Here is a 55,047-nt window from a genome sequence, read left to right as displayed (position 1 = left end):
CCACCGTGGAGCGCGGCTCGTGGACCCCGGCCCCGATCTTCAAGCTGATCCAGTCCCGCGGCCGGGTCGAGCGCGCGGAGATGGAGAAGACGTTCAACATGGGCGTCGGGATGGTCGCGGTGCTGCCGCCCGAGGACGTCGACCGCGCCCTCGCCGTCCTCACCGCCCGGCACGTCCCCGCCTGGATCCTGGGTGAGGTCGGCCGGATCGGCGACGTCGACGGTGCCGGTTCCGGCGAGCTCGGTGCCCGGGTGCAGCTGCGCGGGGAGCACCCCCGCTTCTGAGGCGGTCCCGCGCCGTCCGCCCTCACTCGACGGAGTGGTGCAGCTCCGTGTCGTGCGGCACCGGCTGCCGGTTCCCGGCGCGGTGCGACTCACGCAGCATCGGCGGGTGCAGCGCCGTCGCCGGGCCGCGGCGGAACAGCCGGGGCGGCCGCCCGCGGCCGCCGGTGACCAGCGTCGTCGTCGGCACGAGGAAGCCGTCGGTGGAGGTCACCTTGCGCTGGAAGTTGCGCGGGTCCAGGGAGGTCTCCCAGACGGCCTCGTAGACCCGGCGCAGGTCGGTCACCGTGAACTCGTCCGGGCAGAACGAGACGGCGAGCGTCGTGTACTCGAGCTTCGACTTCGCCCGCTCCACGCCGTCGGCGAGGATGCGCCGGTGGTCGAACGCCAGCGGCGGCACGTCGTCGACGGCGCACCACGCGGACGCGGCGGCCCCGCCACCCGGCGTCGGCTCCGGCATGTCCGGCAGCAGCGCGAGGTAGCCCACGGACAGGACCCGGCCACGGGGATCGCGGTCGGGTGCGGCGTAGCTCGCCAGCTGCTCGAGGTGCCCGCACACGGCGCTGCCGGTGTCGGCCCCGGTCTCCTCGCCCAACCGCCGGCTGGCGGTGTGCACGAGGTCCTCCTCCGGGCGGACGAAACCACCGGGCAGGGCCCAGTGCCCGAGGAACGGGGGCTCGCCCCGCTCGATGAGCAGCACGTGCAGACGGTCCGACCGCACGGTCAGCACGACGAGGTTGACGGCGACCGCGAACAGGTTGCCGCGCATCTGCTGAACACCTCGGGCGTGACGGGATCGGTGACCAAGCCTCCCACAGGAGACTGGTCATGATCTTGCCCTATCCGACCGGCCGGGGGAAACCGCCCGGGTCGGCACGTGCCGCGGCGCCCGAACCGCCGTGTCACGACGGGGGCCGGGCGCCGGGGTGGCCGTCAACGGCGAGGGTCGTCGTCCTCGTCGTTGTACTTGGCGGCGAGGTCGTCGTACTCGCCGTAGTCGTCCTCGCGGCTGTCGGTAGTCACCGCCGTCGCGCTACCGATCTCCCGCTGCAAGGCGTCGAGATCCATAGAAGGGGAGCTGTACTTGAGCTCACGGGCCACCTTCGTCTGCTTGGCCTTGGCTCGTCCACGCCCCATGGCAGGTCCCCCTTACAACAGGGAAGGGGCGGCCGGTCATTGCGCACGACCCGGCGGCCCCTCTCGTCTCATCAATGTCGTGAAAACAACCGTACCCTGCTCACCCCGGAACATGCGACGCGGCACCGCCGTCGTCACAGGCGGACCCGGCCCCGGACCGGCGCGGGGCCCCGCGTGTTCACCCGGTGGTCGCCCCACGGCGGTCCGGCCGGGCCGCGCGTCATCCGCGACGCGCGGCGCCACCCGTCCGTTCCCGCGCCGCGCGGCCCGGCGGCGGGGTGTCCGGGTCCGGCTCGTAGGAGTCCGGGTCGATCGTCGCGGGGGAGACCCGGTCGTCGACACCCGCGGTCAGCTCGGCGTCCACCGGGACCGACCGCTTGACCAGCGCGAGCGCCACCGGGCCCAGCTCGTGGTGCTGGACGACCGTGCCCACGCGGCCGACCGTGCGGCCGTCGCGCACCACCGGGTCGCCGGTGCGCGGCAGGTCCTCGTCGCCGGCGTCGAGCATCAGCAGCACCGTGCGCCGCGGCGGGCGCCCCAGGTTCGCGACCCGGGCGACGGTCTCCTGGCCCCGGTAGCAGCCCTTGGTGAGGTGCACGGCGGAGCCGATCCAGCCGACCTCGTGCGGGATGGTGCGGTCGTCGGTGTCGCGGTGCAGGCGCGGTGCGCGCGACTCCACCCGCAGCGCCTCGAACGCGATCGTCCCGGCGGCCCGCGCCCCGGCCGCGGTGAGGTCCGCCCAGCGGGCCTCCTTCGTCCCGCGGGGGACGACGACGTCCGCCGCGTCCCGGCCCGGCCACGGCATCCGTCGCACGAAGCCGCCGTCCGGCAGGGCCGTGACGCCGTTCGGCGCATCGGGCACCGGCAGCCCCGCCGCGGCGAGCACGGCCGGGGTCTCCGGGCCGACGACCGACAGCACCGCCAGCTCGGCGGTGACGTCACGCGGCTCCACCTTCGACCAGAAGACCATCTTCGCCAGGTAGTCGAGCAGCGCCGCGCCCTCGCCGGGCTCGGTGTCGAGCCAGACCGTGTCCGCCGACGACGCGACGGCCATGTGGTGCAGCACCCTGCCCTGCGCGTCGAGCACCAGGGCCTCGGTGCCGGTGCCGGGCGGCAGCTCGCTGACGTGCTGGGTGAGCAGCAGGTGCAGCCAGGACAGCCGCTCCTCGCCGGTCACCGCCAGCACCTCGCGGTGCCCGCGGTCGACGACGGCGGCGGAGCGGGCCATCGCCCGCTGCTCGGCCGGCGGGTCGCCGTGGTGCGTGGCGACGGCGTCGTCCGGGTCGGGGGTCGTGTCCTCGGCGTTGTCGGTGGTGTCGGGGTCCTGCTCGGATCCGGGAACGGTCACCGGTCTCCCTCCGCGCCCTCCTGGGGCGCCGTGTCGTCCTGCTCGGGGGCTCCGTCGGCGGAGTCCTCGTCGTCGTGCGCACAGTCGACGCACGTGCCGGACAGGGCCACGTGCGTCGCGTCCAGGTGGAAGCCCAGGTCGGCGAGCGTGCGACTCGCCACATCGGAGAGCAGCTCGGTCGGCGCCTCGTCCACCCGGCCGCAGTGGTGGCAGACGAGATGGACGTGGCGGTGCTGGTGCTCGGAGTAGGTCGGCGCACCGTGCCCGAGATGGGCGTGCCGGACGACGCCGAGCTCCTCGAGCAGGTCCAGCGTCCGGTACACCGTCGTGATGTTCACCGCCGGGGCCGTCGCCTGGACCCGGCTGCACACCTGCTCGGGTGTCGCGTGCCCCAGCTCCCGGACCGCGTCCAGCACGAGCTGGCGTTGAGGGGTCATCCGGAGCCCACGCCGGTGCAACGTGCCCTTCAGTGTGCTGTCCACACCGCCGATGGTATTCGGTACGGCCCGGTAGGCTCGGGCCACGAGGACGGTGACCGCACATCGTGTCACGGAACCGTCCGTCGCGGGGCCCGCCACGCCGACGGACGACCGTTGCACGCTGCGTGGTTCGCCGCGACCCCGTCGTCGTGACTACCCTGACCGGCGAGGTCGCGCCGAACCGTCGGTGCGCCGACCTCGTACGTGCCCTCCGAGGGCACCCATGTCGACGACCTGAGGAGAGGCGATGACGGCAGACGGGGCGGACCGCCCGGGCGGTTCCCCGCGGTTCGACGTCGTTCTCCGCGGCTACGACCGTCGGCAGGTGGACGAGCACATCGTCCAGATGCAGCGGCTCATGGGCCGGATGCGCGCGGACATCGACGCACTGCGGAGCCGGCCGATGCCGCCGCCGATGCCGGTGCCGCCGCCCGGGGGGTTCGCCGCCGGTCCGGCCGGCGGGCCGCCGCGTCCGGCACCGCGTCCGGGGCCGCGTCCCGGCCCGGGGCCCTCGGACTCCGACCGGCACGGTGCCGTCGACAACTTCTCCGACCGCATGCAGGCGATCCTGCAGAAGGCGGAGGAGGAGGCGGAGGAGATCCGCAGCAAGGCCCGTGCCGACGCCGAGCGTGTCGTCACCGAGGCCCGCAAGCAGGTCGACCGCGCCCGCGCGGACGCCGACCGGGCCCGTGAGCAGGGCGACAAGCTCCGCACCGAGGTCGGGGAGCTGACCCGGCGTCGCGACGAGCTGCGCGCCGAGGTCGGGAAGGCCCCGGCCACCGGGGACAAGGCCCGCCACGAGATCCGGCCGGTCCCCGGTCCGGGGCAGAAGCCCGGCGGGCCGTCCGGCGAGGCCGGGTCGTCCGACGACCGCTCCGCGAAGCCCGCCGCCGGCGAGCGGCCCGGCGCCGGCCAGCCCGGTGCCGCCCAGCCCGCCGGTCAGCCGGGCCCCGGGCTGAAGCCCGCCGCGCAGTCCGGTGCGGGCGCCAAGCCCGCCCCGCAGTCCGGTGTCGGCGCCACGCCGGCCGCCGCCGGTACGGGGGCGGACGCCTCCGCGCGCCCGGGGCAGACCGACGCCCGGCCCGGGCGTCCCGACCAGGGTCGCTCCGACCAGGGCCGTCCCGACTCGGCGGACCAGCGGTCCGGTCGTCCCGGGCCGCGCCCGGGCGCACCGGAGCCGCAGCGCCCCGGTGCCCGGTCCGGTGCCGAGGAGCGCCCGGGGTCCGAGCAGCGTCCCGGTCAGAAGGATCAGGGGCCCGCGCGTCCGCAGGGCGCCCCGAACGGCCGCCCGCAGGCCCCCGCGGCCGGTGTCAACGGTGCCGGGGTGAACGGTGCCCGACCGGCCGCCGCCCAGGCGTCGCCGTCGGGCGATGCGGCACCCGCGCCGCGGCCCGGTCCGCGTCCGCAGCCGGGACCCGCCCCGGCGCGCCAGGACTCCGGGTCCCAGTCCCGGCCCGACTCCGGTCCGGCCAAGCCCGGTACCGGCGGGTCGGGTGCCGACCGCTCGCCCGGGGCACCGCAGCCCGCCCGGACGGACGCCCAGGGCCCGCGTCCCGGCGGTGCCGACGGGGACAAGCCCGCCGGCCCGCGCCCGGGTCCGCGGCCCGCACCGGGCCCGCGCCCGTCGCCGGCCCCCACCGGGCAGCAGGGCGGTGCCGAGCGCACCACCGCCGTCCGGCCCGGGGACGAGCCCGAGCCCGCCGAGCTGTTCCGGCCCGCGTCGGAGTCCCGCCCGGTCGAGGCGGAGCCGAAGACGTCGGCCGTGCCGCGCCAGGACCCGCGTCCGACGCCCGGCGGGGACGCCGAGCGCACGGTCGCGGTCGGCGCCGTCCGCCGTTCCGGTGACACCCCAACGGATGGTTCGCAGAAGCCGCCGGCGGGGGAGAAGGGCACCGCGGCCGAGGGCGCGAAGGCCGACGCGGAGCCGCCGACGACCGCGAACCCGGCCGCCGGGCGCGGCCCGGCGCGACCCGGTCCGGAGGGGGCCCGCAACGGCTCCGGCCAGGCCGGCCACGGTCAGAACGGTCGTAACGGTGCGTCGTCGGCGTCCGAGCCGTCGTCGCAGGGTGGCGAGAAGGGCAACGGCGCGACCCGCAACGGTTCCGGTGCGGCCACCGGCGACAAGGACCGGACGGGCGCGGCGCAGCCGTCGACGGGGACGCGCAGCAGCTGAGGTTCCCCGCGCGGGGCCCGGGACCCCAATAAGGTCCGGGCCCATGCAGCTCGGCTCGTTCACGGTCCCGGTCCTGCCCCTCGTGGCGGTGCTGGGCGCGGGCGTGCTCGTGGTCCTGGTCCTGTGGGGTGTGTGGCGTGTGCGCCGCACCCCCGCGCCCGGGCCGCTGCCGCTCGAGCCCCCGCGCGCGGCCGCGGACCCGCAGCCGTCCTCTGCGGACTGGACCGGTGAGGTGGCCGGTGGCCCGGCCGACCCGCCGCGCCCGGCCCGTGCACGGACCGTCGCGGACGTGGTCGCCGAGCGCGGCGCGGACACCGGTCCGCTGCCCCGGGTACCCGCATACGCCGGCGCCGTCGTCGCCTCCGGTGCAGGGCGCCACGCCGCCCCCGACGACGACGGGGCCGAGGGCTCGCTGGAGGCGCTGTTCGCCCCGGCCGACGAGCAGCCCGACGCGGCCACCCTCGCCCGGGGGCGCGACCCGGAGGCGACGGCCGCCGTGTCGCTCGCCGCGGCGTCGCCGGTTCCGGGTGCCGCGTCGGGAACCGGGGCGTCGGGTGCCGCGGTGGAGCCACTGCCCCGGCCACGGCCGACCCCGCGCCCCCGGTCGACCGGGCTGCGACGGGTCCGGGATGCAGGGACCGGGACCGACACCGCCGACCCGGGCCGTGCCTCCGCCACGCTCCGTGCCGCGGATCCGTCCGGGGTCGACGCCGCTGCCGGGGCCGACGCCGCCGTCGCGAGCGACGCCGCCGCGACCGCCGCTGCCGCGACCGACTCCGCCGCGACCGACGCCGCTGCGGCGAGCGACGCCGCCGGGGCCGATGACGCGGCCCCGACCGACACCACCGCGGCCCGGGACGCCGCGGGCACCCCCGACGACCCGGCCACGCCGCGGGTGCCGGAGTGGCCGGTCGCACGGCTGCGCATCGTCGACGACCCCACCGACGTCGTCGCGCCCGGCCCGGACGCCACGCCCGCCGCAGCCGGGCAGGCCCCGGCCGCCGGGGACGACACCGTGCCCCCCGCCGCGGACCCGGCCCCGGCCGCCCCGACGGACACCGCGGCCGGCCCGCTGCCGCCCTGGTCGGCCGAGCGCGCGGAGCCGGCCGCCGAGGACCTCCCCGCGACGTCCGGGATCCCGGCGGTGCCACCCCCCGCGCCGACCCCGCCCGCCGGGTCCGAGATCACGTCCCGGCCGACCCCCGAACCGGTCTCCCGGGCCGTGCAGCAGGCCCTCGCGGCCCGCGCCGTGCAGCGGGCGCGCCTGCGCGCCACCGACGCCGTCGTCGACCCGCAGCCCGACGCCCCCGGTGGCGAGCAGCAGGAGCTGCCGCTCGCCGTCGTCCCGACCACGGGGGCGCGCACCCCGGCGGCCGGCGACGCGAAGGACCGGCTGCTCGGTGTGCTGCTGGAGGACCCGGCCCGCGCCGTCGACGCGACCGAGCGGCTCGACGACACCCGCGACCGCATCGCCGAGCTCGACGAGGTCCTGCGTCGCCGCCGCGACGATCTGGCCGGCGCCGTCCGGCACCTGCACGAGTGCGGCCTCGACCCGGCGCAGATCGGCCGGCTGTCCGGGATGGCCGTCGACGAGGTCCGCACCATCCTCGACGGCGAGGACGCCGAGCGCTGAACCTCAGCGCAGCACGGTGAACCGCACGCCCGTCCCCGGCGGGGCCTGGGCGAGCAGCGGCAGATCGGCGCGCTCGACGACGGCGATCACCGGGTAGCCACCGGTCGTCGGACGGTCGGCGAGGAACACCACCGGCGGCCCGTCCGGCGGAACCTGCACCGCGCCGGTCACCATCCCCTCGCTCGGCAGCTCCCGGTCGCGCAGCTCCGGGAGCCGCTCCGGGGACGGCCCGTCGAGACGGACCCCGATCCGGTTCCCGTCGGCCGTCACCGTCCACAGCGGATCCGCGAGGGCGGCGCGTGGGTCGGCGAACCAGTCGTCGCGGGGGCCGGGGCGCACCCGCAGCCCGACCACGGCACCGGGCAGCGACACCGGGACCGGCCCGGACACCGGGATCCCGCCGGACCACGGTCCGACCGGCAGCTCGTCGCCGTCGGCGACCGGGTCGGGCCCCAGCCCGGACAGCAGGTCGGTGCTGCGGCTGCCCAGCGTGAGCGGGAGCTCCAGCCCGCCCGCGACGGCGAGGTAGCACCGCAGCCCGCCGACCGGCGTCCCGACCGTCAGCTCGGCGCCGTCGGGCAGGTGCAGTGCCCGGTGCGACGCGGCCGGGATGCCGTCGACGGACACCGGCGCGGGCGCCCCCGTGACGGCGACGGTCCGGCCCCCCAGGGCACGCACCCGCAGCCCGCCGCCGAGCAGCTCCAGCCCGGCGGCGCCGTCGTCGTTGCCGACCAGACGGTTCCCCAGCTCGTAGGCCGGCCCGTCCAGCGCGCCCGACGGCGGCACCCCCAGGTGTGCGTGCCCCGGACGTCCGCGGTCGGTCACCAGCGCCTGCGGCCCGGCCCGCACCACCAGCAGCGCGCTCACCGGGGCTCGAACCGGACGCGGTCGCCGGGGGTGAACAGCGCGGGCGGGTCGGCGTCGGGGTCGAACAGGACCGTGTCGGTGCGGCCGATCAGCCGCCAGCCGCCCGGGGAGCGCCGCGGGTAGACGCAGCTGTAGACGTCGGCGATCCCGACCGAGCCGGCGGGCACCGCGGTCCGCGAGCTCTCCAGGCGTGGCTGCCGCAGCGGCTCCGGGAGCCCCGAGAGGTAGCCGAAGCCCGGCGCGAATCCGCAGAAGTCCACCCGGTACTCCGCGCCGCTGTGCAGTGCGACCACCTCGTCGACGGACAGGCCCGCGGTCTCGGCGACGAGCGCGAGATCCTCGCCGTCGTAGGTCACGGGCAGCGTGTGGACGGTGCCCGTGCCCGCCTCGCCAGCGGCCGCGTCCGCGGCCCGTGCGACCTGTACGACCCGCTCGGTGGCGGTCCCGGTCGCCACCTCGACGAGCACGGTCCGGGCGGCCGGGACCAGCTCCCGCACCTCGGGCAGCGCGGCGTCCCGGACGGCGGCGACGACGGCCGCCACCCCGGCGGCGTCGTCGACCTCCAGCAGCACCGCCCGCCCGCCGCAGCGGCGGACCCGGACCGCGACCAACTAGCCGACCACGCGGTGCAGGACGGCCGAGATGTGCGGCTGCATCGGCTGCCCGACCATCGCGCGCTCGTCGACGTAGGCGAGGTCGCCCTGGTTGACCAGGCCGTAGAGCCGCTTCGCCGCGGTGACCTCCTTGGCCGAGGGAGTCCGGGCGATGGCGTCGGTCTCGATCTGCCAGGAGCGCATGTCGCCCCGCGGCCCGTAGTAGACCTCGACGATCCCGGTGTGGTGCGCGATCAGGACCTCGATCGAGCCGTCCTCCTGGGGGCGCCAGAACCCGGTCTCGCGGGCGGCCTGGCGGATGATCCCGCCGTCGTCGTCGAGCAGCCAGGACCGGGCCTCGTAGGACAGGAACGGACGCCCGTCGTGCGCCCAGGTGATCTGCTGGCCGAAGTGGAACGGGCCCTCGATCGTCGGGTAGACGACCTCGCCGGTGCCGCGCCAGGTACCGACCAGCGGCAGCAGGCCGAGGCAGGCCTCGTGCAGGTCGGGGCCCTGGCGCAGGTTGGCGGTGTCGTCGTCGACGGGCAGGTCGGGCCACTGCGGCCGATTGCGCTGCGGGGAGTCCGGGGCCGCGTTCTCCGGACCGGTGATCGTGGTCTGCAGCTCCTCGTCGGACGCTGCGGCGGGCTCGGGGTCGGTCACGGGGTCTGCTCCTCGGTGTGGTGGTCGTCGGGGTCCCGTTCGGGATCGGGACCCGGCCCGGGCGCGGCGACGGGCTCGACGACGAACAGGCGACGGAGCAACCAGCCGGCCCAGGCGGCGGTTCCCGCGGACAGGGCGATCAACAGCCCGGTGGAGAACCAGTGCACGGCGGGCGAGTCTACCGCCGCCCCCGGGGCGTGCACCGGGTGCCGCGCCCACCCCGTCCGCGTGCACGAACGGGCCCCTCGTACGAAAGGTTCGTACGAGGGGCCCGTTCGTGAGCACGTGCGGTGGTCCGGGGCGAGCCCCGGGGGACCGGTCAGGCGACGGCGATCTCCGCCTGGTGCAGCCCCGGCCCGTCGGCGACGAGCTCGGACTGCCCGTTGCCCGAGCGCGACAGCGCCCGGACGGTCCAGGTGCCCGGGGCGGCGAAGAACCGGAAGTCACCCGAGGCCGAGGACACGACCTCCGCGGTGAACTCCCCGGTGCCGTCGAGCAGCCGGACGAAGGCCCCGGCGACCGGGTCGCCGGCGGCGACGACGCGGCCGGCGAGCACGGTCTCCTTGGAGAGGTCCGTGTTCGGGGGCAGGGTCAGGTTCTGGTCGGGTGCGGCACACATGTCACTTCGCTCCCAGCTCGATCGGCACGCCGATCAGCGAGCCGTACTCGGTCCAGCTGCCGTCGTAGTTCTTGACGTCGGAGTGGCCCAGGAGCTCGTGCAGCACGACCCAGGTGTGGCTGGAGCGCTCGCCGATGCGGCAGTAGGCGATGGTCGCCTTGCCCTCGTCGAAGCCGGCCTCCTTGTACAGCGAGGCGAGCTCGTCGTCGGACTTGAACGTGCCGTCCTCGTTGGCCGCCTTCGACCACGGGATGTTGATCGCGCTCGGCACGTGGCCCGGACGCTGGCTCTGCTCCTGCGGGAGGTGGGCCGGGGCCAGGATCTTGCCGGAGAACTCGTCGGGCGACCGGACGTCGACCAGGTTCTTGGCGTCGATCGCGTCGACGACCTCGTCGCGGAACGCGCGGATCGAGGTGTCGGCCTCCTTGGCGGTGTAGGAGGTCGCGGGGCGGTCCTTGACGTCGGTGGTCAGGGTCCGGCCGTCGAGCTCCCACTTCTTGCGGCCGCCGTCGAGCAGCACCACGTCGTCGTGGCCGTAGAGCTTGAACTCCCAGTACGCGTAGGCGGCGAACCAGTTGTTGTTGCCGCCGTAGAGCACGACCTTGTCGTCGTTCGAGACGCCCTTGGCGGAGAGCAGCTGCTCGAACTGTTCCTTGGTGGGGATGTCGCGACGGACCGCGTCCTGCAGCTCGTCGGTCCAGTTGACCTTGACCGCACCGGGGATGTGGCCCCCGTCGTAGGCGGTGGTGTCCTCGTCGACCTCGAGGAACACCACCCCGTCGGTCTCCAGGTTCTCTTCCGCCCAGTCGGCGGTGACGAGGACGTCCTCGCGGCTCATGTCGATCTCTCCCGAATCGTGTGTCGTGGAACGGTCAGGACTGCGCGGCGGTACCGCGCAGGCGGGCGAGGAGCCCGTACATCTCGCAGCCGAGGCAGAAGCCGAAGGCCGCGTTGAGGAAGGCCGCCGCGAGGGCCGCCGCCGTGGCGACGACACCGAGCACGGTCAGGCCGGACAGGTAGCCGGCCGCCGCGACGACGGTGAACACCAGCCCGACGGTCTGCGAGAAGCGGACCGGGGCGGCGTCCTCGCGCTCGGCGGGCGGACCCAGCCGGGGCGCGAGGAGGTGCCGGTACACGACGCTGTAGGGGGCGAACCGCATGCCGGCGAACGCGCCGACGGCGAAGACGACGGCCTGCGCGAGTACGAGCAGGCCGCTGCCGGACAGCAGCACCAGCGCCAGGACGACGGTGGTGATCGCGGCGGAGAAGCGGACCCCGCGTGGGTCGAGCCGGGGCTCGACGAGCGCGGATCCGCGGTCCGTGACGGACATGGGACTCCAGTAACCGGGGTGGGAACCTCGGCGTCGCGGGACGCCGGGGCTCAGGACACGCGGGTCAGGAGTCCAGACACAGGCAGCCGGCGAGGCGGCACAGATCGACCGTGCGGCGTCGGGTCAGCGGCCAGTTCACGGAACCGAGCCTAGCCGACGATCCGCGCCGAGCCCAGCGGTCGGTGCCCACCGGACATCACACACACGTTCTCAGCCGGTGGGAAGGGCGGCGACGAGCTCGTCGGTGCGCGGGACCCCGGAGACCCGCAGGACCTCGGCCCCGCGGGCGTCGAAGACGACCGTCGTCGGGGTCCGCAGCACGCCCAGCGCCCGGGCGACGTCGACGCGCTCGGCCACGTCGACCTCCACGTGCGCCACACCCGGGTCCGCCGCGGCCAGGTCGCCGAGGACGCGCGCGGTCTGCCGGCACGGTGCGCAGACCGGTGAGGACAGCTGCAGCAGCAGCGCCCGGCGCCCGTCCGGCTCGGTCCCGGCCAGGTCCCAGCCCGGCCCGGCCACGGCGGGCGCGCCGCCGTCGTCGCCGGAGGGCCGGAGCCGCCCCGAACGGCTGCGCAGGACCAGTCCGGCGAGCGTCGCCACCAGCAGGACGACGACCAGTACCACCGCACCCGTGACGTCCACCGCCGCCCCCTCTCAGCCCGCGGAGCGGGACGTGCCCGGTCCTCCGCCGACGCTCAGGTCGCGCACGGACCCGGCGACCTGCAGGACGTTGTACTCCGGAACGCCCGCCGAGGTCGCGGTGACGCCCAGCGGCAGCGGACCCGGGTCGATGTCCACGGCGAGCGCGCGCAGCATCGAGGTGCGGACCGCGTCCGGCACCGGCTCGTCCGAGCCGTTGATGCGGACGTCCCGCGGGACGATCCGCATCGTGCCGTGGTCGACGAGGAGCACGGCCAGCACGGCCACCTGCGCGTCGGCCCCGTCCACCGGCATCTCCGCGACGAACCGTGCCGCGTTGCGCGGGTCGAGCCCGCGCAGCGTCGGGTCGCCGCCGGCCTGGATCACCGAGTCGATCGCGTTGGCGTCGACGGCCTCGACCGACAGCCGCGTCACTCCGGCGGCCGGCCCGCCGGCGTCGACGACCATCCGGCGGATGTCGTTCGGGCTGACCTGCACGACCCCCTCGGCCGCCGCGGCGCGGAACCGGGCGGGTCCGGGCCCGGCGAGGTCGGACAGGTCCCCGCGCAGGCCGTACATCTGCACCTGGAGCTCGGGGGTGCGCAGCGGCCCGACCGGGACCCGCTGCAGCGTCATCTCGACATGGTCGTAGCGGCCGGTCGCGGCCTGGGCGAGGACCGAGAAGCCGTGCACCTGCACGCGCGGGTCCTCGGGGAGGTCGAGCCGGTCGCGCAGCGCACGGGAGACGCCCGACTCGACCGCCGCGCCGGTGGCGAGGTCGCCCACGACGAGCACGGCGGCCACCGCCAGGACGGTGGCGAGCACGCGACGGACGGGGCGTCCCACGACCGGGCCTCCACAGGATCGGGATACGTCCTGACCAGGGTAGAGAGCCCGGTCGCCGGCCCGGTGGGCGGCCCCGGGGCCCCGGAGCGGTCCCGGCCCCCGACCGGAACGATCCAGTTCGTGGCGTGAAACCCGTCGCTCTCCGGCTGACCGTGGAGTGACGTCCCGGTATCGTCCGCGTATCGCGAGAAGGGGGGAGTCCATGGAACTGCTCCTGCTGACCACGGCTCCGGATGCGGCGGCCGTACTGCCCGCCCTGTCGCTGCTGCCGCACAACGTGCGGACCGCGGCGCCCGAGGTGGCGGCACTGCTCGACGCCGGTCCGCACGACGCCGTCCTGGTGGACGCCCGCTCCGACCTGGTCGCCGCGCGCAGCCTGTGCCGGCTGCTGGGCAGCGCCGGGACCGACGCGCCGGTGATCGCCGTGCTGAACGAGGGCGGCCTGGTCGCCGTGTCCGGCGAGTGGGTGGTCGACGAGATCCTGCTCCCCGACACCGGCCCGGCCGAGGTGGACGCGCGGCTGCGGCTGTTGCGGTCGCGCCCCGGCGCCGAGTCCGCGTCCGGGGGTGGCGCGCTCGTCCTCGGCGAGCTCGTCATCGACGAGGCGACGTACTCGGCGCGGCTCAAGGGCCGGCTGCTGGAGCTCACCTACAAGGAGTTCGAGCTGCTCAAGTACCTCGCGCAGCACGCGGGACGGGTGTTCACCCGGGCGCAGCTGCTGCAGGAGGTCTGGGGCTACGACTTCTTCGGTGGCACCCGCACCGTCGACGTCCACGTCCGGCGGCTGCGCGCCAAGCTCGGCGGCGAGCACGAGCAGATGATCGGCACCGTGCGCAACGTCGGCTACAAGTTCGTCCGCCCGTCGCGCGGCGGGCTGTCCGCGCCGCCCGACCAGGACGACGCGGACCCCGAGCCCGTCCCGGACCGTCGCCTGCCCGGCGCCCGGCCCCCGACCGGCCCGGGACGTGGAGCGTGGGTGCCGCGGTGACCTAGGGTCGGCGCTCGTGGACCCGCAGGAGCACTCCCGTCTCGACGCCGCCACCGTCTCCGCGGTGCAGGACCTGCTGAGGGCGGCGACCGCCGCCGACGGCGCCGAACCGCTCTCCGAGCAGTTCCTGATGCACCTGCGCCCGGGCGCCCCCGCCGACGGCGTGACGCACCTCGTCGTCCCCGGTGACGACGGAGCCGTGGCCGGCTACGCCCAGGTCGACGGCACCTACGCCGAGCTGGCGGTGCACCCCGGTGCGCGGCGGCGGGGGATCGGCGGCGCGCTCGTCGCCGCGGTCGAGAAGGTCACCGCCGACCCGCACGTGTGGGCGCACGGCGACCTCGACGCCGCGAAGGGGCTCGCCGCGGGCCGCGGCTACCGCCGGGACCGCGTCCTCTGGCAGATGCGCCGCACCCCTGCGGCGGGCCCGCTGCCCGCCCTGACCGTCCCCGAGGGCGTCACGATCCGCGCCTTCGAGCCCGGCCGCGACGACGAAGAGTTCCTCCGCGTCAACAACGCCGCCTTCGACTGGCACCCCGAGCAGGGCGGCTGGACCGGCGCCGAGCTCGCCGCGCGGGAGGCCGAGGACTGGTTCGACCCGGCCGGGTTCCTGCTCGCCGTCGACGGCGGCGGCACCCTGCTCGGCTACCACTGGACCAAGGTCCACCCGGCGACCGGCGACGAGCGGGCCCTGGGCGAGGTCTACGTCCTCGGCGTCGACCCGGCCACCCACGGACGGGGGCTCGGGAAGGTCCTGACGCTCGCCGGGCTGCACCACCTGCACGACCGCGGGCTGGACACCGTGCTGCTCTACGTCGAGGCCGACAACGCCCCCGCCGTGGCCGTCTACGAGCGCCTCGGGTTCGCCGTGCACGCCGCGGACGTCAACTACGCCCGGTGAGACCCGGTCACCGTTCGACGACCGGTGACGAGGTTCGTTCGAACGTGTGACGCAGGTCCACCCGGTCGCCGGCCCTGTTCATCCCACGTTCATCTTCCGTGGGGGTGGCGTCCAACGTCGACTCCTAGCGTCTGCGGCCGAGTGGTCACCCCAGACCGCCGTCCCGCAACCGGCTCGTTGCCGACTCGGAGGAAACTGCAGTGAAGACCAAGCGGCGTGCGCCCCGGGCGCGCCTGGCTGCCGTCGGTATCGCCACGTCCTGCGCGCTGTTCGTCGCCGGCTGCGGTGCGGCGAACGAGGGCGGCGGCTCGGACGCCCAGGGTTCGGGCGTCACCGGCCAGATCGCCGGTGCGGGCGCGAGCTCCCAGCAGGCGGCCATGCAGGCCTGGATCGCCGGCTTCGGCGGCGCGAACCCGGGTGCGACCGTCAACTACCAGCCGGTCGGCTCGGGCGGTGGCCGCACCCAGTTCATCCAGGGCGGTGTCCAGTTCGCCGGCACCGACGCCTACCTCAAGGACGACGAGCTGGCCAAGGCGCGCGAGCGCTGTGGCGGCTCGGTCATCGAGGTGCCGAGCTACGTCTCGCCGATCGCCGTCGTCTTCAAGCTGAACGGTGTCGACGACCTGACCCTGTCCCCGGCCACCATCGCCGGTCTCTTCAAGGGCCAGATCACCACCTGGAACGACCCGAAGATCGCCGCGGACAACCCGGGCGTCCAGCTCCCGGCCACCCGCGTCACCCCGGTGCACCGCTCGGACGAGTCGGGCACCACCCAGAACTTCACCGACTTCCTGAACAAGGCCGCCCCGTCGGTGTGGACCGACAAGGCCGCGCAGACCTGGCCGGTCCAGGGTGGCGAGGCCGCGCAGGGCACCTCCGGCGTCGTGACCGCCGTCGGCGGCGGCGACGGGACCATCGGCTACGCCGACGCCAGCCAGGCCAAGGACCTCGGCAAGGCCAAGGTCAAGCTGGGCGACCAGGCGGTCGAGCCGACCGCCGAGGCCGCGGCCAAGATCCTCGAGGAGTCCACGCGGGTCGAGGGCCAGGGCGACACCTCGTTCGCCTTCGACCTCAACCGGACCGCCACCGGCGGTGCCTACCCGGTCGTGCTGGTGTCCTACCTGCTCGCCTGCCCGCAGTACCCGGACGCCGCCCAGGCCGACACCACCAAGGCGTTCCTGAAGTACGTGGTCTCGTCCGAGGGCCAGCAGACCGCCGCCCAGAACGCGGGCTCCGCGCCGCTGTCGGACACGCTCCGCGGCCAGATCGACCCGGTGATCGACCAGATCAAGGCCCAGGGCTGAGTCTGAGTCGGATGTCATCTAGCCAGGAGCCCCGGGCGGTCGTCATCATGGTGACCGCCCGGGGTTCCCGGCCGCTCGAGTCCCCTGCCCAGCGCGTTCCGCACCCCCAGGGATCACAGTGACCACCACGGAAAACTCGCCCGCGCCCGCACCCGCGAAGCCGGTGACCCAGCTCGGGGACCGGATCTTCGCCGGGTCGGCCAAGGGTGCAGGCATCCTCATCCTCGTCGTCCTCGCCGGCGTCGCGGCCTTCCTCGTCAGCGAGGCGTTCCCGGCCGTCGTGGCCCCTGCGTCCGAGGTGCACGGCGGACTCGCCCTCTACATCGCGCCGCTGATCTTCGGCACGCTCGTCAGCGCGGTCATCGCGCTGATCGTGGCGACGCCGCTGGCGATCGCGGTCGCCCTGTTCATCAGCCACTACGCCCCGCGCCGGCTCGCACAGACGCTCAGCTACGTCGTCGACCTGCTGGCCGCGGTGCCGTCCATCGTGTACGGCCTGTGGGGCATGGCCACCCTGGCCCCGGCGACCGTTGGGCTGATGGTGTGGCTGAACACCTACCTCGGCTGGCTGCCGTTCTTCGCCGGTCCGCCGTCGGCCACCGGCCGCACGATGCTGGTCGTCGGCCTCGTCCTCGCGGTGATGATCCTGCCGATCATCACCGCCGTCGCCCGTGAGGTCTTCCTCCAGGCGCCGAAGCTGCACGAGGAGGCCGCGCTCGCCCTGGGGGCCACCCGCTGGGAGATGATCCGGCTCGCGGTGCTGCCGTTCGGCCGTTCCGGGATCGTCTCGGGCGCGATGCTCGGCCTCGGCCGCGCGCTCGGCGAGACCATGGCGGTGGCGATCATCCTGTCGGTCTCCGGCGGGATCACGTTCAACCTGATCGGCTCCGGCAACCCGTCGACGATCGCCGCGAACATCGCGCTGCAGTTCCCCGAGGCGTCCGGCATCGACGTCAACGTCCTCATCGCGTCCGGTCTGGTGCTCTTCCTGATCACCCTGCTGGTCAACATGATCGCTCGCTACATCGTCGAGCGCCGCCGCGAGTTCTCGGGAGCGAACTGAGATGTCCACCGGGACCGAACGAAACCGCACCGACACCGAGGCGACCGTGACCGGAAGCACGCTGCAGGCCCCGGCCACGACGACGGCTCTGCCGCGTCGCAAGGGCTCCCTCCCGAAGTGGTCGCCGTGGGCCCTGGTCGCCGGATCGGCCGTGGTCGCGGCCGGTGCGACCGCCCTGACGGGCGGCTTCGGCATCGGGCTGTGGGTCTTCCTGACCGTGGTCGTGTACCTGGTCGCCACCTACGCGGTGTCCCGCGCGGTGGAGGGCGCTCGCAAGGCCGCCGACCGGCTGGTGACGGCGATCGTCACGGGTGCGTTCCTGCTCGCGATGATCCCGCTGGTCTCGGTGCTGTGGACCGTGGTCTCGAACGGCTGGGCACGGTTCGACCCGACGTTCTTCGACAGCTCGATGCGCGGCGTCGTCGGGGTCGGCGGCGGTGCGCTGCACGCCATCCAGGGCACGCTGATCATCACGGCGCTCGCCGCGGTCATGTCGATCCCGGTGGGTGTGCTGACCGCGATCTACCTGGTCGAGTACGGCAACCGGTCGCGGCTGGCGCGGGCGATCACGTTCTTCGTCGACGTCATGACGGGTATCCCGTCGATCGTCGCCGGTCTGTTCGCGTTCGCGTTGTTCGCGCTGTTCGTCGGGCCGGCGGTGCGGTTCGGCTTCGCCGGTGCGGTCGCCCTGACGGTCCTCATGATCCCGATCGTGGTGCGCTCCACCGAGGAGATGCTCAAGATCGTCCCGAACGAGCTGCGCGAGGCCGCGTACGCGCTCGGTGTGCCGAAGTGGCGGACGATCCTCAAGGTCGTCATCCCCACGACGGCCGGCGGTATCGCGACCGGCGTCATGCTCGCCGTCGCTCGCGTCATCGGTGAGACCGCCCCGCTGCTGGTCACCACGGGCCTCGCGCTCGGCGTCAACCTGAACCCGTTCTCGGGGCCGATGGCCACGCTGCCGGTGTTCTCCTACTACTCCTACGCCGTTCCCGGCATCCCGCGCGAGGCGTTCCTCGACCGGGCCTGGACCGCCGCGCTGGTCCTGATGCTCGTCGTCATGGTGCTGAACATCGTCGCCCGCATCATCTCCCGCATTTTCGCCCCGAAGACCCGATAAGGAACCCGCGACATGGGCAAGAGTGTCGAAGCCAAGGACCTGAACATCTACTACGGGTCGTTCCTCGCCGTCGAGGGCGTCAACATGACGATCAAGCCGAAGACCGTGACGGCCCTCATCGGCCCGTCCGGCTGCGGCAAGTCGACCTTCCTGCGGTCGATCAACCGGATGCACGAGAACATCCCCGGCGCCCGCGTCGAGGGCCGGCTCGAGCTCGACGGCCAGGACCTCTACGGCGCCAACGTCGACCCGGTCGGCGTCCGCCGCCAGATCGGCATGGTCTTCCAGCGGCCCAACCCGTTCCCGACGATGTCGATCTACGACAACGTCATCGCGGGCATGAAGCTGAACAACAAGCGGGCGTCGAAGTCCGAGTTCGACGACACCGTCGAGCGGTCGCTGCGCGGCGCCAACCTCTGGAACGAGGTCAAGGACCGGCTCGACAAGCCCGGTTCGGGTCTCTCCGGTGGTCAGCAGCAGCGGCTCTGCATCGCCCGCGCGATCGCGGTGCGCCCGGACGTCCTGCTGATGGACGAGCCCTGCTCGGCCCTGGACCCGATCTCCACGCTCGCGATCGAGGACCTGATCAACGAGCTGAAGAACGACTACACGATCGTCATCGTGACCCACAACATGCAGCAGGCGGCGCGGGTCAGCGACTTCACCGGCTTCTTCAACATCGAGGGCACCGGCAAGCCCGGCAAGCTGGTCGAGCTCGACGAGACCAAGACGATCTTCTCCCAGCCGAAGCAGAAGGCGACCGAGGACTACGTGTCCGGTCGCTTCGGCTGAGTCCCCGGCAGCACGACGACGGCCCCGGCCCCCGCACGCGGGCCGGGGCCGTCGTCGTCGCGGGTGGGGTCAGAGCGCGGGCAGCTCGTCCACGGTGCCGCCGGTGACGGCGTAGACGACGTGGTCGGCCAGGTGCACGCAGTGGTCGGCGTAGCGCTCGTGGAAGCGGGCCAGCAGCGCGGCGTCGACGGCGGCCGGCACCCCCGCGGTCCAGTCCGGGCCGAACATCAGCTCGAAGACCTGGCGGTGCAGGGCGTCGACGACGTCGTCGTCGTCCCGCAGCTCGGCGGCGAGGACGACGTTGTGGGTACGGAGTGCCTCGACGGCCTTGTCGCCCATGGCCGCGACGCGGGCCCCGTAGTCGCGGAACAGCGGGCGGGCCTGCTCGGCGAGCACCGCACGGTCCGCGTTGCGGACGACGGTGGCGGCGACGTGCCGGGCCAGGTCGCCCATCCGCTCCAGCTGCTGGGCGCACCGCAGGGCGGTGATCACCGAGCGCAGCGGCGCGACCATCGGCTGGTGGATGTTCATGGTCTCGACGGCGAGCAGCTCGATCGCGTCGCGATGGCCGTCGATGACGGGGTCGCGGGAGACGACCTGTTCGGCGAGCCGGGGGCGGTGGCACAGGAGCGCCTCGGACGCGTTGCGGAACGCGGAGGCGACGAGCGGACCCATCTCGTCGAGCATGGACCGGAGCTGCGTCAGGTTGTCGTCGAGCGTCTCCCTGCGCATGGCGACGACCTTAGATCGGGGTCGATGACGGCTACGGCCCGGGACCGGTGAACGCTCGGTGAACGCCGGGTCAGGCGGCGCGGGCCCGCAGGCCGACGCGCAGGCCGACCCGGAAGCGCTCGGTGGAGCCGAGGACGGTCGATCGGACCCCGGTCACCTCGAACCACTCGAGGGCGTGTCCGGCCCGGCTCATGCCGTCCCGGATCGCAGCCTCGACGCTCTCGTCCGAGGTCCCGACGACCTCTGTGACGACGCAGCCCGCGTGTTCCATGACGCAGACGTGCCCCCGGCGTCGCACCGTCAAACTCGATCGGTCGACCGTTCGCCGAGCGGGGTGTATCGACTACGTCGAACGGGGTAACAGCGCTCTCAGACAGCGAGCGGACCGGGCATCTGACCGGTCACGACGTACACGATCCGGCGAGCGACGGCGACCGCGTGGTCGGCGTACCGCTCGTAGAAGCGCGCGAGCAGTGCGACGTCGACCGCGGCGGACACCCCGTGGGTCCAGTTGCGGTCCATCAGCACGGTGAACATGTGCTGGTGGATGTCGTCGACGGCGTCGTCGTCCGCCTCGAGCTCGTTCGCCGCGTCCAGGTCACGGGTCCGGATGACCCGACCGGCCTTCTCCGCGAGCTCCACACCGACCCGGCCCATCTCGGCGAAGTACGACTTCACCTCGTCGGGCAGCACGGTCTGCGGGTGCCGGCGACGGGCGGCCTGGGCGACGTGCAGGGCGAGGTCGCCCATGCGCTCGATGTCGCCCGCACCGTGGATCGCGGCGACGACGACCCGCAGGTCGGTCGCGACCGGCGCCTGCAGGGCGAGCAGGCCGAAGGCCCGGTGCTCCGCGGCGGCACGGACGTCGTCGATCTTGATGTCCTCGGAGATGACCTGCTCGGCGAGCTGGAGGTCGGCCTCGAGCAGCGCTGTCGTGGCGCGCGCCATGGCACGTGCGACGTCGTCGCACATGTCTGCCAGGCCGGAGGCCAGCTCGTCCAGCTGCTCCTGATAGGTGTCGCGCATGTCCCGAGCCTAGGCCCCCGGACGGGAAGGTTCAGCTGCAGCGGGTGAACCCGCCGTGAACGCTGGACGACATCCCCCGTTCGGGGGGTACGGGCGATTCAGTCGCAGTCGGTGTCGTCGGAGGGTACGGCCTGCACCGGGGCCGCGTCGCCGGCCCCGACGACCAGCTCCAGCACCCGGCTCCCGGTCGGGTCCGGGACGGGCCGCGCGCCGGGCAGCGCCTCCACGAGCGTGCCCGCGGCGTCGGTGTTGTCGGGGGAGTAGCGGACCTGCGCGCCGGGTGCGGCCGGACCGGGTGTGACGGTGCCGATCTCGTAGCCGCGTTCGCGCAGGTCCGCGGCGATCCGGTCGGCCGCACCGGGACGTCCGGTCGCGTCGACCAGGTTCACGACGGTGCCCGGCGCCGGGGCGGCCGCGGACCGGGAGGCCGGCGCGGTCGCGCTCTCGGGCAGCGGCTCGTGCTCGCGCAGCGCGGAGAACAGGGTGCGGGCCTCGGAGCGGCGCAGCTCCAGCTGGCCCCGCGTGTTCGGGGTCTCGGTGACCGGGACGGACAGGAACACCGGGGTGTCGGCGTCGCCGGCGGCGCCGGACCGGGCGAGGCCGCGGGCGAGGGTGAGGATCTCGCCGGCGTCGGCTCCGTCCGCCGACAGCGCCGACGACACCCCGGCCGCGGAGCGGCCCGGTGCACCCGGGGTCAGCAGCGAGGCGGTCGAGAGCGCGTCGCCGAGCGCTGCGGCGAGCACGCGCTGCTGACGCCGGACCCGGTTCGCCGGGGAGCTGTCCGCGGTGCCCGCGGCGGAGGCGAACCGGACCGCGGTGGGCCCGTCGAGCTCCACGGTGCCCGAGCCCTCCACGACCGGGCCGAGCACCGGGTCCACGACCGGACGCTCGGTGCAGACCTGGATCCCACCGACGGCGTCGACCAGCTGCGGGGTCCCGGCCAGGTCGAGCGCGACGAAGCCGCTCATCGGCATGCCGGTCAGCTGCTGGACGACGCCGACGCTGCAGGCCGGGCCGCCGACGTCGTAGGCGGTGGCGAAGGCGGTGCGGGACTCCGCGGGCACGGTGTCGCCGTAGGTGCCGGTGGCGGCGTCGAAGCGCCGGCACGGCGGCCGGGACACCTCCAGCGTCGCGGGGATCGACAGGGTGACGGCCGGGCCGCCGCCCGCGGGCCGGTGGACCAGCACCGCCGTGTCGGTGCGCGCGGACTCCGCGGTGCCCGCGCGGTCGGCCTGCAGGCCCAGCACCAGGACGTTGCGGTCGCCGGCCTGGACGTCGGCGTCGAGGATCGCGTCGCTCTCCCGGGCGAGGGCGGCGACGTCGCGGACGCCGTCGTGCACCTCGCTGCGCCCGGCGAACCCGTAGGCGGTGGTGACCAGGACGAGCACCGCGGCCGCCGCCGCGCCGATCCGCAGCGCGCGGGCGCGTGGGTCGAGCCGGGCCGGTGGCGGGGTCCCGGCCGGTGCCGGCTCCGCGCCCCCGGGAGCGTCCGCCTCCGGCGTGGGCTCCTGCGCCGTGGTGGTGTCCTCGACGGGCGGGTCGTCCCGGTAGCGGCGACGACGGCGGCGCGGCACCAGCGCGTCGAAGACCTCGGTGACGCGCGAGTCCGCGGCGCCGCGGCGGGCGGGCCGCGGCGGCGCGGCACCTGCCCCGGTCCGTCCGGTCTCCGCCGCGTCGTCGGTCCGGCCGCTCCGGGCGGCCCCGGTGTCGTCGGCGTCGCCCGGATCTCGGGTGTCCCCTGTGTCCCGGCCGGATCCGGTGCTTCCGGCGGCCCCTGTGGTCCGGGTGCCTGCTGTGCTCGGGGGAGCCACGGTGTCCGGGCGTGCTGCAGCGGCCGACGGCGTGCCGGCCTCCGCGGCCGGACGGTCGGCGGTGGCCGCTGCGGTCCCCGGGGCGCGGCCGATCCGGGGCGCCGGTGCGACCCCGGTGGCCGGGGCGGGTCCGGCGGCCGGGCCGACGGCGCGCGCGGTCGCCGGGTCCTCCACGGGGGTGTGGGCGGGCCGTGCACCGGGGCCACCGGGTGACCCCGGACGGGTGGTGCCCCCTGTGGGCGGCACCGGGGTGGTCCGCGACGGGGCACCGTCGCGCGGGCGTGGACGCTGCGGCGCCGGCGGCTCACCGGGACGGCGGGGCACGGGTCCGCCGCGCACGCGTCGCACACCGGTCGGGGGGACCGGTCCCGGTGGCGGGGCGTCGGCGGGCCGCGGCTGCGACGGGTGCGCGCCGCTCACCGGCCGCGGCCCCGCGGGCCGGGTCCCGGTGGCGGGGCGCGGCTGCGGCCCGGAGGGGTGGGTCCCGGAGGCGGGACGGGGCTGCGGCCCGGACGGGTGTGCGCCGGGGCGCCCCTGCGGGCCCGACGGGTGCGCTCCGGGCGGCGGGACCTGCGCCCCGGGAGGGCCCTGCGGTGCGGGGGGCGCGGGCGGGCCCGCGTCGTCCGGGCGCCGACGCGTACGCCGGGACCGGCGCACCTCGTCGTCGCCGTCCTGCACCGGGCCTCCTCGTCGCGACCGCCGGAGCGGAAGCGCGTGACGGGCGCGGCGTCGGGGGAGCGCGCCCTTCCGGGATCGTGCGGCCGCGGGGACCGCACGGAGGATCTTATTCGGCCCGGCTCGGCGCAGGTGGCGCGGGGCGCGACGCGCCCTGCTCCGGTTGGGGGATCGACCGGCGTCCGGATGCCGCGCCGGCGAGGCTCACCCGGCCGTCGGCGTCGCGGTGGGCGACGGCGTTCCGGCCCGCCTGCTTGGCCGTGTAGAGGAGCACGTCGGCCTCGGTGACGAGGGCCTCGACGTCGTCGTCGCCGGGACGGGACCGGGCCACGCCGATGCTGATCGTCATCCGCAGGTCGGGGTGCAGGTCGCTCCAGTCGTGCGCGGCGACGCTCTCCCGGGCGGTCTCGCAGGCCGCGACGCCCTCCTCGGCCGTCAGCCCGGGCAGCACCAGCGCGAACTCCTCGCCGCCGTAGCGGGCGCAGAACGCCCCGGGCGGCAGGGCCCGGCCCAGCTCCAGCACCATCCGCTGCAGGACCCGGTCCCCGAAGGGGTGCCCGTGGGTGTCGTTGACCAGCTTGAAGTGGTCGATGTCGGCGAGCGCCAGGCAGACCGGCAGGTCCGTGCCCGCGGCGAGCAGGTCGATCAGCCGCTCGTCGAGGTACCGGCGGTTGTACGACGCTGTCAGGCTGTCGCGGCGGCTCTGCTCGCGGGCCTCGGCGTGCTCGCGGCGGAGCCGGTCGAGCTCGTCGGCGGGGCTGGGCGAGTGGAGGCCGTGCAGGAGCCGGACGGCCTCGCGCAGGTGCAGGTAGGCCTGCTCGTAGCGACGGTGCTCCGCGAGCCGCTCGGCGGCCGCGGTGTGCAGGGCCGCGCGGGCCGCGGGGGAGGCGGGGGCGACGTCGTCGCCCGGCGTGTCGGGTCCGGGAGCGGGCGACGGGTCGAGACGGCGTGCGGACCGCACGAGCCTGCGCACCGTCCATGCGGTGTCGGTCATGGTCCACCTCCCCGTCGTCGAGCCGTTCGGCCACTGGGACTGTTCATCGGTGACACCCCCGGGACGCTTGAGGCGTACGGGGCGTCGGCACCCGTTCGGCGCCCTGGTTCCCCCGGGTCGGGGTAACGCGTGTTCGCCCCGGGGTCGCCGTGATCAACCTCCGGAGTGCTCCACGTCCGCCCCGAAGGGGATCGACGGGTCGTCCGGGTCGTCGAGCCAGTGCTCGGGCAGCACGACGCGACCGGGGGAGCCCTGGCGCCCGCGCGGACCGTCGGCGTCGGCCGGGAACGGCTCGTCCGGGTCCAGCCCGGACAGCAGCTCGTCGAGGTGGTCGATCGACTCCACCATCCCCAGGCTGCGCCGCAGCTCCGGGCCGACCGGGAAGCCCTTGAGGTACCAGGCGATGTGCTTGCGCACGTCGCGGATGCCCTTGTGGTCGCCCATGTGCTCGCAGAGCAGCACGGCGTGCCGGCGCAGCGTCGCGGCGACCTGACCGAGGTTCGGTGCGGCCGGCAGCTCGCGCCCGGCGAACGCCGCCTCCAGGTCCCCGAACAGCCAGGGGCGGCCCAGGCAGCCCCGGCCGACCACGACGCCGTCGCACCCGGTCCGGGCGACCATGTCCAGGGCGTCCTGCGCGGAGAAGATGTCGCCGTTGCCCAGCACCGGGACGTGGGACGGGACGGCGTCGCGCAGCCGGGCGATCTCGTCCCAGTCCGCGGTGCCGGAGTAGCGCTGGGCGGCGGTGCGGGCGTGCAGCGCGACGGCGACGGCGCCCTCGTCGACGGCGATCCGCGCGGCCTCGAGGTGGGTGTGGTGCTCGTCGTCGATGCCGATGCGCATCTTCACGGTGACCGGGCGGTCCCCGGCGCCCGTGACCGCGGCCCGCACGATCCGGCGGAACAGCTCCCGCTTGAACGGCAGCGCCGCCCCGCCACCACGACGGGTGACCTTCGGGACCGGGCAGCCGAAGTTCATGTCGATGTGGTCGGCCAGGTCGCGCTCGACGATCATCTCCGCGGCCCGCTGCATCGACACCGGGTCGACGCCGTAGAGCTGCATCGAGCGGGGGTGCTCGTCCGCGTCGAAGGCGATCATGCGGAACGTCAGCGGGTTCTTCTCGACCAGCCCGCGAGCGGTGATCATCTCGCAGACGTAGTAGCCGGCGCCCTGCTCACGGCACAGGCGGCGGAACCCGGGGTTGGTGATGCCGGCCATCGGCGCGAGCACCACGGGGGTGTCGACCTCGAACGGGCCGATGCGCAACGGCGGCAGCACGCGGTCACGGCGGGCGGGGGTGTCCGTCCGCGCGTCGCGGACGCTGTCCAACACGGTCACGCCCACCAGTGTCCCAGGCCCGCGTCGCGGCGCCGACCTGGGCGTCGGTCAGAAGTCGACGGTGACGCAGCCGGGGCGTCCGCCCGCGGTGCCTGCGTGCCCGGCGTGGGTGGCGGTCGGCTTCTCGTGGAGGACGACGGACTCCGCGCGCCGGTCGTCCGGGAAGACCCACGGGACGGTCGCGGTCGACTCGCCCGCGCCGTTCGCGTCGGTGGTGACGTCGAGCCAGATCTCGTTCATCGGGTTGGCGTAGGACGGGTCGACGCTCGGCGTCACCGGGTCCTCGGAGAACTGGTAGTGCGGGCCCGCGTCGGCGCCGGAGGCCGCGGTGCAGGGCTTCGTGTGCGCGTGCGCCCCGTAGGTGCGGTTCGGCTGCAGACCGGTCACCTTCAGGACGGTGACGGTCGAGCCGTCCTGCTCCGCGCTGGTGACCTCGACGGTCGAGCCGGCCGGGACCAGCGCGGCGTCGTAGGTGTGGGCGGGTCCCTCGCCGCCCTGGGCGAACGTCGCGGAGACCCGCGTCGCGGCGCTCTGCGGCTGCTCGTCGCCGCCGCTGCCGCCGCAGGCGGTGAGGACGAGCGCAGCGGCGCCGAGCAGGGCGATCGAGGCTACGGAGCGTACGTGGATCATGCCGACGATGATCGTTCGTCGGGCCGGGGTGGGCACTGCGAGAACGGACATCGAGGCAGGTTCCACCGGTTCGTGTGGCGGTCACGCCCGGTCCCCGTACCTCCCCGCAGGCGGCCCCGCGGCCCGCACGTGCCCGCGACGCCGCCCGCCCCGCCCGGGAACCGCTCCGCGACAGCGGATCCGGTCGTCCGGTGGGGGCGCCGCGGTGAGCGACACCCGACACGGTGGTGGTGTCGTGACGACGAGATGCCCGGTTGCGGACGGTAAGGTGGCGTCCGGTTCGCCACGACCGGCCGGGGGTAACCGGTGGCGGGCCGGGCCCGGGGTGTCCGGGGGCGGTCAGGGGCCTCTAGCTCAATCGGCAGAGCAGCGGACTTTTAATCCGCGGGTTCGGGGTTCGATCCCCCGGGGGCCCACACCATCACCAGGTCACAGCGTCGCTGACTGGTGACGACCAAGATCAAGGGATCCTTGTGGGTCACTTCTCGTCGGGCGGGTCGAACAACCCTTCCAACCTCGGCGGTCTGACGGTCGGGTCATGCCACCCTGTCCGCATGACCGGTCCGGACCTGAAAGCCGACCTCCACGGCTACCTGCGCGTCGCCCGCGCTGCTGTCGTCTGGAAGCTGGACGGGCTCTCGGAGTACGACGTCCGGCGACCACTCGTTGCGACCGGCACCAACCTGCTGGGGATCGTCAAGCACCTCGCCACCGTGGAATGGGGCCACTTCGGCGCAGCGTTCGGACGCCCCGACCCGCTGTCGCTGCCCTGGACCTCCGACACGGCCGAGCCCGACGCGGACATGTGGGCCGCGGAGAACGAGAGCCGGGAGGAACTGCTCGACCTCTACCACCAGGTGTGTGCAGCCTCCGATGCCGTCATCGACGACCACGGCCTCCACGCGATCGGTCACGTGCCGTGGTGGCCCGAGCCTGCTCGGACGGTGACCCTCCAGCACATACTGATCCACACCATCGCCGAGGCGCACCGCCACGCCGGACACTCCGACATCGTCCGCGAACTGGTCGACGGGACTGCGGGCTACATGGACGGAGCCGGCCTCGTCGGTCGCGAGGATCCGGCAGCACGCCGACAGCAGCGAGACCGCCTCGAAGCGATCGCACGCCGAGCGCACTAGCCTCCGGTGGCCGGGCTCCGCCCGAACCCGGCACCCGCTCGTCGGCTGCTCGGCGTCATCGAGATCGACGGCGACGTCCAGGTGCGCGCGGAGGGTCTCGCCGTCCGGTCACCGACCGGGACGGCGGTGGGTGACCTGCTGGAAGTCCAGGCGTGCTGTGCCGTCGCACGGGCACCACGAAGTCGTCGTGGGACGCGCGGAGCTCCCCGCCGGGCACGCGGCGGTGGAACTCGGCGGGCTCGTGTGCGACAGGGCGGTCGAGGGTGGTGGCGACCAGCCGTCCCGGTGGACGTGACATCAGCGCTCGTCCTCGCTCTCGTGTGCCAGAGGATCCCCGCCGGGCGACGGTGCGGAGCCGGGCGGTCCGACGCCGAGCCGCTGCCGTTCGGGTCAGGTCTGCGGGCTGCTCCCGACCGCCGTCTCCACCGGGGCGTCTGCTCGCGCGCCGTCGTAGACGTCCCGGTCGATCTCCCCGTCGGGGTGCGCGACAAGCATCGCCACCAGGGTGTCGGCGTTGACGTTGAGGAACGTCCGCAGGATCCCGGTGAACCAGTCGACGGCGATCAGCAGCCCGGTGGCCGCGGGCGGCAGCCCGAGGGTGGTGGCGAGGAACAGGGCCACGACGGGGAACCCGCCCGGCACGGTGATCGTGCCCATGTTGAGCAGGATCGCGAGGACCATCCCGAACACGATCTGTCCGGCGGACAGGTCGACGCCCCCGGCCTGGGCGAGGAACAGCACGACGATCGTGTAGTTGAGGACGGCGCCGTAGGACCCCATGGTCAGCCCCACCGACAGCGTGAAGTTGGCGACCCGCGGGCTCACACCGACCTTCTCGATCGTGGTGCGCAGGACGGTGGGGTAGGTGACGGCCGAGCTCGTCGTCGTGACCGCGACGGCGGTCTGCTCGGCGAGCTTGCGGGGCAGGCGCGCGGGGTTGAGCCGGGTGCGCGCGGCGACGATCGCCACGAACAGCACGGTGAGCACGACGACGCCCAGCAGGTTGGTGCCGAGGTAGGCCAGCGCCGACCCGACCACGGCGAAGCCGATGCGGCCGGACAGGTCGGCGAGCAGTGCGAAGACCCCGATCGGCGCGACGTACATGACCAGCCGGATGAGGGTGAGCAGGACCTGCTGCAGCTGCCCGACGACGTCGAGGACGAGTGCGTTGCCCGTCGCGTGGACGTGCCGGTTGAGGGCGACGCCGAACAGGAGCGAGAACAGGATGATCGGGACCATCGCCGCCTCGGCCATCGACTCGACGACGTTGGTGGTGAAGAAGCCCAGGACCGTGTCCTGCCAGCTCTCCGGGGCCGCCGCGGGCGGCAGCGCGGCGTCCGGCGCGGCCGTCGCGACCATGCCGGCGCCCGGGCGGAACAGCAGCCCGAGCACCACCGCGACCACCGCGGCCACGACCGACAGACCGATCATCCAGGCGAAGGTCCGCAGTGCGAGCCGGCCGGTGCCGGACCCGGTCATCGACCCGCAGGCCGCGATCACCGAGGTCATGACCAGTGGCACGATCGCCATCTGGACGAGCCGGATGAAGGCGTCGCCGACGACCTTCAGGTTGCCGGCCCACTCGCCGGCGACCAGACCGAACACGATCCCGGCGACCGCGGCGAGCGCGATCAGGACGGCGGGATGCTTCATCGCGGCGAGTCTCATGAGGTCCTCACGTCGAGGGTGGCCGGGCCGCGGCGGCGGTCCCGGGTGTCGGTGGCGAGCAGGGCGCGGCCGGCGCGTTCGGTGACGATCTCCAGCGAGGCGCCCATGTGCTGGTGCAGCAGGTGGCGCGCGTCGTCGAGCCGTCCGGCGAGGACCGCCTCGGCGACGGCGACGTGCTCGGCGACGGCCGCCTCGACGCGGCCGGGGAGCACGTAGTCGTTCATCCGCACCCGCCGGATCCGGCGGTGCACGTCGGCCAGCACCGCGACGAGCTCGGGGTTGCCCGACGCCGCGAGCAGCGTGCTGTGGAACCGTTCGTCCTCCAGCACGAAGCCCGGGCCCGCCGCGGGCGGCTCCTCGAGCATCCGGTGCCAGCGGGCCAGCTCCGCCCGGAGCGCTCCGGCGTCGTGCACGGTGCCCGGGTTCTCCCGGCACCGGTCGATCCCGCGCAGCTCGACCGCGATGCGGACCTCCCAGAGGTCACGCACCCCCGCCAGGTCGGGGACGACGACCGAGTAGCCGTAGTCCTCCTCGCGCTGCAGGAGGCCGTCGGCGACGAGCCGGCCGAGGGCCTCGCGGACCGGGGTGCGGGAGATGCCGAACCGTGCGGCGAGCTTCGGTTCGGTGAGGCGGGTGCCCGCGCCGATGTCGCCGTTGACGACGTCGTCCCGCAGCACGGCGTAGACGCGTTCGCGCAGCGGCGGCGTCCCCGCCTCGTCGACGGCACTCGACATCGACAAGCCTCCTCACCTGCTGTGTCCAGGGCTGGATACAGCAGGTGGAGACGCTAGGAGCGGCACGTTGCGTCGGCGTCTCGCGCCGGTGTCGTCGTGTTTCGCGCGGGGGAGGTCGCACGCGGGGCGGTCCGAAGCTATTCCAGTGCTAGAATACAGTCGTGGAGCTGACCGTCGGCGAGCTCGTCGTCCTCGGGACCCTGGCCGAGCGCCCGCGCCACGGTTACGACATCGAACAGGTCGTCGAGCAGCGCGGCGTCCGCCGCTGGACCGACATCGGCTTCTCCTCGATCTACTACCTGCTCGACAAGCTGACCGCCCGCGGCCTGGCCGAGGCCGACGACGACCGCCCCTCCCCGAAGGCCCGCCGCGTCGTGCGCATCACCGACCGGGGGCGCCGCACCGCGGCCGCCGACGTCCGCGAGCTGCTCGCCGACGCCGGGGTCCCCGCCCGCTCCTTCCTCGCCGGCCTCGCCCACGCGGGCCTGCTCCCCGCGCACGAGGTCGACGCGGCGCTCCGGACCCGGCTGGTCGGCCTCGACGCCCGCATCGACGCGGTCGTCGCCGCCCGCACGGCCCAGGAGCCCCTCCCGACGGAGGCGCACGACGTCTTCTCGTTCTCCCTGTCCCAGCTGCGTGCGGAGAGGTCGTGGCTCGCCGAGCGGGTCCAGGTGTCCGATGACTGATGCATCCACCGGCGTCCCGGCCACGGGAGGCGTCCACTGCGAGACGACGACGCTCGGCGCGCTCCTCGGGCACGCCGGCGTCCACCTCACCGAACCGGTGCTGTTCGGGCTCGGCTCCGGGCTGTCGTTCGTGTACTGGGACTCGAAGCGGCAGCCGGCGCCGTTCCTGGGCGGGCGGGTCAAGCCCTTCGAGCTGACCCGGACCCTCGCCCGCCGTCTCGGCCTCGACCTGCGGGTGCAGGAGACCTCGTCCGCCCGCCGGGGGTGGGACCAGGTGCGCACCCTCGTCGACGACGGCGTGCCCGTCGGGCTGCAGCTCGACAGCCACGACCTGGACTACTTCGGCTCCCGGGTCCACTTCGCGGGTCACGTCGTGGCCCTCCTCGCCTACGACGAGGAGTCCGCGTACCTCCTCGACACCGCGCAGCAGGGCGGCCGGGTCAGCACGAGCCTGAAGAGTCTGGCCCGGGCGCGCGCGGCGCGCGGACCCATGTCGGCGCCGCACCGCTCGTTCACCCTCGGACCGCTCCGGGAGCCGGTCGACCCCGTCCCCGCGATCGTGCCCGCGATCGTCGAGTGCGCCGAGGCGTTCCTGGACCCGCCGATCGCCAACGTCGGGCACCGCGGCATCCGGACGACGGCGAAGCGCGCCCCGTCCTGGCTCGACCGCGTCGAGGACCCGCCCCGGGACCTGCCGCAGATGGCGATGCTCATGGAACGGGCCGGCACCGGCGGGGCGCTGTTCCGCACCCTGTACCGCGACTTCCTCACCGCCTGCCTGCCGCTGCTCGACGACGGCGACGGGCCGGGCAGACGCGTCGCGGCGGTCGAACGGGGCCGGGACCTGTTCGCCGAGTCGGCGACGCTGTGGACCCGCGTCGCCGGACTCGTCGAGCGCGCCGGGCTCGACGGGGACCCGGCCGGCCTGACCGAGGCCGCGGGGCTGCTGCTGCGGATCGCGGACCTGGAGACCGCGGCGATGACCACGCTCCGGTCGCTCTGAGCCGGCCGGAGGTCAGCCGGGGGACCGACCCCGCCCGCTACCCCGGGGCTTCGCCATGTGGACCAGCGCGTAGGCCCCCGCGTCGGTCCGGTGGGTCTCCCGGAACCCGAGCCGGTCGTAGAGCCGCAGGTTCGTGACGCTGTGCTCGCCGGTGAACAGCCCGATCACCGACACGCCGTCGTCGAGCTGCTCCTCGGCGTGGCGGAGCAGGCCCGATCCCAGGCCCTCGCCCTGCCGGTCCGGAGCGACCACCAGCCGGCTCACGACGGCGGTGCTCCCCGACCGGGTGATCCGTACGGCGGCGACCAGCCGGCCGTCGTCGCGGACACCCCAGGCGGTCACCGACCCGTCGGCCAGCTGCTCGCGGATCTCCGCCAGGTGCTCGGTGAGCGGCGGCAGGTCGATGTCCCCGTGTGCCCGGGCCTCCGGCACGTAGGCCGCCCGCTGCAGGGTCAGGACCTCGCCGGCGTCGGCGGGCTGGAGGCGGACCGTCCGTGCCCGCGTGCGGTGGCTGCGGAGCTCCTGCGGCCGGGGTGCGTCGAGCAGCGCGCGCAGCTCGTGGAGAGCCTCGGCCGGGTCGGGCCGGTCGTCGCCGAGGACGTCGCGTGCGGCGCCGAGGCCGGCGTCGTCCACGAGACCCTTCTCGCCCAGGACCCACGCACCCCGCCCGGCCATGACGGCGTGCGCGGCCTGGGCGGTGGCGCGGGTCATCATGCCGAGTGCGAGGGTCCGGTCGCCCCGGCGGACGTGCTGCTCGGCGATCGTCAGCGAGAACGCGGCGTTCCAGCGCCAGCGTTCCTGCGCCGCCTCGCGCAGGGCCGCGGGATAGGCGACCGCCGGCAGCCGCCCGGCGAGCACCCGGTTCACGGCGATCTCGCCGAGCGGGGTGTACGTGGGCAGCCCGGCGAGATGACCCTCGACCTGGTCGATCTGGAACCGGCCGTGGTCGGCGTCGGCACGCCAGGCGTCGACGACGTCGAGGTCACGCAGCAGCACGTCCACCGGTTCGCCCTCGACGCTCAGCCACGCCCCGCCGTTGACGATGCGTCCCCACTCGCCCGGCTGCGCGACGTGCCCGGCGAAGCCGAGACGCCCGAGCGCCCGGGCATCGAACCCGCCGCGGTAGTAGACGCCGAGGTCCCAGTCGCTGTCCGGCCGGTGGGTGCCCCGGGCCCGGCTGCCGCCCAGCGCCACGGCGAGCACGCCGGGCAGCGCGACGAGCCGCGGCAGGAGGACGTCCAGGACGGTCATGGGGCGATGGTCGACGGCGGCGCCCCTCGGTGTCGACCGTGATCCGGGTCGCCGCCCGTCGTGGACACCGGCCCGCGGTCGGCGAACCCGGTCGACACCGCTGCGATCCTGTCCCGGTGAGCAGCTCCCCGACCGTCCGCACGGCCACCCCCGCCGACCATCCGGAGCTCGTCCGCATCTGGCGTCGCGCGGTCGAGGCGACGCACACCTTCCTCACCCCGGCCGACGTCGACGAGATCGAGCACGAGGTCCGGACGGCGGCCCTGCCCGCCCTCGCGGTCACCGTCGCCCAGCGGGACGACGGCACGCCGGTCGGCTGGATCGGAGTGCACGGCGACCGGGTGGAGGCCCTGTTCGTCGACCCGTCGGCGCACCGTCTCGGCGTCGGGTCCACGCTGCTGACGACGGCCACCGACGGACTCGCGCAGGTGGAGCTGGACGTGAACGAGCAGAACCCGTCCGCGCTGGCCTTCTACGAGCGCCACGGGTTCGTCCGGACCGGACGGTCCGACCGCGACGGTCGGGGGCGCCCGTTCCCGCTGCTGCACCTGCGCAGGGGCCCGTCCCGCCTCCCCGAGCCCACGGACCCGGCCCCGTCCACGAGCGCGCTCCTGCTCACCTACGTCGACTTCTTCCGGGCCCGCGTCCTCGCCAGGTACGCCGAGCTCTCCGTGCCCGACCGCACGACCAGCCGCCTCCCGACCGGCTGGTCGCCCGCCGAGCTCGTGCACCACCTGTGCTGCATGGAGCGCCGCTGGCTGGAGTGGGGCTTCGTCGACGCCGACCTCCCGGACCCCTGGGCCGACCACGTCGACGGCCGGTGGCAGCTCCCACCCGGTGTCACCGTCGACGGGCTCGCGGACGCGCTCGCGGCGCAGGGCAGGCGCACCCGCGAGATCGCGGAGTCGGTGGGAGCCGGCGCGGTGGGGCTGCCGAGCGCCCGCTGGCGCGGTGCCGCACCCGGGACGATCGAGCGGACGCTGCTGCACGTCGTGCAGGAGTACGCCCGTCACCTGGGGCACCTCGACATCGTCGTCGAGCTCGCGACCGGGGCTGCGGGGGAGTAGACCGATGAGCCCGGGGCCCCGGCGCGGTCACCACTTCCGACAGGCTCCGCACGGAAGGACACGACATGCCCCGCACCGGTCCCGTCCTCGGCGTCCTCGCCGGGCTTCCCACCTCGGACATCGACCGCGGCATCGCCTGGCTGAGCGTCGTGCTCGGCGAGGAGCCGAGTGCCCGTCCCATGCCGGTGCTCGCCGACTGGTACCTCGGTCCGGCGGGCACGGTCCAGCTGGTGCTGGATCCCGACCGTGCCGGGGGCGGACTGCTGACGCTGCAGGTCGACGACGTCACCGCGGTCGCGGGACGGCTGCGTGCCGCCGGCATCACGCTCGAGGTCGACGCGACCTCGTCGGAGAGGGTCGCGTTCGGCACCGCCACCGATCCGGACGGCAACGCGGTGACCCTCGTCGAGGCGAAGCCCGGCTTCGCGCCGCAGGGAGGATGACCGCCGTCCCCCGCCGATCGATCAGTACACGGGTGTCGTCGACGCCCGCCCGGACAGCCATCCCGTACTGATCGACGGGGCTCAGTGCGCGACGCGGTGCAGGTCCCAGCCGTCGAGGGTGACGCCCGGAGAACGCCAGGCGTGCCGGACGGCGTCGGTGGGGGCGAACACCGGTCCGGGCAGGTCGTCCAGGTCGGCCCAGGTCCAGGCGTCGATCGCGTGCGGTTCGGTCACCCGCAGCTCCGCCCCGGCGGGCGCGGGCACGTGCACCGCGAAGGTCACCCCCGCGCCGTCGAGCCGGACGCACACCGCGAACAGGGTCCCCGTCGCCGCGACGACGCCGGTCTCCTCCGCCAGCTCCCGCAGCGCGGCCGCGACGACCGGTTCCCCGCCCTCCAGGTGCCCGCCCGGGAACGACCAGCTCGGGGTCTCCCCGGCGGTGACGCGGTGCCCGACGGCGACGGCGCCGTCGTCGCGCTGGAGGACGACACCGACACCGGACTTCGGACGCGACAGGGCCACCACGACAGTCTGCCGGGGCGCATCCTGGTCCCGTGGACCCCACCGCCCTGGCCGCCGCCCGCGCCCACGCCCGTGAGTGGGTGGCGTCGCTGCGCCGGGAGCTGGACGCCCTCGCCGACCAGCAGGCCCTGACCAGCCACGACGACGAGCACGACCCCGAGGGCGTCACCATCGCCGTGCAGCGCGCGCAGCTGCAGGGCCTGCTCGCCGCGGCGGAGCGGGAGTGCGGGGACCTCGACCGGGCGGCCGAACGGATGGCGGACGGCGACTACGGGCGGTGCAGCGTCTGCGGCGGTCCGATCGCCCCGGAGCGGCTGGAGGCGCTGCCCGCCGCGGACACCTGCATCAGCTGTGCGTCGGACCCGCGCCGGCGCCGCCGCCGGTAGCCGGCTGCCCAGCGGTGCCGCCGGCGGCCGTGCGCTGCGGCGGGGGCACGGTGCCGGGATCGGGGGTGTGTGGCGGGAGCACGGTCACCGTCGGGGTCGGCGACGGCGTCCCGGTGGCCGGGTCCAGCGGCTCCGGCTCGTCCTCCAGGGTCACCCCGCACCCGGCGACGACCAGCAGCCCCAGCAGCGCGATGCACAGCCGTGTCCTCATGCCTGCACCCCCGGCAGCTCGACGACGACCCGGGTGCCGCCGCCGGGTCGTTCCTCCACCCACACCCGGCCGTCGTGCCGGCGCACGTGCGCCGCGACCAGGGACAGGCCGAGACCGGTGCCGCCGCCGTCGCCGCGGCTGCCGGCCAGGGTGCCACGGGCGAACCGCTCGAACACCGCCAGCCGCTGTTCGGGCGGGATGCCGGGGCCCGCGTCGTCGACCTCGATCCGGGCGTACCGGTCCCGGGGCGCGACGCCGATCCGCCGCGCGCCGCCGCCGTGCGCGTCGGCGTTGTCCAGGAGGTTGCCCAGGATCTGGTCGAGGCGGCGGCGGTCGACCCGCACGGTCACCGGCTCCGGGGCGTCGACCTCGGGGACGTGCTCCCCGCCACGGACCGCGACGAGCCCGCGGACCAGCGCGCCGAGCTCGCCGTCCTCGCGCTGCAGGGTGTCGCTGCGGGAGATCTCCAGCAGGTCCAGGACCATCCGGCGGAAGCGCTGGATCTCGCCGTCGAGCAGCTCGACCGCCTCCCGCGCGGTCGGTGCGAGCTCGTCGCGCCGCCGGGTCAGCACCGCGGCCGCGTTCACCAGCGTCGTCAGCGGCGACCGCAGCTCGTGCGAGACGTCCGCGGCGAACCGGGCGTCGCGCGACACCCGCTGCTCCAGGTCGTCGGCGGTCCGGTTGAAGGTCGCGACGAGCGGGGCGAGCTCGGCGTCGGTGCTCGACGGCAGCCGCGCGGTCAGGTCGCCCCCGGCGATCCGTGCCGCGGCCCGGGTCACGGCGGTGAGCGGCAGCAGCGCGCGCCGCCCGGCCCACTGGCCCAGCGCGAGCCCGAGCAGGGCGCTCACCGCGACCCCGGTGAACAGCACGACGCTGAGGAACCTCAGATTGGCGTCGAGCCGCTGCATCGGGAAGACCTCGACGAACACGTCGCCGCCCGGCATCGGCGCCGCGACGACGACGCTCGGCATCCCCGCCACCATCACCCGCTGCCGCGCCCCGGTCCCGCTCTCCGCCAGCGCCAGCACACCCGCCGGCAGCAGGTCGGGGTCGACCTCGCGGCCGCTGGTCGTCCAGGCGCCGCCGCGGCGCAGCGCGACCGTGGTGTCCGGGGTGCCCGCGAGGCCGGTCAACAGGTCGTCGAGCCCGCCGACGTCGGCGGTGTCGGCCATCGCCCGCTCGACGAGCTGGAGGTTCACCGCGAGCTGCCGGGTCGCACTCTCCACCCGCTGCTCCACCAGGTAGTAGGACGCGAGGTTCCAGGTGACCGTCGCGAACAGCCCGGTCACCACCAGCGACACCCCGGCGAACGCGACGCCGACCCGGTGACGCAGCGGAAGCCGGCCCAGCGGCAGTCGGTCCAGCACGGACCGCATCCTGCCGCGCCCGCTCACCCGCCGCGGCCCGAGGCGGGGGCGGCGCCCGGCAGCGCGGCGTCCGGTCCGGCGTCGCCGACCTTGTACCCGGCGCCGCGCACGGTCAGCACGAGGACCGGCCGGTCCGGGTCGAGCTCGACCTTGCGCCGCAGCCGTCGCACGTGGACGTCCAGCAGCCGGGTGTCGCCGTGGTACTCGTAACCCCACACCCGCGACAGCAGCTCGTCGCGGGTCACGATCCGCCCGCCCGCCGCGGCGAGCTCGGCGAACAGCCGGAACTCGGTGCGGGTCAGGTGCACCGGGGCGCCGTCGCGGAACACGGTGCCCTCGTCCGGTCGCAGCTCGACGTCGCCGACGGTGATCCGGCGCGGTGCCGCCGGGGCCGGACGTCGCCGGCGCAGCAGCGCCCGGATGCGGGCGGCCAGCTCCCCGGCCACCAGGGGCTTGGTGACGTAGTCGTCGGCGCCCGCCTCCAGCCCGGCGATGACGTCGGCGGAGTCGGAGCGCGCGGTCACCATGATGATCGGCAGGTCACCGGTCTCGCGCAGCCGCCGGCAGACGGTGAGGCCGTCGATGCCCGGCAGCATGAGGTCCAGCAGCACGAGGTCGACGTCCGGGCGGGCGGCACTGACCAGGGCCTGCTCGCCGGTGTGGACCGCGTCGACGTCGACGCCCTCGTCGCCCAGGGCGAGGCCGAGCGCGCGCCCGATCCGGACGTCGTCGTCGACCAGCAGCACCCGGGTCCGGCCCTGTTCGCTCATGATGACGGCGATTCCACCGGATCCGGACCGCTCCCGTCGACCCGGGCGCCGGGCCCGGCATGATCGTCAGGCGATCGCAAGCCCGACGGGTGCGTGACGGCGGCGCCGCAGCGCCAGCAGGTCTGCGGCGGCCCGCCGTCGTCGGTGGGCGAGGGCATCGCCCCGCAGTCCGGGCAGAGCCGGTCCAGCCAGCACACCGGGTCGCCGACCTCGGCCTCGTGGCCGTGGTCGGGGTGTCGTCCGGTGACCGGGGGCCCGGCGGACGGTGTGTCGGACACACCGCCATCGGACCACGGGGGTCACGCCCCGTCCAGGTCTCAGGCCGCGGCTGCCCCGCGGCGGGCCGGGCGCACCACGGGACGGCCGCGCAGCAGTGTCGCGCAGCCGACCATCGCGACGGCGACGACCACCAGGGCCGCGCCCACGGCGTCCAGGGCGACGGCGGCGCTCAGCAGCGCGACGGCGCCACCGGCCACGAGGACCACCCGCGACGCGGCACCGGAGCGCGCCGAGGCCAGTCCGGCCAGGCCGGTGACGAGGTGCAGCACGTTCTGCAGCACCGACACCGGCAGCAGCCCGGCAAGCACCGCGGTACCCGCACCGGGCAGTACGGCGAGCTCACCGGAGGTCACGCCCGGGACGAAGCCCAGGGCTCCGACCAGCAGGAACGCCGCGGCGAACGCCGCCGCGACCGGCTGCACCGGGGTGTAGGGCCGGGAGAACCCGCCCGTCGTCCGCATCATGTCCCGACCTCCTCGGTCCGTCGTCCTCCGGCGCGTCGCTGCGCCCCTCGTCGGGGTCCGGTTGCCCGGCCGGAGGCGCTCCGAACCGCGGGAGCGACGCACCTCACGTGGCGGCGCGGGCCACCAGGACGGAGTTGACGACGTCGGTGCGCGGGTGCACCTCGAGGAGTACCTCGAGTGCAGGCAGGTCGGCCGGGACGATCTCCGGGTAGAGCAGGGTCCGCAGCCCCGCGGCGGACCGCACGAGCAGGGTCGTGCCGGGCCCGGTCGCGCTGGTCAGCCGGGCGGTGATGGCGGCCTTGGTGGCGGCGTCCGGACCGACCAGGGCCCCGACGAGCACGAGGTCGGCCCGGCCCAGCTCGTCGGCGAGCGCGGGGGACAGCTGCGGGTCGTCGAGGTCGGCGACCAGGCTGCGGACCCGCCCGTCCGCCCCGAGGGCCGCGGTGACCGCGTCCCCCGCGGCGACGGCCGCCCGGTCCCGGTCGACGTGCAGCACCTGCGCGCCGTGCCCGGTGGCCAGGACCAGGCCGGTCAGCGGCAGGGGCCCCGACCCGAGCACGACGACGCGCCGCGGCGCGGGCAGCCCGACGGCGGTCAGCGCGGCGAGCTCCAGCCGGACGAGGTCGTGATAGTTGCCCAGGTAGGGGAACCGGTCCAGCTCGGCCCGCGGGTCGGGGGCGGCGGCGATCCGGCCCGCCCAGTGGTTCTCCATGTGGCCCTCGCCGGTCGCGGCGAGGGTCCGCAGGGCGTTCGAGTGCGGGGCGACCTGCTCCAGGACGCCCTCGGTGCAGCCGGCGGGCGGGAAGCAGCAGAGCCCGACGAGCTCGCCGAACGCGGCGTCGGTGTCCGGGGCGGGGCGCAGGTCGGTGCGCTCCAGGCGCCGTCGCAGGTCCACGAGGCGGGTCGCGACGGCGGCGACGGAGTCGCGGGGACGGCGGGGTGCGGGGAAACCGGGCGCGGTCGTCCGACTGCTCTGCGTGGTCACGATGATCCACCGTAAGCCAATGACAACCATTTCGTGCTCGGTCGTCCGGGTGGCGGGAAAGCTGAGCGAACGCTCTACAATGTGGAAGGGAACGGACAGAGGGGGAGGAGTCCGGCGATGTGGGGTTGGCTCGCGCTCGCGATCGGCGCCGAGGTCACCGGAACGGTGGCGCTGCGGTTCTCGCAGGGTTTCAGCAGGCTGGTGCCGTCGATGATCACGGTGGTGGGCTACGGGCTGGCGTTCTGGTCGCTGTCCCAGGCGCTCGGCCGGGGGATGGCGCTCGGGATCGCCTACGGAACCTGGGCCGCGGCCGGGGTGGCGCTCGTCGCGCTGATCGGGGTGTTCTTCCTCGGTGAGTCGTTGACGTGGGTCCAGCTCGGCGGGATCGCGCTCGTCATCGCCGGGGTGCTCGCCCTGGAGCTGGGCGGCGCGACCGCGCATGCCTGACGCGAGCGGCCGGGACACCTCCGGGGCCGACGGTCGCCGCCGCCGCGGGGACCGGCGCCGCCGCGAGCTGGTCGGGGCCACGCTGCGGCTGGTCGGCGCCGGCGGGGTCGCCGCGGTCAGCCAGCGCGCGGTCGCCGCGGAGGCCGGCGTGCCGCCCAGCGCGGTCTTCTACTACCACCGCAGTGTCGACGCGCTGCTGGTCGCGACGCTCACCGCCGTCAACGACCGCTGGATCGCCCGGCTCGACGCGGTCACCGTCCCGGGTGACCTCGTCGCGCTGGTCGAGGACTGCGTCCGTCAGGAACGGGTCACCGCGATCGCCGAGTACGAGCTGTTCCTGCTGGCCGCGCGGCGACCGGACCTGCGCGGTGAGCTGGACCGCTGGGACGTCGCGCTCGCCGCGGCCGCCGCCCGGCTCCTGCCCGACGACGCCGACCGGCGTGCGTTGCTGGCCGCCGCGGTCAACGGGCTCACCCTGAGCGGTGCCCTCGGCTCACCGGTCGACCCCGCCCTCCTGACCCGGCTCTGCGCGGCCGGGACCGCCTGAGCCGCCGTCGCCGGGATACCGTGGTGGGCATGAGCGCGGAGCGCCTCTCGGAGTCCGTGGAGAACTACCTGAAGACCATCTTCCTGCTCTCGGAGCGGTGGGAGGGGTCGGTCGGGGTCTCCGCGCTGGCCGAGCGGCTGCGGGTCTCGTCGCCGTCGGCGTCGGGGATGGTGCGCAAGCTCGTCGACGCCGGGCTGGTCGACCACGCCCGCTACGCCGGGATCACGCTCACCGCCGCCGGGCGGGTGTCCGCGCTCGCCGTGGTGCGCAGGCACCGGCTGCTGGAGATGTTCCTGGTCACCGAGCTGGACCTGGCGTGGGACGAGGTGCACGAGGAGGCCGAGGCGCTCGAGCACGCCGTCTCCGACCGGCTGCTCGACCGGATCGACACCCGGCTCGGGCACCCGCGGTTCGACCCGCACGGCGACCCCATCCCGGCCCGTGACGGCACGATGCCCGTGGTCCACGCCCGCCGGCTGCCGGACCTGCGCTACGGCGAGGGCGGCACCCTGGTGCGCGTCGACGACACCGACCCCGAGGTGCTCCGTTTCCTCGACGCGCACGACGTCCGGCTCGGCGACCGGGTGGACCTGCTGGCCCGCAAGCCCTTCGAGGGACCGTTCGTGGTGCGGCTGCGCCGCTCCCGCGAGCAGGCCCGCCCCGCCCCGGGCGAGGCCGAGCACGAGTGGGGCCCGACGCTCGCGATGGCCCTGTGGGTGGGCGCCGCCGAGGGGGCCGGCTCGGACTGAGCCGGCCCCGCCCGGGCGTCGCGGGTCAGTCCTGGTCGCGGCCGGAACGCTCCCCGCCGGAGTCCGGCGGCGCGGCCCGGGTCGTCGCGAACTCGGCCACCGCCGTCTCCGAGAGCAGCGGGTCGTGGGTCTCGGGCTCGGTGTGGGAGCCGGTGATCCCCTCCCCGTTCTCCGACGACGACGTGCTCCGCCTGCTGCTCTCGCGCAGCCCCTGGGCCGGTGACGGCTCGACCGGCAGCGCGACGACGAACCGCTCGTCGCGCAGGGCCCGGGTCAGCCCGACGGCCATCAGGACCAGCACGATCCCCAGCGGGAGACCGGCCACGATCGACGCCGTCTGCAGCGCCGAGAGCGCATCGGTGCCGGCGACCGCGCCCGCGGTGAGCAGCACCGCCGCGATCACGCCTTCCAGTACCGCCCAGAACAGCCGCTGCTGCCAGCGCGGGTTCGGGTCGCCGCCGTTGGTGAGGATGTCGACGACCAGCGAGCCGGAGTCCGACGAGGTCGCGAAGAACAGCACGACCACGAAGATCGTCAGCAGCGACGCCAGCAGGACCACGAACTCGGGCACCGGCAGCTGGGCGAGCAGCACGTAGATGGCGGTCTCGGGTGCCGCCTCGGCGAGCGGGTCGGCCGGGTCGGCCTGCACGAGCTCCAGCGCGCTGTCACCGAAGACGGTCAGCCACACCATCGACGCGCCGACCGGTGCGAACAGGCAGCCGGCGACGAAGTTGCGGATGGTGCGGCCGTAGGAGATCCGGGCCAGGAACATGCCGACGAACGGCGACCACGAGATCCACCAGCCCCAGTAGAACAGCGTCCACGAGCTCTGCCACTCCGCCGCGGTGCCGTTGCCGCCGTCGGTGAAGGTCTCGAACGACAGGCCGGGCACCTCCTGGACGTAGGTGCCGATGTTGGAGGCGAGGCTGTTGAGCAGGTCACGGGTGGGGCCGAAGAAGAACACGAACAGCATCAGCGCGAGCGCCAGCCACAGGTTGATCAGCGCCAGGCGCCGGATGCCCTTGTCGAGCCCGAGCATCAGCGAGGTGATCGCGATCGCGGTGATGGCCGCGATCAGCACGACCTGCAGCGTGGTCGTGTTCTCCCAGCCGAAGACGGCGTCGAGACCGGCCGCGACCTGCTGTGCGCCGATGCCGAGCGAGGTGGCCAGGCCGAACAGCGTGCCGAACACCGCGATGACGTCGACGAGGTAGCCGGGCCAGCCGTTGATCCGGTCCTTCAGGATCGGGTACAGGGCGGCCGCCGGGCGCAGCGGCAGGCCCTTGCGGAACGCGAAGTAGCCCAGTGACAGGCCGAGCACGATGTAGATCGCCCACGGGTGCAGGCCCCAGTGGAAGAACGTGTAGAGCATCGCGTTCCGCGCGGCCTCGGGCGACGAGCCGTCCCCGGTGGGCGGCGCGGTGAAGTGCGAGATCGGCTCGGACACCGCGTAGAACACCAGGCCGATGCCCATGCCCGCGGTGAACAGCATCGCGAACCAGGAGACCGTGCCGTACTCCGGCGTCGAGTCCGACGGACCGAGCTTCACCCGTCCGTACCGCGAGGCCATCAGCACGATCACGAAGACCAGGAAGCCGGTCGCGGAGAAGATGTAGAGCCAGCCGAGTGTGTCCGTGATCCAGGCGTTCACCGAGTCCGCGACCGACCCGAGCGATGCCGGGGAGAGGACCCCCCACGACACGAACGCCACCGCCAGGACGGCCGAGGTGACGAAGACCGGAGGACTGGTGTGCTCCCGTAGGTATCGGACGATCACTGGTTCCCCCTCGACGTGGATGTGCGACGCCGACACCTATCACGATTCAACCTTTCCGGTCATATCGGACGAGTGCACGACGAAGGCCCGGACCCGCACGACGGCGGGACCGGGCCTCGGGGGCCGAACGGCCGGGTGGATCAGCGCGCGGCGTCGGCCGCGCCCGCCTCACCCGTGTTGCCCTGCGTGTTCAGCGAGCCGTCGGCGTTCTCCAGGTGCGCCCGGACGAACCACTGGTACTGCTCCAGCTCGCCGGCCTGGGCGATGAGCATGTCCTCGGTCACCGGGTCGAGCGCGCCGACCTTCTCGATCTGGGTGCGGTGGTCGGAGATGACCCCGGTGTAGACCACGTCGAGCGCGCCGAGGTGGGCGATCGCCTGGTCGCGGCCGATCGAGTAGTCGTCCCAGGTGCGGTCCTTGACCAGCGCGCCGGGGGTGCCGTTGGGCGAGCCGCCCAGGGTCGCGATGCGCTCGGCGACGTCGTCGACGAACCCGCGGACCGCGTCCACCTGCGGGTCGAGCATCTCGTGCACCGCGATGAAGTTCGGGCCGATGACGTTCCAGTGCACGTGCTTGAGCGTGAGCTGGAGGTCGTTCAGGGCGTGCAGACGGTGCTGCAGGATGTCGACGACCTGCTCGGCGTCTCCGCGCTCGAGGCCGGGGACGGTGTAACGGATCGTGGCCATGGTTCTGTGCAGTCCTTCCGTGACGGGTGCGTAGTTCAGGACGCCGCAGTGCGGGGGTCGTCGTCCGCGACGGGCTGGGCGTCGAGGTGGACGCCGTCGCCGTCGGGGGTCTCGTCGACCGGGGTGTCGCTCTGCTCGGTCGGGACCGGGTGGCTCGTGCGCTCGTCCTGACCGCGCTGGTCCTTCTCGGGCGTCGTCATGACGACCGGGTACCCCGGTCGGGCGGGTTTCATGTCCGGCGTCGGCGGCCCCGGGAACGGGTAGCCGGTGGGGAAGCGACCACCCCGAGGAGCGATGCGATGACCCCCGGAACGACCGTCACCCCGCACGGGCTGCACCACGTCACGGCGATCGCCGGGGACCCGCAGCGCAACGTGGACTTCTACACCACCGTGCTCGGCCTGCGGCTGGTGAAGCGGACGGTGAACTTCGACGCGCCCCAGGTCCACCACCTCTACTACGGCGACGAGGCGGGCCGTCCCGCCACCATCCTCACGTTCTTCCCGTGGCCCGACGTCGAGCCCGGCCGCCAGGGCGCCGGCCTGACGACCGCCACCGCGTTCGGCGTGCCGCCGGAGTCGCTGGGCTGGTGGCAGACCCACCTCGCCGCGCTCGGCGTCGACGCCGACGACTCCCGCACCCGGGACGCGTCGTCGGGTGCCGAGGAGGTCCTGACCCTGCGCGATCCCGACGGGCTGGTGATCGACCTCGTCGCCGCGCCCGGCGACACCCGCTCGGGCTGGGACGGCGCCGGCGACGTGCCCGCCGAGCACGCGGTACGCGGCCTGCACGCGGTGACGCTGTCCGAGGCGGACCTCGAACCGACCCAGCGGATGCTCACCGACCTCGGCATGACCCACACCGGCGACGACGGCGCCCGCAGCCGCTTCCGCACCACGGGGGACACCGCGACGGCCGTGGACGTGGTCGGCGGCGTCGACGGGCACGGGGTGCAGGCCGGCGGCACGGTGCACCACATCGCGTTCCGGGTGGCGGACCGGGCGACCCAGCAGCAGTGGCGCACCGAGCTGGTGGCCCGCGGCCTGGAGGTCACCGAGATCCTCGACCGGCAGTACTTCACGTCGATCTACTTCCGCGAGCCCGGCGGTGTGCTGTTCGAGATCGCCACCGACGAGCCCGGCTTCACCGTCGACGAGCCGCTGCTCGAACTCGGCCGCGCGCTGAAGCTGCCGCCGTGGCTGGAGCCGGACCGGGCGACGATCGAGGCGAACCTGCCCGCGCTGCGCGACCGGGGGTGACCGCGGGGGCCGGCCGGCTCAGGTGTCGAGCCGCTGCTCGCGGGCCGGCCCGTCGGCTCCGGTGAGGTGCTCCAGGGTGTTGGTGACGCGCAGCAGCCGCTCCAGCGCACCGGCACGGTTGTCGAGGTGCAGCTCGACGCCTGCGGCCCGGGTCCGCCTGCGGATCATCAGCAGCGACGACAGACCGTAGGAGTCGCAGTAGCCGATCCCGGCGCAGTCGATCCGCAGCTCACGCAGGCCGGGCCGGTCCGTCAGCAGCACGGCGACGGCGTCGGTGAGCGCGTCGGAGGTGGCGTAGTCGAGGTCACCGGCCGGCGCCACCGTCGCGAGGTCCGGCGCGGGGCTGGTCCAGGTGAGGGACAGCTCTCGCGGGTCGCTCATGCGGGCCTTCCGGTTCGGTGCAGTGTCGTGGAGTCGGCGCCCTCGGTGACGGCGCCGGCCGGGACGGGGGTGCCCGCGCCTCCGGTGAGCGCCGGGGACGTGGTCGCGCGCCGCAGCAGCTCCGACGCCCGGGTGAAGTCGCGCAGCTCGTCGCCGAGCAGGTCCAGGACGGGCCGCAGGACGGCCACCGGCACCGACCGGGCCTCGAGCACCTCGGCGGTCCAGCCGAGGAAGTGCTCGAACAGCTCGGCGTCACCGGTGTAGAGCGCCACGGACAGGAAGTCGACGATGTGCCGGACGTCCTCGGCGGTGTGCCGGCGCTGGTCGTCGTCGTATCCGGCCATCGCCGGGACACGCTCGGGCAGGCGGTCCAGCACCGTGGCGACCAGCCGCGGGGCACTGCGGGTGACCAGCGTGTACTCCTGGTCGGACAGGTGCGGCAGGTCGTCCATCGGCTGGGCGTGCGGGTGCGCCGGGGCGGGCAGCCCGTCGGCGAGGGTCTCGGCGGCGGTCCGCGCGTCCGGGGCCCAGGCGTCGGCGCCGAGCAGGCGGGCGTAGCGGCCGTCCGTGCCGAACGCCCGGCCGCCGACGATCACCGGGACACCCGCGGCCTGGCAGGCCGTGATCGTCGCGTGCGCGGTCGGCAGCCGGGTCGCGATCGACGACGACAGCGCCACCGCGTCCGGGCCGGTCCGGTGCAGGTGGGTGACCAGGTGCGCCGCGGGGACCTGCGCGCCCAGGTAGTCGACGGTGAACCCGCGCAGCCGCAGCACCTCGGCGAGCAGCCGGGCGGGCAGCGCGTGCCACTCGCCGTCGACGCAGGCCACGGTCACCCGGCCGCGCTCGCCGCCGTGCCGCCCGCTGGTCAGCGACAGCGTGCTGATCACGCGCTCGTTGATCGCGGTCGCGGCGTGCTCCTGGGCGACGGACAGGCGGTTGGCCGCCCACTCGAGCCCGACCCGCTGCTGCACCGCGCCGATCACCTCGAGCAGCACGGCCTCGGGTTCCAGGCCGTCCCGCAGCGCGTCGACGACGACGTCGACCGCGCTGTACTCGTCGCCGCGCAGCACCGCGTCCCAGAGCAGGTCGGTGTAGTGCCCGGCCGTCATGCGGTGTACCTGCCCCGGCCCGACCCACCCACCGCGGTCAGGTGCCGGCCGCGCGGAGCGGTGACCGCGAGGACGGCCATGTCGTCGTGGGAGTTGCGCCCCACCCACTCGGTGGCGAGCATCTGCACCCGTTCGACGACGGCCTCGGCCGGCATCCCGGCGCACTCGGCGGCCGCGCGGCGCAGGCGCTCCTCGCCGAACTGGTCGCGCCCGAGCGGGCCGCCCTGGGCCTCGGTGATGCCGTCGGTGAACATCAGGCAGGTCTCGCCGGGCCCGAGCCGGGTCTCCCAGGTCGACGCGTGGATCTCGGGCAGCGCCCCGATCAGCGTGCCGAGCGTCGCGGCCTCCTCGACGCGGCCGTCGGCGCGGATGATCAGCGGCGGCGGATGGCCCGCGCAGGTGATCCGCAGGCGCACGTCGGCCCCGCTGCGCGACACCGACGCCAGCACCAGCGTCACGAAGCGGGCGTGGTCGTCGGAGAGCAACGCGTTGTTGAGCAGGTGCAGCAGCCGCAGGTGGTCGTCGGCCATCGGCAGCAGCGCGTGCAGCGCGCTGCGGATCTTGCCGGTGAGCACGGCCGCCTCCAGGCCCTTGCCGCACACGTCCCCGAGCACGGCGAGGGTCTCGCCGGAGCCCTCCGCGCCGGGGTGGACGTCGTAGAAGTCGCCGCCGACCCGCTCGGAGTCCTGCGCGGGCCGGTAGCCGCCGGCGAACTCGACCCCGGAGACGTGCTGCAGCGACGGCGGCAGCAGGTCGCGCATCAGGGTCTCGGTGATCGAGGCCTGCTGGGCGAACATGCGGGCCGCGGACATCGCGAGACCGGACCGGGCGGCGAACTCGCGGGCGGTCGCCTCCTCACCCTCGCTGAACGGCCCGGTGTCGGCGCGGCGCAGGAGCACGATGGCGCCGGCCGGGATGCCGTGCCCCGGCAGCGGGGTGACGACGATCGAGCCGACCTCGCCGAACCCGTCGGGCGTCACCCAGGCGGGGGCCACGGCGGGGTCGATCCAGCGCGACGGGACCGGTGGGAAGCCCTGCAGGGCCTCGGCCAGGCCGGGGACCTCGTCCGGGTCGATGCGCAGTGTCCGGTGCCGGACGGGGCCGTCGGTGACGGCGTCGACGACCTGGAACTGCCCGCGGGTGCCCGGGGTCATCACGAGCGCCCCGTCGGCCAGTCTGCTCACGGCGAGCTGGGCGGTGACCTCCATGCAGCGACCCAGGTTCAGCGAGCCCAGGAGCGCGGCCGAGGCCTCGGACAGGAAAGCGGCGCGGGCCTGCTCCAGGTGCAGCTCGTCGCGGATGGACCGGACGTCGGTGACGTCGATCAGCCACCAGGTGACCGAGCCGTCCTCGTGCCGGACGGGCTGGGCCTCCAGCGCGCGGCCGTCGACGATGTCGGAGAACGCGGTGGGGACGCCGCGGTCGGCGCCACCCGCGGTGGCCAGCCACGGGGCGACCCGCGACAGCGGGTCCCCGGTGCGGGCCCGGGGGAGCAGTGCGCGTGCTGCTCCGTTGGCCTGCAGCACCGTGCCGTCGGCGCCGACGGTGAGCGCGGCGCACGGCGCATCGGCCCAGCGCCGGTCGACCACGGGCGACGCGTCCGGTAGCACGGTCGCGTCGCCGGTCGTCGGCTCCAGTTCGGTCACATCAGCTCCTGGCCCCTGGCGGGCCGGTCGTCGGCGCCCGGGGAGGCCGGGGCGCGGAACGCCCTACCGTACCGCGTACGCGACAGGCCCTCATCCCGGGCGCGCGGCGCGGGGGCGGCGATGCGTGCCCCTCACCGGTGCTCGCGGACCCGGCGCCAGCCGCCGAACCGGACGGGCAGACCGGGCGAGGCGAGGACGCTGTCCGGGGGGCCCGACGGCGGCGCGGCACCGGCCGCGGCGACCAGGTTCTCGTCGAGTTCGAGCAGCTCGGCGTGGTGGAGCGGCCAGCGCGGGTGGTCGTTGCGCCAGCGGACGGTGCCCAGCGGACGCCGGGTGTGCAGCGCCCAGCGTGCGGTGAGGAAGTGCTCGAGGTCCCCGGGGACGGCCAGCGGGGCGCCGGTGCGGACCCGGGTCCGTGCGGAGACACCGCGCGGGCCGGGGAAGCGGCGTGTGCAGGTGTAGGCGATCTCCTCGCCCTCGGCGACCCGCCCGGACACCGTCGACGGCGACCAGTCGTAGGGCAGCGCCGCGACACCCCGGGCGGCGAGCACGGGCAGCATCCGGTCGGCGTCGAGCGAACGGAACACCACGCCCCGGCGGCCCTCGTCGTCCACCGAGTACAGCCGGACGTTGGTCTCGGCGAAGCTGCCGAGCCAGGGCAGGCCGGGCAGCGGGCCGAAGCCCAGCCGCCGCATCCGGAAGTGGACGAGCCCGACCCAGGTGACGCCGTCGTGGGTGTCCGGACGGGTCCGGGGCGGCAGCAGTGGCGCCACCGCGGCGGGGTCGGCCCGCCAGTGCAGGAACACCACGTCGGCCCAGTACTGGTGCAGCAGCGGGTGCCGGACCGGGGCGGGCGGGTCCGGGGTGACCGGTTCGGGCGCGACGCCGGGCGGCACCGGTGCGGTGTCCCGGCCCGGTGCCGTGCGGCGGCCGGTCACGCCGGTGCGCCGCCGCGCTCGGTGCGGGCCCTCCACGCGTCGCGGCGCTCACCGGTGTCGCGGATGGCGTCGACCTCGGCGAGCATGCGGCGCTGCTCCTCGGTCCCGCCACCGTTCGCGACGAGCCGCTCGGTGTCGGCCAGGGAGCGGGCCGCGGCGATGTCGGCGGCGCCGGCGGGCAGCCGCTGGTCACGGTCGTCGCCACCCTCGGCGTCGACGACGTGCTTCTGCTCCGCCGCGTAGGGGTTGTCCGACGGCAGCCGGCCGCTGAACCGCCCGTACGCGCCGAGGACCAGCATCACCAGGCCCACGAGCAGGCTGAACACGACGTTCGGCATCCGGAACGCCAGCAGGTTGTACGGCGTACCGATGAGCAGCACGTTGACCACACCGGACAGCAGGAACAGCGCGCCGACGGTCACACTGACCGTCGAGGCGAACCGGCCGCCCCGGACGGCGGCGCCGACCAGCACCGCGCCGACGACCACCGACACGGTCGACAGCAGCAGGTTCGTGGACAGCCCCAGCACCGGCGACCCGGTGGTGGAGAAGAAGTCGAGGTTGTTCGTGAAGCCCAGCACCCCGAACACCAGGAGCATGATCCCGACGAGCAGGCTGCTGATCCGGTGCAACCCGTTCAGCCGGCGTGCGTCGGACCCGATCGATGACATGACGTCGTCCTCCGTTCGTCGAGCGAGGCACCCCGGGGATATCCGATCGCCTTCCCGGACAAACCGCGCTGACCTGGGAAGGTGTGCCGTGTCTCGATACCCGGATCCGGGTTGCGGATCAGACCGGACCGGGGAGCGCGACGGGCCCGGGGCCCTCGCCGCGCAGCGGCCGCGCCGAACGCGGGTCCAGCGGGTCGACGGTGCCCGCGTCGCGCAGCGTCCCGTCGCCGGGCCGGCGCAGTGAGCGGACACCGGCGTCGGCGAGGGTCACCAGCGGCACCGCGAGCAGTGCCCCGGGCACCCCGCCGACGATCAGCCCGGCGCTGATCGGCAGCACCACCGCGAGCGGGTGCAGCCGTACCGACCGGCCCAGCAGCAGCGGCTGGAGGATGTAGCCCTCGACGTTCTGCACGATCACGAGCAGGCCGATCACGAGCAGCGCGTCCACCCAGCCCCCGGAGGCGAGCGCGACGAGCACCGCCACGATCCCGGTGACGACGGCGCCGATGGTCGGGACGAACGCGCCGAAGAAGATCAGCGTGGCCAACGGGACGACCAGCGGGACCCCGATCACCCACAGGCCGACCGCCGCGGTCACCGCGTCGACGGCGGCCACGACGACCGTCGCCCGGGTGTAGCCGACCAGCGACGCGAACGCCCGCCGGCCCGCGACGTCGGCCCTCCGCCGTACGTGCTGCGGGACCGCGCCGAGGACGAACCGCCAGATTCGCGCCCCGTCGTGGATCAGGAAGATCAGCACGAACAGCATCAGCAGGGTCTCGGCGGCCAGCTCGCCCGCGGTCCCCAGGGCGCCGATCACGTTGTTCGCCAGCGCGGCCTGGTTGCGCGCCAAGGTGTCGAGCAGCGACTGGAAGACGGCCGAGAGCTGGGTGTCGTCGAGCCGGAACGGCGGCCCGGCCAGCCGGTCCCGCAGCGCGACGACCGTCTCCCCGATGCTCGCCGACAGGCTCGGCAGTCCGTCGAGGAACGCCGCGACCGCCCACCACAGCACCCCGACCGCCACCGCCAGCCCGCCCGCGACGACGACACCCGTCGCCAGACCGCGGGGAACCATCGGGACCCGGTTCACGATCCGGGCCACCGGCGCGAGCAGCGCGGCCAGGATCAGCGCGAGCACCACCGGCACGACCAGCACCGCGAGCTGCGCGATCAGCCACAGCACGACGGCGACGGCGGTCGCGACGAGGAGACCGCGCCAGGCCAGGCTCGACGCGATCACCAGACCCCGGGGGATCCGCGGTTCCTCGGTCACCGCGGCCTCCCGGATCGGACGGTGTCGGACTGACGGTTGCGTGACGTCACGACGGTAGCCCGCCGGGGCCGTCCGGGCCCGTCACGGGCAGGGTGAGGACGAAGGTGGCGCCGTCGTCGTCGGGCGGGCAGGTGAGGTCGCCACCGTGCGCGCGGGCCAGGCCGCGGGCGATCGCGAGGCCGAGCCCGGCGCCGCCGCTGTCCCGGTCGCGGGCGTCCTGGAGCCGGACGAGCCGGTCGAAGACGCGCTCGCGGTCGCCGTCGGCGATCGGGGTGCCGGTGTTGTGCACCGAGACCGACACGGTCCCGGCCGCCCGGTCGGTCCGGGTGACGACCTCGATCCGCCCGCCGTCGGGGGTGTGCCGGCGGGCGTTGTCCAGCAGGTTGGCGAGGATGCGCGACACCGCCTGCGGGTCGGCGCGCACCGCGGCGTGTTCCCCGTCGCCGTCGACGGTCAGGCCGGGCGCGAGCACCGCGGCCCGCCGGGTCTCGGCGCGCGCGATCCCGGCGACGTCGACCTCCCGTGCCGCCACCGCGGTGCCGCCGTCGATGCGGGCCAGGTCGAGCATGTCGGTGACCAGCCGCCCGGCCCGGCGCGTCTCGCCGAGCAGCAGCTCCAGGCGCCGGGTGCGGCGGGCGGGGTCGGCGTCGGGCCCGGACCGCTCCAGCGTCTCGGCGACGGCGGTGATCCCGGACAGCGGTGTCCGCAGCTCGTGCGCGGCGTCGGCGAGGAACACCCGGGTCCGCTCGGCCTCCTCCCGGGAGCGCCGCTCGGCGTCGGTGAGGGCGTCGAGCATGCCGTCCATCGCCGCCGCCGCGGTGCCGAGGTCGGTGTGCGGGCGATCGGGCCGGAGCCGCGCGTCGCGCTCGCCCGCGGTGATCCGCCCGGCGAGCGCGGTCATCCGGTCCAGCGGGCGCAGCGCCGTCCGCACGACGAACGACACCGCACCGAGCGCGACGAGCAGGGTCAGCAGCACCGATCCGGCCAGCACCGCGCGCAGGCCGTTGCGGACCTGGGTGACGTCGGAGGCGTCGGCGACGAGCTCGACCGTCGCCCCGCCACCGGCGTCGAGGGTCACGGTGCGGCTGCCGGTGTCCGGCGGGACGGGTGGGCGTCCGGCCGGGACCGGGGCGGCCGGCGGGCTGCCCGGGTCGTCGGTGCGGTCACCACCGGGGCCGCGGTCCGGCCGGCGGGCCGGCGGTGGGGTTCCGGGCGCGTTCAGTCCGGGGTCGCCCATGACCTCCCCGTCGGCGGTGGTCACCTTGATCCGGATCTGCTGGCCGGACAGCCCGGTGACCAGCTCCTCCGGGGTGGCGCCCGCCGCGATCAGCTGCTGGGCCTGCACCACACGGTCCCGCAGCCGGGAGTCGAGATCGGACTCCAGGCGGGCCCCGAGCAGCACGTCGACGAGCACCACCACCAGGACCAGCAGCACCGCCACCACCCCGAGCACCGCCGCGGTGACCCGGCGGCGCAGCGACGGGGTGGCGGTGCGGGCCTGCGCGGCCGAGCTCACGACGGCCCGCGCAGCGAGTAGCCGAGGCCCCGCACGGTGTGCAGCAACCGCGGACCGTGTGCCTCCAGCTTGCGGCGCAGCGCCGACACGTGGACCTCGACGAGGTTGGGGTCGTAGGCGTCGTAGCCCCAGACCGAGCGCAGGATCTGCGCCTTGGACACGGTGCGTCCGCGCTGCTCGGCGAGGTAGCTGAGCAGCCGCAGCTCGGTCGCGGACAGCTCCAGCACCGTCCCCCCGCGGGAGGCGACGGCGGCGTCGGGGTCGAGGACGAGGTCGCCCACCTGCACCGCGGACGGCAGCCTGCCCCGGCGGCGCAGGACCGCCGCGACCCGGGCGACGAGCTCGTCGAGCGCGAAGGGCTTGAGGACGTAGTCGTCGGCGCCCGAGTCGAGCCCGCGGAGCCGGTCGGCCAGCGCGTCGCGCGCGGTGAGCATGACGATCCCGGCATCCCCGTGCCCACGCACGACGTCGATCAGCTCGAACCCGTCGCGCCCGCCGGGGAGCATCACGTCCAGGACGACGAGGTCCGGCCGGAACGCGGCGAGCCGCTCCTCGAACGCGACGCCGTCGACGACGCCCTCGGTCACGTGCCCGGCGTCGGCCAGCGCGTCCACGACGGACTCGCGGATGGCGTCGGAGTCCTCGAGCACCAGGACCCGGGTCGTGGGGCCGCGGCTGTCGTCGTCCTGGCGTGTGCTCACGGGACAAGGGTGCGCCGCGAGGCTGAGGGGGACCTGAAGGACCCGCCGGTTTCAGGTCCGTCTCAGGTACCGCGGGCACTGTCGTGGCAGACACCGAGACGACGGGCCGCCCGGCCCGCGGCGCGGAGAGGAAGAGATGACCCTGCTCGACGTGATCGTCCTGATCATCGTGGTGGCCGCCGCGATCGGCGGGTTCCGCCGCCTCGGCGGCGTGGCCCGGGCCGGGCGCCTGCTCGGCCTCGTGGTCGGTGCCGGCGTCGGCGCGGCCTGGGGCTCGAACCTGGCCCGCTACGGCGACACCCCCGACTCGGCCTGGTTGTGGGGCCTGGTCGGGGTGATCGCCGGCCTGCTGCTGGGCTCGCTGGTCGGCGGGTTCCTCGGCGGACTGGTCAGCCGGGTGCTCGCCCGCGGCAGGTTGTCCTTCCTGGACCGCATCGTCGGCGCCGTCACCGGTGCCGTGACCGCACTGCTGGTGATCTGGCTGGTCTCGTGGGTGGTCCCCGCGGTCGTGAGCGCCGAGGCGCTCGCCCCCGTGACGACGCTCGCGCAGTCCCTGGGCGGCAGCCGGATCGTCGACTCGGTGTCGGAGCTGCTGCCCGCGACGACGTCCGCCGCCCGCGACGTCGTCGACGCCGCGCGGCCTCCCGCCGGCTGATCCCACCCGACCCCCAGCGGTCCGCCGTCCGGCGGTCCGCGACCCGCCGCTGCCCGCTTCCGGGTACGGCACCGTCCGAGGAGAACCATGAACGACGAGAACCGCACCCCGCGCGACGACGACGACCGCCCCACCGACCGGCAGCCCCCGGTCCCCGCCGACGAGACCCCCACCGCCCACACCCCGACACCGCACGTCCGGGACGGCGTGCACGGCGGGGGGACGGTGGCCGCCGCCTCCGACGCGGGTGACCCTCCGCGACGACGCCGGTTCGCCGCCCTGCGACGCCGGTCCGCGCTGCCCGCGGTCGCGGCCGGCGTGATCGGCCTGGTCGTCGGGGCCACCGCGAGCGGCCTGATCGTCGGGACCGCGTTCGCCGGGCCGGGCGACGGCCCCGCCCGCACGGCGGTCGCCACCGACGGCCGCGGCCCCGGTGGACCCGGCGGGCCCGACGGCTCCGGTGGCCCCGGTGGTGAGACCGGTGGTCCGGGCCGCGGCCCCGACGGTGCCGGTCCCGGTGGCCCCGGTGGCCCTGGTGCGTGCGGTCCGGCCGGTGGGCCGGGTCAGGACGGCGCGACTCCGCCCGCGCCGCCTGCCGGGGCCCCGACGCCGCCCGCTCCGGGCGCCGCCCCGGCCGCCCCGGGTGCGACGGCTCCGGGTGTCACGGCTCCGCGCCAGGGCGGTGCCGCTGCCCCGGCCGCTCCCGCTGCCCCGGCCGCTCCCGCGGCCCCGGCCGCTCCCGCGGCCCCGGGGTCGTCCGCCGCTCCCGCGGCGCCGGCCGCTCCCGCCGCTCCGTGAGTCCGTACGCGCGGCGACACCGACCGGTGTCGCCGCGCGTGGGGGAGGGGAGAAGGGAGTGCTCCTCGTCGGATCGCGTCGCGCATTCGCCCCCGACGCGCTGCAGGATCCGACGAGGAGCACTCGACGGACCAACGCGCCGGAACGGGCACGGATACCCCCCTGATGCGGTGACGACGCGGGCCCGGACACCACCATCGGTCGTCCCCGCAGGTCAGACCGGTCGTCGTCGTGTCTTCGTGACCAGAAATCGGTGAGTGGTCCGGCCCGTCGAGCGCCGATCCGGGGGAACACCCGCCGTCCGTGGTGGGGCTCCGGGAGCCGGAACGGCGGGACGGAGCCCCACCCGCCCGGGACGGTGGGGGCCGGAGCGACGCGGCCGAGCCCTGCGCGGCCCGGGATCGCAGGGGTCGAGGCCGCTCCGGGTTCGCCCGCGGGAGGACCGTTCCGGCGATCGCCCGGGCCGTCCCCGGCGCTCCGCTGTGGACGTCCTGCATCGCGACGGCGGAGGACGGGCCGGATCCGACGGTGGGCCGGAAGCGGGGCACCTGCACCGTCACCACGGGCCGTCGTACGGCGTGACCACGGGCCATCGTGCGGGGCGGGGTTCCGGCCGACGGCCGGAACCGGACCACGGCGATACCGGACGACCACCCGACGGCGCACCCCGACAGCACCCTGACGGCGCAGGTCACGGGCCAATTCGAGACCCGGACGGATGGTGGCCCGACCACCGAGAAGACCACGTGGACAACCCATCGCGAAGAGACCGTGGTCGGCGTCACACAGATCGGTGATCGCCGGTATCGCCCGGTGAGAGGGTGTCGGTAACCAGGAGTTCGCCTCCGCCCACCGCGGTGACCTGCGACGACGCCCGGTGTTCGCCCGGGGGACCCCCCGGTTTGACGGCCCCGGACACCGTGCCGTAACTTTCTTCCT

At 74.9% G+C, this 55,047-nt stretch carries 62 protein-coding genes and 1 tRNA gene (1 of these 63 only partly in view); 22 read left to right on the top strand and 41 right to left on the bottom strand.

Going from position 1 to position 55,047, the window contains the following annotated elements; translation table 11 throughout:
* Positions 1–284, top strand: the final stretch of a protein-coding gene (purM, locus tag ND486_RS04975; protein ID WP_208820618.1) for a phosphoribosylformylglycinamidine cyclo-ligase. Its footprint begins 814 nt before the window's first position; 284 of the gene's 1,098 nt are visible here — the last part of the coding sequence; its start codon lies off the left edge, out of view; it ends in the stop codon at positions 282–284.
* Between the two features lie 22 nt (positions 285–306).
* Here the strand turns inward: purM and ND486_RS04970 are convergent, their stop codons facing one another.
* The 4 genes from ND486_RS04970 to ND486_RS04955 form a co-directional block, all read right to left on the bottom strand.
* Positions 307–1,050, bottom strand: a complete 744-nt coding sequence (locus ND486_RS04970; RefSeq protein ID WP_251783052.1) for an NUDIX domain-containing protein — start codon at positions 1,048–1,050, stop codon at positions 307–309.
* 164 nt (positions 1,051–1,214) lie between these two features.
* Entirely contained in the window at positions 1,215–1,418 is a 204-nt protein-coding gene (locus tag ND486_RS04965; protein WP_062399683.1) for a DUF3073 domain-containing protein, read from the bottom strand.
* Positions 1,419–1,638: 220 nt separating this feature from the next.
* Positions 1,639–2,766 carry a glycine cleavage T C-terminal barrel domain-containing protein gene (locus tag ND486_RS04960; protein ID WP_251783051.1) on the bottom strand — a complete coding sequence of 376 codons (1,128 nt, stop codon included), beginning with the start codon at positions 2,764–2,766 and terminating at the stop codon, positions 1,639–1,641.
* Positions 2,763–3,203 (bottom strand): Fur family transcriptional regulator, encoded by a 441-nt coding sequence (locus ND486_RS04955; RefSeq protein ID WP_083658651.1) that lies wholly within the window; start codon positions 3,201–3,203, stop codon positions 2,763–2,765. The genes ND486_RS04960 and ND486_RS04955 overlap by 4 nt, the downstream gene beginning before the upstream one ends.
* A 367-nt stretch (positions 3,204–3,570) precedes the next feature.
* On the opposite strand from ND486_RS04955, the gene ND486_RS04950 reads away from it, so the two are divergent.
* Positions 3,571–5,418, top strand: a complete 1,848-nt coding sequence (locus tag ND486_RS04950; protein ID WP_251783050.1) for a hypothetical protein — start codon at positions 3,571–3,573, stop codon at positions 5,416–5,418.
* 43 nt (positions 5,419–5,461) lie between these two features.
* On the top strand, positions 5,462–7,051 hold the full coding sequence (locus ND486_RS04945) for a hypothetical protein (protein WP_251783049.1): 1,590 nt from the start codon (positions 5,462–5,464) through the stop codon (positions 7,049–7,051).
* A 3-nt stretch (positions 7,052–7,054) separates the two neighbouring features.
* On the opposite strand, the gene ND486_RS04940 is transcribed toward ND486_RS04945, so the two are convergent.
* The 10 genes from ND486_RS04940 to ND486_RS04900 form a co-directional block, all read right to left on the bottom strand.
* The gene (locus ND486_RS04940; protein ID WP_251783048.1) at positions 7,055–7,918 is read right to left on the bottom strand and encodes a biotin-dependent carboxyltransferase family protein; all 864 of its coding nucleotides are present in this window, start codon (positions 7,916–7,918) and stop codon (positions 7,055–7,057) included.
* Positions 7,915–8,529, bottom strand: a complete 615-nt coding sequence (locus ND486_RS04935) for an allophanate hydrolase subunit 1 (RefSeq protein WP_251783047.1) — start codon at positions 8,527–8,529, stop codon at positions 7,915–7,917. The genes ND486_RS04940 and ND486_RS04935 overlap by 4 nt, the downstream gene beginning before the upstream one ends.
* The gene (locus tag ND486_RS04930) at positions 8,530–9,135 is read right to left on the bottom strand and encodes an FABP family protein (protein WP_062404071.1); all 606 of its coding nucleotides are present in this window, start codon (positions 9,133–9,135) and stop codon (positions 8,530–8,532) included.
* Positions 9,136–9,170: 35 nt separating this feature from the next.
* Entirely contained in the window at positions 9,171–9,341 is a 171-nt protein-coding gene (locus ND486_RS04925; RefSeq protein ID WP_157818430.1) for a hypothetical protein, read from the bottom strand.
* Positions 9,342–9,493: 152 nt separating this feature from the next.
* Positions 9,494–9,793 carry a DUF1416 domain-containing protein gene (locus tag ND486_RS04920; protein WP_208820632.1) on the bottom strand — a complete coding sequence of 100 codons (300 nt, stop codon included), beginning with the start codon at positions 9,791–9,793 and terminating at the stop codon, positions 9,494–9,496.
* A 1-nt stretch (position 9,794) separates the two neighbouring features.
* A complete protein-coding gene (locus tag ND486_RS04915) occupies positions 9,795–10,631 on the bottom strand; it encodes a sulfurtransferase (RefSeq protein ID WP_251783046.1) in 837 nt (278 codons plus the stop codon).
* A 34-nt stretch (positions 10,632–10,665) separates the two neighbouring features.
* Positions 10,666–11,124: a DUF4395 domain-containing protein gene (locus ND486_RS04910; protein WP_251783045.1), complete on the bottom strand. Its 459-nt coding sequence runs from the start codon at positions 11,122–11,124 to the stop codon at positions 10,666–10,668.
* A gap of 64 nt (positions 11,125–11,188) precedes the next feature.
* Entirely contained in the window at positions 11,189–11,263 is a 75-nt protein-coding gene (locus tag ND486_RS29995; protein WP_350662235.1) for a putative leader peptide, read from the bottom strand.
* Between the two features lie 71 nt (positions 11,264–11,334).
* Complete coding sequence (locus tag ND486_RS04905; protein WP_251783044.1) at positions 11,335–11,766, bottom strand: thioredoxin family protein; 432 nt, start codon at positions 11,764–11,766, stop codon at positions 11,335–11,337.
* A 12-nt stretch (positions 11,767–11,778) separates the two neighbouring features.
* Positions 11,779–12,609, bottom strand: a complete 831-nt coding sequence (locus tag ND486_RS04900; RefSeq protein WP_251783043.1) for a DUF2993 domain-containing protein — start codon at positions 12,607–12,609, stop codon at positions 11,779–11,781.
* Between the two features lie 202 nt (positions 12,610–12,811).
* On the opposite strand from ND486_RS04900, the gene ND486_RS04895 reads away from it, so the two are divergent.
* From ND486_RS04895 to pstB, 6 genes are all read left to right on the top strand, one after another.
* Positions 12,812–13,597, top strand: a complete 786-nt coding sequence (locus ND486_RS04895; protein WP_062399702.1) for a response regulator transcription factor — start codon at positions 12,812–12,814, stop codon at positions 13,595–13,597.
* A 16-nt stretch (positions 13,598–13,613) separates the two neighbouring features.
* Positions 13,614–14,498, top strand: coding sequence for a mycothiol synthase (mshD, locus tag ND486_RS04890; RefSeq protein WP_308215807.1), 885 nt, complete (start codon positions 13,614–13,616; stop codon positions 14,496–14,498).
* A gap of 200 nt (positions 14,499–14,698) precedes the next feature.
* Positions 14,699–15,802, top strand: coding sequence for a phosphate ABC transporter substrate-binding protein PstS (gene pstS, locus ND486_RS04885; protein ID WP_251783042.1), 1,104 nt, complete (start codon positions 14,699–14,701; stop codon positions 15,800–15,802).
* Positions 15,803–15,920: 118 nt separating this feature from the next.
* The gene (gene pstC / locus ND486_RS04880; protein WP_043280504.1) at positions 15,921–16,865 is read left to right on the top strand and encodes a phosphate ABC transporter permease subunit PstC; all 945 of its coding nucleotides are present in this window, start codon (positions 15,921–15,923) and stop codon (positions 16,863–16,865) included.
* Position 16,866: 1 nt separating this feature from the next.
* Positions 16,867–17,985, top strand: coding sequence for a phosphate ABC transporter permease PstA (pstA, locus tag ND486_RS04875; protein ID WP_251783041.1), 1,119 nt, complete (start codon positions 16,867–16,869; stop codon positions 17,983–17,985).
* 12 nt (positions 17,986–17,997) lie between these two features.
* Positions 17,998–18,777, top strand: coding sequence for a phosphate ABC transporter ATP-binding protein PstB (gene pstB / locus ND486_RS04870; RefSeq protein ID WP_062399706.1), 780 nt, complete (start codon positions 17,998–18,000; stop codon positions 18,775–18,777).
* A gap of 69 nt (positions 18,778–18,846) precedes the next feature.
* Here pstB and ND486_RS04865 read toward each other — a convergent pair whose 3' ends face one another.
* The 7 genes from ND486_RS04865 to ND486_RS04835 form a co-directional block, all read right to left on the bottom strand.
* Positions 18,847–19,509: a PhoU domain-containing protein gene (locus ND486_RS04865; RefSeq protein ID WP_251783040.1), complete on the bottom strand. Its 663-nt coding sequence runs from the start codon at positions 19,507–19,509 to the stop codon at positions 18,847–18,849.
* Between the two features lie 70 nt (positions 19,510–19,579).
* The gene (locus ND486_RS28835; protein WP_100879374.1) at positions 19,580–19,780 is read right to left on the bottom strand and encodes a dodecin domain-containing protein; all 201 of its coding nucleotides are present in this window, start codon (positions 19,778–19,780) and stop codon (positions 19,580–19,582) included.
* Positions 19,781–19,878: 98 nt separating this feature from the next.
* Entirely contained in the window at positions 19,879–20,535 is a 657-nt protein-coding gene (gene phoU, locus ND486_RS04855) for a phosphate signaling complex protein PhoU (RefSeq protein ID WP_062399711.1), read from the bottom strand.
* Positions 20,536–20,633: 98 nt separating this feature from the next.
* Positions 20,634–22,346, bottom strand: a complete 1,713-nt coding sequence (locus ND486_RS04850; RefSeq protein ID WP_251783039.1) for an LCP family protein — start codon at positions 22,344–22,346, stop codon at positions 20,634–20,636.
* A 784-nt stretch (positions 22,347–23,130) separates the two neighbouring features.
* A complete protein-coding gene (locus ND486_RS04845) occupies positions 23,131–24,015 on the bottom strand; it encodes a GGDEF domain-containing protein (protein ID WP_251783038.1) in 885 nt (294 codons plus the stop codon).
* Between the two features lie 153 nt (positions 24,016–24,168).
* Complete coding sequence (gene dusB / locus ND486_RS04840; RefSeq protein WP_062404073.1) at positions 24,169–25,290, bottom strand: tRNA dihydrouridine synthase DusB; 1,122 nt, start codon at positions 25,288–25,290, stop codon at positions 24,169–24,171.
* Positions 25,291–25,398: 108 nt separating this feature from the next.
* Positions 25,399–25,980: a superoxide dismutase family protein gene (locus ND486_RS04835; protein ID WP_208820655.1), complete on the bottom strand. Its 582-nt coding sequence runs from the start codon at positions 25,978–25,980 to the stop codon at positions 25,399–25,401.
* Between the two features lie 343 nt (positions 25,981–26,323).
* On the opposite strand from ND486_RS04835, the gene ND486_RS04830 reads away from it, so the two are divergent.
* Both ND486_RS04830 and ND486_RS04825 read left to right on the top strand, forming a co-directional pair.
* A tRNA-Lys gene (locus tag ND486_RS04830) sits at positions 26,324–26,396 on the top strand.
* 138 nt (positions 26,397–26,534) lie between these two features.
* Positions 26,535–27,119, top strand: a complete 585-nt coding sequence (locus tag ND486_RS04825) for a DinB family protein (protein ID WP_251783037.1) — start codon at positions 26,535–26,537, stop codon at positions 27,117–27,119.
* Between the two features lie 390 nt (positions 27,120–27,509).
* Here ND486_RS04825 and ND486_RS04820 read toward each other — a convergent pair whose 3' ends face one another.
* Together ND486_RS04820 and ND486_RS04815 are read right to left on the bottom strand one after the other, a co-directional pair.
* Positions 27,510–28,772, bottom strand: a complete 1,263-nt coding sequence (locus tag ND486_RS04820; RefSeq protein ID WP_251783036.1) for a dicarboxylate/amino acid:cation symporter — start codon at positions 28,770–28,772, stop codon at positions 27,510–27,512.
* A gap of 11 nt (positions 28,773–28,783) precedes the next feature.
* Entirely contained in the window at positions 28,784–29,521 is a 738-nt protein-coding gene (locus ND486_RS04815; RefSeq protein ID WP_251783035.1) for a GntR family transcriptional regulator, read from the bottom strand.
* 161 nt (positions 29,522–29,682) lie between these two features.
* Between ND486_RS04815 and ND486_RS04810 the strand changes: the two genes are divergently transcribed.
* Together ND486_RS04810 and ND486_RS04805 are read left to right on the top strand one after the other, a co-directional pair.
* On the top strand, positions 29,683–30,207 hold the full coding sequence (locus tag ND486_RS04810; protein WP_251783034.1) for a PadR family transcriptional regulator: 525 nt from the start codon (positions 29,683–29,685) through the stop codon (positions 30,205–30,207).
* Positions 30,200–31,210, top strand: coding sequence for a BtrH N-terminal domain-containing protein (locus ND486_RS04805; RefSeq protein WP_251783033.1), 1,011 nt, complete (start codon positions 30,200–30,202; stop codon positions 31,208–31,210). Before ND486_RS04810 ends, ND486_RS04805 begins: the two co-directional genes overlap by 8 nt.
* Positions 31,211–31,222: 12 nt before the next feature.
* Here the strand turns inward: ND486_RS04805 and ND486_RS29565 are convergent, their stop codons facing one another.
* On the bottom strand, positions 31,223–32,461 hold the full coding sequence (locus ND486_RS29565) for a GNAT family N-acetyltransferase (protein WP_308215806.1): 1,239 nt from the start codon (positions 32,459–32,461) through the stop codon (positions 31,223–31,225).
* 116 nt (positions 32,462–32,577) lie between these two features.
* Between ND486_RS29565 and ND486_RS29560 the strand changes: the two genes are divergently transcribed.
* Positions 32,578–33,528: an acetyltransferase gene (locus ND486_RS29560; protein ID WP_251783032.1), complete on the top strand. Its 951-nt coding sequence runs from the start codon at positions 32,578–32,580 to the stop codon at positions 33,526–33,528.
* Positions 33,529–33,593: 65 nt separating this feature from the next.
* A complete protein-coding gene (locus ND486_RS04785; RefSeq protein ID WP_251783031.1) occupies positions 33,594–33,971 on the top strand; it encodes a VOC family protein in 378 nt (125 codons plus the stop codon).
* A gap of 81 nt (positions 33,972–34,052) precedes the next feature.
* On the opposite strand, the gene ND486_RS04780 is transcribed toward ND486_RS04785, so the two are convergent.
* The gene (locus tag ND486_RS04780) at positions 34,053–34,493 is read right to left on the bottom strand and encodes an NUDIX hydrolase (protein ID WP_251783030.1); all 441 of its coding nucleotides are present in this window, start codon (positions 34,491–34,493) and stop codon (positions 34,053–34,055) included.
* Between the two features lie 32 nt (positions 34,494–34,525).
* Between ND486_RS04780 and ND486_RS04775 the strand changes: the two genes are divergently transcribed.
* On the top strand, positions 34,526–34,879 hold the full coding sequence (locus ND486_RS04775; RefSeq protein WP_251783029.1) for a TraR/DksA C4-type zinc finger protein: 354 nt from the start codon (positions 34,526–34,528) through the stop codon (positions 34,877–34,879).
* On the opposite strand, the gene ND486_RS04770 is transcribed toward ND486_RS04775, so the two are convergent.
* The 5 genes from ND486_RS04770 to ND486_RS04750 form a co-directional block, all read right to left on the bottom strand.
* Positions 34,839–35,090 carry a hypothetical protein gene (locus tag ND486_RS04770; protein WP_251783028.1) on the bottom strand — a complete coding sequence of 84 codons (252 nt, stop codon included), beginning with the start codon at positions 35,088–35,090 and terminating at the stop codon, positions 34,839–34,841. The genes ND486_RS04775 and ND486_RS04770 overlap by 41 nt on opposite strands.
* Complete coding sequence (locus ND486_RS04765; RefSeq protein ID WP_251783027.1) at positions 35,087–36,466, bottom strand: HAMP domain-containing sensor histidine kinase; 1,380 nt, start codon at positions 36,464–36,466, stop codon at positions 35,087–35,089. The genes ND486_RS04770 and ND486_RS04765 overlap by 4 nt, the downstream gene beginning before the upstream one ends.
* Before the next feature lie 14 nt (positions 36,467–36,480).
* Positions 36,481–37,227, bottom strand: coding sequence for a response regulator transcription factor (locus ND486_RS04760; RefSeq protein ID WP_251783026.1), 747 nt, complete (start codon positions 37,225–37,227; stop codon positions 36,481–36,483).
* A gap of 317 nt (positions 37,228–37,544) precedes the next feature.
* The gene (locus tag ND486_RS04755) at positions 37,545–37,970 is read right to left on the bottom strand and encodes a DUF4383 domain-containing protein (protein ID WP_251783025.1); all 426 of its coding nucleotides are present in this window, start codon (positions 37,968–37,970) and stop codon (positions 37,545–37,547) included.
* Positions 37,971–38,073: 103 nt separating this feature from the next.
* Positions 38,074–38,955: a nicotianamine synthase family protein gene (locus tag ND486_RS04750; protein WP_251783024.1), complete on the bottom strand. Its 882-nt coding sequence runs from the start codon at positions 38,953–38,955 to the stop codon at positions 38,074–38,076.
* 117 nt (positions 38,956–39,072) lie between these two features.
* Here ND486_RS04750 and ND486_RS04745 point away from each other — a divergent pair, with 117 nt between their 5' ends.
* Genes ND486_RS04745 through ND486_RS04735 form a run of 3 tightly spaced genes read left to right on the top strand, consistent with a single transcriptional unit; the run spans position 39,073 to position 40,698 of the window.
* Positions 39,073–39,402, top strand: coding sequence for a multidrug efflux SMR transporter (locus tag ND486_RS04745; protein ID WP_062399751.1), 330 nt, complete (start codon positions 39,073–39,075; stop codon positions 39,400–39,402).
* Positions 39,395–39,949 (top strand): TetR/AcrR family transcriptional regulator, encoded by a 555-nt coding sequence (locus ND486_RS04740; RefSeq protein ID WP_251783023.1) that lies wholly within the window; start codon positions 39,395–39,397, stop codon positions 39,947–39,949. Before ND486_RS04745 ends, ND486_RS04740 begins: the two co-directional genes overlap by 8 nt.
* A gap of 29 nt (positions 39,950–39,978) precedes the next feature.
* Positions 39,979–40,698: a metal-dependent transcriptional regulator gene (locus ND486_RS04735; protein WP_251783022.1), complete on the top strand. Its 720-nt coding sequence runs from the start codon at positions 39,979–39,981 to the stop codon at positions 40,696–40,698.
* 25 nt (positions 40,699–40,723) lie between these two features.
* Here ND486_RS04735 and ND486_RS04730 read toward each other — a convergent pair whose 3' ends face one another.
* The 3 genes from ND486_RS04730 to ND486_RS04720 form a co-directional block, all read right to left on the bottom strand.
* Positions 40,724–42,475: a BCCT family transporter gene (locus ND486_RS04730; protein ID WP_251783021.1), complete on the bottom strand. Its 1,752-nt coding sequence runs from the start codon at positions 42,473–42,475 to the stop codon at positions 40,724–40,726.
* A 140-nt stretch (positions 42,476–42,615) separates the two neighbouring features.
* The gene (locus tag ND486_RS04725; protein WP_178374752.1) at positions 42,616–43,161 is read right to left on the bottom strand and encodes a Dps family protein; all 546 of its coding nucleotides are present in this window, start codon (positions 43,159–43,161) and stop codon (positions 42,616–42,618) included.
* Between the two features lie 35 nt (positions 43,162–43,196).
* Positions 43,197–43,361: a hypothetical protein gene (locus ND486_RS04720; protein ID WP_208826539.1), complete on the bottom strand. Its 165-nt coding sequence runs from the start codon at positions 43,359–43,361 to the stop codon at positions 43,197–43,199.
* A gap of 99 nt (positions 43,362–43,460) precedes the next feature.
* Here ND486_RS04720 and ND486_RS04715 point away from each other — a divergent pair, with 99 nt between their 5' ends.
* On the top strand, positions 43,461–44,420 hold the full coding sequence (locus ND486_RS04715) for a ring-cleaving dioxygenase (protein WP_251783020.1): 960 nt from the start codon (positions 43,461–43,463) through the stop codon (positions 44,418–44,420).
* Between the two features lie 18 nt (positions 44,421–44,438).
* Here ND486_RS04715 and ND486_RS04710 read toward each other — a convergent pair whose 3' ends face one another.
* The 8 genes from ND486_RS04710 to ND486_RS04675 form a co-directional block, all read right to left on the bottom strand.
* Positions 44,439–44,801, bottom strand: coding sequence for an STAS domain-containing protein (locus ND486_RS04710; protein ID WP_226364667.1), 363 nt, complete (start codon positions 44,799–44,801; stop codon positions 44,439–44,441).
* Positions 44,798–45,910, bottom strand: a complete 1,113-nt coding sequence (locus ND486_RS04705) for a B12-binding domain-containing protein (protein ID WP_251783019.1) — start codon at positions 45,908–45,910, stop codon at positions 44,798–44,800. Before ND486_RS04705 ends, ND486_RS04710 begins: the two co-directional genes overlap by 4 nt.
* Positions 45,907–47,556, bottom strand: a complete 1,650-nt coding sequence (locus ND486_RS04700; RefSeq protein WP_251783018.1) for a PP2C family protein-serine/threonine phosphatase — start codon at positions 47,554–47,556, stop codon at positions 45,907–45,909. Before ND486_RS04700 ends, ND486_RS04705 begins: the two co-directional genes overlap by 4 nt.
* Positions 47,557–47,687: 131 nt before the next feature.
* Positions 47,688–48,494, bottom strand: a complete 807-nt coding sequence (locus tag ND486_RS04695; RefSeq protein ID WP_251783017.1) for a DUF2071 domain-containing protein — start codon at positions 48,492–48,494, stop codon at positions 47,688–47,690.
* A complete protein-coding gene (locus tag ND486_RS04690) occupies positions 48,491–49,165 on the bottom strand; it encodes a DUF4383 domain-containing protein (RefSeq protein ID WP_073575896.1) in 675 nt (224 codons plus the stop codon). Before ND486_RS04690 ends, ND486_RS04695 begins: the two co-directional genes overlap by 4 nt.
* 118 nt (positions 49,166–49,283) lie before the next feature.
* Positions 49,284–50,438 carry an AI-2E family transporter gene (locus tag ND486_RS04685; protein WP_251783016.1) on the bottom strand — a complete coding sequence of 385 codons (1,155 nt, stop codon included), beginning with the start codon at positions 50,436–50,438 and terminating at the stop codon, positions 49,284–49,286.
* 46 nt (positions 50,439–50,484) lie between these two features.
* Complete coding sequence (locus tag ND486_RS04680; protein WP_251783015.1) at positions 50,485–51,954, bottom strand: ATP-binding protein; 1,470 nt, start codon at positions 51,952–51,954, stop codon at positions 50,485–50,487.
* Entirely contained in the window at positions 51,951–52,655 is a 705-nt protein-coding gene (locus tag ND486_RS04675) for a response regulator transcription factor (protein ID WP_251783014.1), read from the bottom strand. Before ND486_RS04675 ends, ND486_RS04680 begins: the two co-directional genes overlap by 4 nt.
* 136 nt (positions 52,656–52,791) lie before the next feature.
* Between ND486_RS04675 and ND486_RS04670 the strand changes: the two genes are divergently transcribed.
* A complete protein-coding gene (locus ND486_RS04670; RefSeq protein ID WP_062399769.1) occupies positions 52,792–53,310 on the top strand; it encodes a CvpA family protein in 519 nt (172 codons plus the stop codon).
* Between the two features lie 87 nt (positions 53,311–53,397).
* A complete protein-coding gene (locus ND486_RS04665; protein WP_251783013.1) occupies positions 53,398–54,108 on the top strand; it encodes a hypothetical protein in 711 nt (236 codons plus the stop codon).
* Positions 54,109–55,047: the final 939 nt, after the last annotated feature.

This window comes from Pseudonocardia sp. DR1-2 (assembly GCF_023717215.1).
Taxonomy (GTDB): domain Bacteria; phylum Actinomycetota; class Actinomycetes; order Mycobacteriales; family Pseudonocardiaceae; genus Pseudonocardia; species Pseudonocardia alni.
This window is presented reverse-complemented; position numbering and strand designations above follow the sequence as displayed.

Excerpts from the sequence above, each read along its gene's own strand:
- ND486_RS04690 (WP_073575896.1), bottom strand. The coding sequence starts at position 49,165 with ATGTCATCGATCGGGTCCGACGCACGCCGGCTGAACGGGTTGCACCGG.
- ND486_RS04665 (WP_251783013.1), top strand. The coding sequence starts at position 53,398 with ATGAACGACGAGAACCGCACCCCGCGCGACGACGACGACCGCCCCACC.
- ND486_RS04845 (WP_251783038.1), bottom strand. The coding sequence starts at position 24,015 with ATGACCGACACCGCATGGACGGTGCGCAGGCTCGTGCGGTCCGCACGC.
- ND486_RS04705 (WP_251783019.1), bottom strand. The coding sequence starts at position 45,910 with ATGACGGCCGGGCACTACACCGACCTGCTCTGGGACGCGGTGCTGCGC.
- ND486_RS04895 (WP_062399702.1), top strand. The coding sequence starts at position 12,812 with ATGGAACTGCTCCTGCTGACCACGGCTCCGGATGCGGCGGCCGTACTG.
- ND486_RS29565 (WP_308215806.1), bottom strand. The coding sequence starts at position 32,461 with ATGACCGTCCTGGACGTCCTCCTGCCGCGGCTCGTCGCGCTGCCCGGC.
- ND486_RS04765 (WP_251783027.1), bottom strand. The coding sequence starts at position 36,466 with ATGCGGTCCGTGCTGGACCGACTGCCGCTGGGCCGGCTTCCGCTGCGT.
- ND486_RS04970 (WP_251783052.1), bottom strand. The coding sequence starts at position 1,050 with ATGCGCGGCAACCTGTTCGCGGTCGCCGTCAACCTCGTCGTGCTGACC.
- ND486_RS04745 (WP_062399751.1), top strand. The coding sequence starts at position 39,073 with ATGTGGGGTTGGCTCGCGCTCGCGATCGGCGCCGAGGTCACCGGAACG.
- ND486_RS04720 (WP_208826539.1), bottom strand. The coding sequence starts at position 43,361 with ATGACGACGCCCGAGAAGGACCAGCGCGGTCAGGACGAGCGCACGAGC.
- ND486_RS04915 (WP_251783046.1), bottom strand. The coding sequence starts at position 10,631 with ATGAGCCGCGAGGACGTCCTCGTCACCGCCGACTGGGCGGAAGAGAAC.
- ND486_RS04805 (WP_251783033.1), top strand. The coding sequence starts at position 30,200 with ATGACTGATGCATCCACCGGCGTCCCGGCCACGGGAGGCGTCCACTGC.
- ND486_RS04785 (WP_251783031.1), top strand. The coding sequence starts at position 33,594 with ATGCCCCGCACCGGTCCCGTCCTCGGCGTCCTCGCCGGGCTTCCCACC.
- ND486_RS04760 (WP_251783026.1), bottom strand. The coding sequence starts at position 37,227 with ATGAGCGAACAGGGCCGGACCCGGGTGCTGCTGGTCGACGACGACGTC.
- pstA (WP_251783041.1), top strand. The coding sequence starts at position 16,867 with ATGTCCACCGGGACCGAACGAAACCGCACCGACACCGAGGCGACCGTG.
- ND486_RS04825 (WP_251783037.1), top strand. The coding sequence starts at position 26,535 with ATGACCGGTCCGGACCTGAAAGCCGACCTCCACGGCTACCTGCGCGTC.
- ND486_RS04965 (WP_062399683.1), bottom strand. The coding sequence starts at position 1,418 with ATGGGGCGTGGACGAGCCAAGGCCAAGCAGACGAAGGTGGCCCGTGAG.
- ND486_RS04815 (WP_251783035.1), bottom strand. The coding sequence starts at position 29,521 with ATGTCGAGTGCCGTCGACGAGGCGGGGACGCCGCCGCTGCGCGAACGC.
- ND486_RS04955 (WP_083658651.1), bottom strand. The coding sequence starts at position 3,203 with ATGACCCCTCAACGCCAGCTCGTGCTGGACGCGGTCCGGGAGCTGGGG.
- ND486_RS04835 (WP_208820655.1), bottom strand. The coding sequence starts at position 25,980 with ATGATCCACGTACGCTCCGTAGCCTCGATCGCCCTGCTCGGCGCCGCT.
- ND486_RS04865 (WP_251783040.1), bottom strand. The coding sequence starts at position 19,509 with ATGCGCAGGGAGACGCTCGACGACAACCTGACGCAGCTCCGGTCCATG.
- ND486_RS04945 (WP_251783049.1), top strand. The coding sequence starts at position 5,462 with ATGCAGCTCGGCTCGTTCACGGTCCCGGTCCTGCCCCTCGTGGCGGTG.
- ND486_RS04670 (WP_062399769.1), top strand. The coding sequence starts at position 52,792 with ATGACCCTGCTCGACGTGATCGTCCTGATCATCGTGGTGGCCGCCGCG.
- pstB (WP_062399706.1), top strand. The coding sequence starts at position 17,998 with ATGGGCAAGAGTGTCGAAGCCAAGGACCTGAACATCTACTACGGGTCG.
- phoU (WP_062399711.1), bottom strand. The coding sequence starts at position 20,535 with ATGCGCGACACCTATCAGGAGCAGCTGGACGAGCTGGCCTCCGGCCTG.
- ND486_RS04755 (WP_251783025.1), bottom strand. The coding sequence starts at position 37,970 with ATGATGCGGACGACGGGCGGGTTCTCCCGGCCCTACACCCCGGTGCAG.
- ND486_RS04715 (WP_251783020.1), top strand. The coding sequence starts at position 43,461 with ATGACCCCCGGAACGACCGTCACCCCGCACGGGCTGCACCACGTCACG.
- ND486_RS04920 (WP_208820632.1), bottom strand. The coding sequence starts at position 9,793 with ATGTGTGCCGCACCCGACCAGAACCTGACCCTGCCCCCGAACACGGAC.
- ND486_RS04820 (WP_251783036.1), bottom strand. The coding sequence starts at position 28,772 with ATGAAGCATCCCGCCGTCCTGATCGCGCTCGCCGCGGTCGCCGGGATC.
- ND486_RS28835 (WP_100879374.1), bottom strand. The coding sequence starts at position 19,780 with ATGGAACACGCGGGCTGCGTCGTCACAGAGGTCGTCGGGACCTCGGAC.
- ND486_RS04740 (WP_251783023.1), top strand. The coding sequence starts at position 39,395 with ATGCCTGACGCGAGCGGCCGGGACACCTCCGGGGCCGACGGTCGCCGC.
- ND486_RS04910 (WP_251783045.1), bottom strand. The coding sequence starts at position 11,124 with ATGTCCGTCACGGACCGCGGATCCGCGCTCGTCGAGCCCCGGCTCGAC.
- ND486_RS04710 (WP_226364667.1), bottom strand. The coding sequence starts at position 44,801 with ATGAGCGACCCGCGAGAGCTGTCCCTCACCTGGACCAGCCCCGCGCCG.
- ND486_RS04725 (WP_178374752.1), bottom strand. The coding sequence starts at position 43,161 with ATGGCCACGATCCGTTACACCGTCCCCGGCCTCGAGCGCGGAGACGCC.
- ND486_RS04770 (WP_251783028.1), bottom strand. The coding sequence starts at position 35,090 with ATGAGGACACGGCTGTGCATCGCGCTGCTGGGGCTGCTGGTCGTCGCC.
- ND486_RS04735 (WP_251783022.1), top strand. The coding sequence starts at position 39,979 with ATGAGCGCGGAGCGCCTCTCGGAGTCCGTGGAGAACTACCTGAAGACC.